57 protein-coding genes (1 of these 57 cut by a window edge) are annotated in these 55,679 nt (G+C 64.1%); 34 read left to right on the top strand and 23 right to left on the bottom strand.

Going from position 1 to position 55,679, the window contains the following annotated elements:
• The 3 genes from SKA58_RS11360 to SKA58_RS11350 form a co-directional block, all read right to left on the bottom strand.
• Positions 1–561, bottom strand: partial view of a DUF4230 domain-containing protein gene (locus tag SKA58_RS11360; protein WP_009822578.1) — the 5' portion only. Its footprint begins 150 nt before the window's first position; the window shows 561 of its 711 coding nt (coding positions 1–561); its start codon is at positions 559–561; the stop codon falls past the left edge of the window.
• A complete protein-coding gene (locus SKA58_RS11355; protein WP_037543027.1) occupies positions 546–1,424 on the bottom strand; it encodes an MBL fold metallo-hydrolase in 879 nt (292 codons plus the stop codon). Before SKA58_RS11355 ends, SKA58_RS11360 begins: the two co-directional genes overlap by 16 nt.
• 68 nt (positions 1,425–1,492) lie before the next feature.
• Positions 1,493–2,326: a TIGR00266 family protein gene (locus SKA58_RS11350; RefSeq protein WP_037543486.1), complete on the bottom strand. Its 834-nt coding sequence runs from the start codon at positions 2,324–2,326 to the stop codon at positions 1,493–1,495.
• Between the two features lie 164 nt (positions 2,327–2,490).
• On the opposite strand from SKA58_RS11350, the gene SKA58_RS11345 reads away from it, so the two are divergent.
• Complete coding sequence (locus tag SKA58_RS11345) at positions 2,491–3,429, top strand: right-handed parallel beta-helix repeat-containing protein (protein ID WP_037543484.1); 939 nt, start codon at positions 2,491–2,493, stop codon at positions 3,427–3,429.
• A 36-nt stretch (positions 3,430–3,465) separates the two neighbouring features.
• Positions 3,466–3,660: a hypothetical protein gene (locus tag SKA58_RS11340; RefSeq protein WP_009822574.1), complete on the top strand. Its 195-nt coding sequence runs from the start codon at positions 3,466–3,468 to the stop codon at positions 3,658–3,660.
• Between the two features lie 4 nt (positions 3,661–3,664).
• Here SKA58_RS11340 and SKA58_RS11335 read toward each other — a convergent pair whose 3' ends face one another.
• The 5 genes from SKA58_RS11335 to SKA58_RS11315 form a co-directional block, all read right to left on the bottom strand.
• Positions 3,665–4,018 (bottom strand): YbaN family protein, encoded by a 354-nt coding sequence (locus SKA58_RS11335; RefSeq protein WP_009822573.1) that lies wholly within the window; start codon positions 4,016–4,018, stop codon positions 3,665–3,667.
• Between the two features lie 7 nt (positions 4,019–4,025).
• A complete protein-coding gene (locus tag SKA58_RS11330) occupies positions 4,026–4,403 on the bottom strand; it encodes an endonuclease domain-containing protein (protein WP_371388945.1) in 378 nt (125 codons plus the stop codon).
• Positions 4,404–4,513: 110 nt separating this feature from the next.
• Positions 4,514–5,818 carry a sensor histidine kinase gene (locus SKA58_RS11325; RefSeq protein ID WP_009822571.1) on the bottom strand — a complete coding sequence of 435 codons (1,305 nt, stop codon included), beginning with the start codon at positions 5,816–5,818 and terminating at the stop codon, positions 4,514–4,516.
• Positions 5,819–5,993: 175 nt separating this feature from the next.
• Complete coding sequence (locus SKA58_RS11320) at positions 5,994–6,659, bottom strand: response regulator transcription factor (protein WP_009822570.1); 666 nt, start codon at positions 6,657–6,659, stop codon at positions 5,994–5,996.
• A 45-nt stretch (positions 6,660–6,704) separates the two neighbouring features.
• A complete protein-coding gene (locus tag SKA58_RS11315; RefSeq protein WP_009822569.1) occupies positions 6,705–7,043 on the bottom strand; it encodes a hypothetical protein in 339 nt (112 codons plus the stop codon).
• Between the two features lie 73 nt (positions 7,044–7,116).
• Here SKA58_RS11315 and SKA58_RS11310 point away from each other — a divergent pair, with 73 nt between their 5' ends.
• Positions 7,117–8,610 carry a DUF389 domain-containing protein gene (locus SKA58_RS11310; protein ID WP_009822568.1) on the top strand — a complete coding sequence of 498 codons (1,494 nt, stop codon included), beginning with the start codon at positions 7,117–7,119 and terminating at the stop codon, positions 8,608–8,610.
• Positions 8,611–8,626: 16 nt separating this feature from the next.
• On the opposite strand, the gene SKA58_RS11305 is transcribed toward SKA58_RS11310, so the two are convergent.
• Positions 8,627–9,358 (bottom strand): SIMPL domain-containing protein, encoded by a 732-nt coding sequence (locus SKA58_RS11305; RefSeq protein ID WP_009822567.1) that lies wholly within the window; start codon positions 9,356–9,358, stop codon positions 8,627–8,629.
• A 142-nt stretch (positions 9,359–9,500) separates the two neighbouring features.
• Between SKA58_RS11305 and SKA58_RS11300 the strand changes: the two genes are divergently transcribed.
• Complete coding sequence (locus SKA58_RS11300) at positions 9,501–11,282, top strand: ABC-F family ATP-binding cassette domain-containing protein (RefSeq protein WP_009822566.1); 1,782 nt, start codon at positions 9,501–9,503, stop codon at positions 11,280–11,282.
• 10 nt (positions 11,283–11,292) lie between these two features.
• Here the strand turns inward: SKA58_RS11300 and SKA58_RS11295 are convergent, their stop codons facing one another.
• On the bottom strand, positions 11,293–12,072 hold the full coding sequence (locus SKA58_RS11295; protein ID WP_037543022.1) for a ThuA domain-containing protein: 780 nt from the start codon (positions 12,070–12,072) through the stop codon (positions 11,293–11,295).
• Between the two features lie 179 nt (positions 12,073–12,251).
• Here SKA58_RS11295 and SKA58_RS11290 point away from each other — a divergent pair, with 179 nt between their 5' ends.
• The 4 genes from SKA58_RS11290 (at position 12,252) to SKA58_RS11275 (ending at position 15,601) form a co-directional block, all read left to right on the top strand.
• Positions 12,252–12,962 (top strand): VIT1/CCC1 transporter family protein, encoded by a 711-nt coding sequence (locus tag SKA58_RS11290; RefSeq protein ID WP_009822564.1) that lies wholly within the window; start codon positions 12,252–12,254, stop codon positions 12,960–12,962.
• A 41-nt stretch (positions 12,963–13,003) separates the two neighbouring features.
• Entirely contained in the window at positions 13,004–13,549 is a 546-nt protein-coding gene (locus tag SKA58_RS11285; RefSeq protein WP_009822563.1) for a glutathione peroxidase, read from the top strand.
• Positions 13,546–14,856, top strand: a complete 1,311-nt coding sequence (locus SKA58_RS11280) for a M20/M25/M40 family metallo-hydrolase (RefSeq protein WP_009822562.1) — start codon at positions 13,546–13,548, stop codon at positions 14,854–14,856. Before SKA58_RS11285 ends, SKA58_RS11280 begins: the two co-directional genes overlap by 4 nt.
• Before the next feature lie 100 nt (positions 14,857–14,956).
• The gene (locus SKA58_RS11275; protein WP_009822561.1) at positions 14,957–15,601 is read left to right on the top strand and encodes a trimeric intracellular cation channel family protein; all 645 of its coding nucleotides are present in this window, start codon (positions 14,957–14,959) and stop codon (positions 15,599–15,601) included.
• 12 nt (positions 15,602–15,613) lie between these two features.
• Here the strand turns inward: SKA58_RS11275 and SKA58_RS11270 are convergent, their stop codons facing one another.
• Entirely contained in the window at positions 15,614–17,011 is a 1,398-nt protein-coding gene (locus SKA58_RS11270) for a helix-turn-helix domain-containing protein (protein WP_009822560.1), read from the bottom strand.
• Positions 17,012–17,149: 138 nt separating this feature from the next.
• Between SKA58_RS11270 and SKA58_RS11265 the strand changes: the two genes are divergently transcribed.
• Both SKA58_RS11265 and SKA58_RS11255 read left to right on the top strand, forming a co-directional pair.
• Entirely contained in the window at positions 17,150–18,742 is a 1,593-nt protein-coding gene (locus tag SKA58_RS11265; RefSeq protein ID WP_009822559.1) for an isocitrate lyase, read from the top strand.
• Between the two features lie 469 nt (positions 18,743–19,211).
• Entirely contained in the window at positions 19,212–19,646 is a 435-nt protein-coding gene (locus SKA58_RS11255; protein WP_009822558.1) for a hypothetical protein, read from the top strand.
• 564 nt (positions 19,647–20,210) lie between these two features.
• Here SKA58_RS11255 and ung read toward each other — a convergent pair.
• Positions 20,211–20,921, bottom strand: a complete 711-nt coding sequence (gene ung / locus SKA58_RS11250; protein ID WP_009822557.1) for a uracil-DNA glycosylase — start codon at positions 20,919–20,921, stop codon at positions 20,211–20,213.
• A gap of 64 nt (positions 20,922–20,985) precedes the next feature.
• Here ung and bla point away from each other — a divergent pair, with 64 nt between their 5' ends.
• Genes bla through SKA58_RS11235 form a run of 3 tightly spaced genes read left to right on the top strand, consistent with a single transcriptional unit; the run spans position 20,986 to position 23,655 of the window.
• A complete protein-coding gene (gene bla / locus SKA58_RS11245; RefSeq protein WP_009822556.1) occupies positions 20,986–22,134 on the top strand; it encodes a class A beta-lactamase in 1,149 nt (382 codons plus the stop codon).
• Positions 22,135–22,187: 53 nt separating this feature from the next.
• Positions 22,188–22,544, top strand: coding sequence for a DUF962 domain-containing protein (locus SKA58_RS11240; RefSeq protein ID WP_009822555.1), 357 nt, complete (start codon positions 22,188–22,190; stop codon positions 22,542–22,544).
• A gap of 43 nt (positions 22,545–22,587) precedes the next feature.
• Complete coding sequence (locus tag SKA58_RS11235; protein WP_009822554.1) at positions 22,588–23,655, top strand: GNAT family N-acetyltransferase; 1,068 nt, start codon at positions 22,588–22,590, stop codon at positions 23,653–23,655.
• On the opposite strand, the gene SKA58_RS11230 is transcribed toward SKA58_RS11235, so the two are convergent.
• On the bottom strand, positions 23,633–24,487 hold the full coding sequence (locus tag SKA58_RS11230) for a cupin-like domain-containing protein (RefSeq protein WP_009822553.1): 855 nt from the start codon (positions 24,485–24,487) through the stop codon (positions 23,633–23,635). The two genes, SKA58_RS11235 and SKA58_RS11230, sit on opposite strands and share 23 nt — an antisense overlap.
• A complete protein-coding gene (locus tag SKA58_RS11225) occupies positions 24,484–25,614 on the bottom strand; it encodes a GNAT family N-acetyltransferase (RefSeq protein ID WP_037543476.1) in 1,131 nt (376 codons plus the stop codon). The genes SKA58_RS11230 and SKA58_RS11225 overlap by 4 nt, the downstream gene beginning before the upstream one ends.
• A 133-nt stretch (positions 25,615–25,747) precedes the next feature.
• On the opposite strand from SKA58_RS11225, the gene SKA58_RS11220 reads away from it, so the two are divergent.
• From SKA58_RS11220 to SKA58_RS11205, 4 genes are all read left to right on the top strand, one after another.
• Positions 25,748–26,749: an NAD-dependent epimerase/dehydratase family protein gene (locus SKA58_RS11220; protein WP_009822551.1), complete on the top strand. Its 1,002-nt coding sequence runs from the start codon at positions 25,748–25,750 to the stop codon at positions 26,747–26,749.
• Between the two features lie 224 nt (positions 26,750–26,973).
• Positions 26,974–28,050, top strand: coding sequence for a KpsF/GutQ family sugar-phosphate isomerase (locus SKA58_RS11215; protein ID WP_009822550.1), 1,077 nt, complete (start codon positions 26,974–26,976; stop codon positions 28,048–28,050).
• Entirely contained in the window at positions 28,047–28,856 is an 810-nt protein-coding gene (locus SKA58_RS11210) for a 3-deoxy-manno-octulosonate cytidylyltransferase (protein WP_037543016.1), read from the top strand. Before SKA58_RS11215 ends, SKA58_RS11210 begins: the two co-directional genes overlap by 4 nt.
• A gap of 5 nt (positions 28,857–28,861) precedes the next feature.
• The gene (locus SKA58_RS11205) at positions 28,862–29,452 is read left to right on the top strand and encodes a histidine phosphatase family protein (RefSeq protein ID WP_009822548.1); all 591 of its coding nucleotides are present in this window, start codon (positions 28,862–28,864) and stop codon (positions 29,450–29,452) included.
• Here the strand turns inward: SKA58_RS11205 and SKA58_RS11200 are convergent.
• Both SKA58_RS11200 and SKA58_RS11195 read right to left on the bottom strand, forming a co-directional pair.
• The gene (locus tag SKA58_RS11200; RefSeq protein WP_037543471.1) at positions 29,449–30,444 is read right to left on the bottom strand and encodes a S66 peptidase family protein; all 996 of its coding nucleotides are present in this window, start codon (positions 30,442–30,444) and stop codon (positions 29,449–29,451) included. The two genes, SKA58_RS11205 and SKA58_RS11200, sit on opposite strands and share 4 nt — an antisense overlap.
• Positions 30,445–30,491: 47 nt before the next feature.
• A complete protein-coding gene (locus tag SKA58_RS11195) occupies positions 30,492–30,935 on the bottom strand; it encodes a cupin domain-containing protein (RefSeq protein ID WP_009822546.1) in 444 nt (147 codons plus the stop codon).
• A gap of 57 nt (positions 30,936–30,992) precedes the next feature.
• Between SKA58_RS11195 and dapE the strand changes: the two genes are divergently transcribed.
• Positions 30,993–32,141 (top strand): succinyl-diaminopimelate desuccinylase, encoded by a 1,149-nt coding sequence (gene dapE, locus SKA58_RS11190; protein ID WP_009822545.1) that lies wholly within the window; start codon positions 30,993–30,995, stop codon positions 32,139–32,141.
• A gap of 3 nt (positions 32,142–32,144) precedes the next feature.
• Here dapE and SKA58_RS11185 read toward each other — a convergent pair whose 3' ends face one another.
• From SKA58_RS11185 to SKA58_RS11170, 4 genes are all read right to left on the bottom strand, one after another.
• On the bottom strand, positions 32,145–33,830 hold the full coding sequence (locus SKA58_RS11185; RefSeq protein ID WP_009822544.1) for a putative bifunctional diguanylate cyclase/phosphodiesterase: 1,686 nt from the start codon (positions 33,828–33,830) through the stop codon (positions 32,145–32,147).
• A gap of 100 nt (positions 33,831–33,930) precedes the next feature.
• Positions 33,931–34,470, bottom strand: coding sequence for a Smr/MutS family protein (locus SKA58_RS11180; protein WP_037543012.1), 540 nt, complete (start codon positions 34,468–34,470; stop codon positions 33,931–33,933).
• A gap of 11 nt (positions 34,471–34,481) precedes the next feature.
• Positions 34,482–35,738 (bottom strand): murein transglycosylase A, encoded by a 1,257-nt coding sequence (gene mltA / locus SKA58_RS11175; protein ID WP_198005980.1) that lies wholly within the window; start codon positions 35,736–35,738, stop codon positions 34,482–34,484.
• A 22-nt stretch (positions 35,739–35,760) separates the two neighbouring features.
• Positions 35,761–36,414, bottom strand: coding sequence for a Tim44/TimA family putative adaptor protein (locus tag SKA58_RS11170; protein ID WP_009822541.1), 654 nt, complete (start codon positions 36,412–36,414; stop codon positions 35,761–35,763).
• A 181-nt stretch (positions 36,415–36,595) separates the two neighbouring features.
• Here SKA58_RS11170 and secB point away from each other — a divergent pair, with 181 nt between their 5' ends.
• From secB to trpS, 3 genes are all read left to right on the top strand, one after another.
• Entirely contained in the window at positions 36,596–37,102 is a 507-nt protein-coding gene (gene secB / locus SKA58_RS11165; RefSeq protein ID WP_009822540.1) for a protein-export chaperone SecB, read from the top strand.
• A 119-nt stretch (positions 37,103–37,221) separates the two neighbouring features.
• Positions 37,222–38,796 (top strand): murein biosynthesis integral membrane protein MurJ, encoded by a 1,575-nt coding sequence (gene murJ, locus SKA58_RS11160; RefSeq protein WP_009822539.1) that lies wholly within the window; start codon positions 37,222–37,224, stop codon positions 38,794–38,796.
• 19 nt (positions 38,797–38,815) lie between these two features.
• A complete protein-coding gene (gene trpS, locus SKA58_RS11155; RefSeq protein WP_009822538.1) occupies positions 38,816–39,820 on the top strand; it encodes a tryptophan--tRNA ligase in 1,005 nt (334 codons plus the stop codon).
• Positions 39,821–39,842: 22 nt separating this feature from the next.
• Here the strand turns inward: trpS and SKA58_RS19165 are convergent, their stop codons facing one another.
• Positions 39,843–40,433, bottom strand: a complete 591-nt coding sequence (locus tag SKA58_RS19165) for an energy transducer TonB (protein ID WP_083784890.1) — start codon at positions 40,431–40,433, stop codon at positions 39,843–39,845.
• 198 nt (positions 40,434–40,631) lie between these two features.
• Here SKA58_RS19165 and SKA58_RS11145 point away from each other — a divergent pair, with 198 nt between their 5' ends.
• Positions 40,632–41,273 (top strand): DUF4136 domain-containing protein, encoded by a 642-nt coding sequence (locus tag SKA58_RS11145; RefSeq protein WP_037543007.1) that lies wholly within the window; start codon positions 40,632–40,634, stop codon positions 41,271–41,273.
• Positions 41,274–41,416: 143 nt separating this feature from the next.
• Here SKA58_RS11145 and SKA58_RS11140 read toward each other — a convergent pair whose 3' ends face one another.
• Entirely contained in the window at positions 41,417–41,545 is a 129-nt protein-coding gene (locus SKA58_RS11140) for an entericidin A/B family lipoprotein (protein WP_009822535.1), read from the bottom strand.
• Positions 41,546–41,882: 337 nt separating this feature from the next.
• Positions 41,883–42,839, bottom strand: a complete 957-nt coding sequence (locus tag SKA58_RS11135) for a cell wall hydrolase (protein ID WP_037543464.1) — start codon at positions 42,837–42,839, stop codon at positions 41,883–41,885.
• 204 nt (positions 42,840–43,043) lie between these two features.
• On the opposite strand from SKA58_RS11135, the gene SKA58_RS11130 reads away from it, so the two are divergent.
• The 12 genes from SKA58_RS11130 to SKA58_RS11075 all read left to right on the top strand — a co-directional run.
• Positions 43,044–44,039 (top strand): cysteine synthase A, encoded by a 996-nt coding sequence (locus SKA58_RS11130; RefSeq protein ID WP_037543461.1) that lies wholly within the window; start codon positions 43,044–43,046, stop codon positions 44,037–44,039.
• Between the two features lie 44 nt (positions 44,040–44,083).
• The gene (locus tag SKA58_RS11125; RefSeq protein WP_050763043.1) at positions 44,084–44,413 is read left to right on the top strand and encodes a hypothetical protein; all 330 of its coding nucleotides are present in this window, start codon (positions 44,084–44,086) and stop codon (positions 44,411–44,413) included.
• Between the two features lie 73 nt (positions 44,414–44,486).
• Positions 44,487–45,656 carry a GldG family protein gene (locus tag SKA58_RS11120; RefSeq protein ID WP_232209413.1) on the top strand — a complete coding sequence of 390 codons (1,170 nt, stop codon included), beginning with the start codon at positions 44,487–44,489 and terminating at the stop codon, positions 45,654–45,656.
• A gap of 182 nt (positions 45,657–45,838) precedes the next feature.
• Positions 45,839–46,336, top strand: a complete 498-nt coding sequence (locus SKA58_RS11115; RefSeq protein WP_009822528.1) for a division/cell wall cluster transcriptional repressor MraZ — start codon at positions 45,839–45,841, stop codon at positions 46,334–46,336.
• A complete protein-coding gene (gene rsmH, locus SKA58_RS11110; RefSeq protein WP_037543003.1) occupies positions 46,333–47,295 on the top strand; it encodes a 16S rRNA (cytosine(1402)-N(4))-methyltransferase RsmH in 963 nt (320 codons plus the stop codon). Before SKA58_RS11115 ends, rsmH begins: the two co-directional genes overlap by 4 nt.
• Entirely contained in the window at positions 47,292–47,942 is a 651-nt protein-coding gene (locus SKA58_RS11105; protein WP_009822526.1) for a hypothetical protein, read from the top strand. The genes rsmH and SKA58_RS11105 overlap by 4 nt, the downstream gene beginning before the upstream one ends.
• Entirely contained in the window at positions 47,942–49,645 is a 1,704-nt protein-coding gene (locus tag SKA58_RS11100; RefSeq protein WP_009822525.1) for a peptidoglycan D,D-transpeptidase FtsI family protein, read from the top strand. The genes SKA58_RS11105 and SKA58_RS11100 overlap by 1 nt, the downstream gene beginning before the upstream one ends.
• On the top strand, positions 49,645–51,099 hold the full coding sequence (locus SKA58_RS11095; protein WP_009822524.1) for a UDP-N-acetylmuramoyl-L-alanyl-D-glutamate--2,6-diaminopimelate ligase: 1,455 nt from the start codon (positions 49,645–49,647) through the stop codon (positions 51,097–51,099). The genes SKA58_RS11100 and SKA58_RS11095 overlap by 1 nt, the downstream gene beginning before the upstream one ends.
• Positions 51,096–52,487 (top strand): UDP-N-acetylmuramoyl-tripeptide--D-alanyl-D-alanine ligase, encoded by a 1,392-nt coding sequence (locus SKA58_RS11090; RefSeq protein ID WP_009822523.1) that lies wholly within the window; start codon positions 51,096–51,098, stop codon positions 52,485–52,487. The genes SKA58_RS11095 and SKA58_RS11090 overlap by 4 nt, the downstream gene beginning before the upstream one ends.
• Positions 52,487–53,560 carry a phospho-N-acetylmuramoyl-pentapeptide-transferase gene (mraY, locus tag SKA58_RS11085; RefSeq protein ID WP_009822522.1) on the top strand — a complete coding sequence of 358 codons (1,074 nt, stop codon included), beginning with the start codon at positions 52,487–52,489 and terminating at the stop codon, positions 53,558–53,560. The genes SKA58_RS11090 and mraY overlap by 1 nt, the downstream gene beginning before the upstream one ends.
• Positions 53,561–53,564: 4 nt before the next feature.
• A complete protein-coding gene (murD, locus tag SKA58_RS11080) occupies positions 53,565–54,896 on the top strand; it encodes a UDP-N-acetylmuramoyl-L-alanine--D-glutamate ligase (RefSeq protein WP_009822521.1) in 1,332 nt (443 codons plus the stop codon).
• Positions 54,897–54,934: 38 nt separating this feature from the next.
• On the top strand, positions 54,935–55,679 hold a 745-nt coding region (locus tag SKA58_RS11075; protein ID WP_198005960.1), incomplete at its 3' end, for an FtsW/RodA/SpoVE family cell cycle protein.

Raw genomic sequence — 55,679 nt, 5'->3', positions numbered from 1 at the left:
CGCGGTGCGCCCATATTCGCGCGCCTGCGCCATGCGTTCGGGCGACCGCGCCGACGCTTTTGCCCGCGCTTCGGCATGGGCCGACGCCCGGCGGCTGAGCGCCTCGCCCGCCTCGCGCGTAACGAACAGGCCGCTGGTGCGCACCAGCGTGCGGCGCGCCTCGTCCAGATTGGGCGTGTCGGCCTTCACATCGGGCGCGTTGACGATCAGCGTGCGGCGCTGCTCGTCCCACTCCAGGTCGCTGGCGGACAGGCCCGACAAGTCGACGAAATAATCCACCGTATAGGGCATCTTGACCACCTGGTCGGACTTGAGCCAGCCAAAGCCACGGACATCGCGCGCGGTGCTTTGGATCGTGCCATTGAGCCGCGACACGCGCAGGCTGCTGCTGCCGGCGATCCGCTCGGCGATGATCTTCGTCACCGCCGATCCGTCATCCTCGACGCTCACCACATAGTCGCGATTATAGCGTTGCCAGCCCACCAGCATCGCCGCTCCCACGATCAGGATCAGCAACGCAGCGGCGACCGGCCCGGCATAGGCTTTCAGGTCGCGCGCCACAGCCCGTCCTCCGCCGGATGGGCCAGCCCCCGGCCATTGAGGTCGATCAGATGCGCCAGCACCGACCGGCCCGCCGCGCCATAAAGCCGCGGGTCGACGCCCTTGTACATCTCCGCGACCATGTCGGGGATCGCGCTGTCGCCATGACGCGCCAGGAACCGCAAAATCTGGCCCTCGCGCTGCTTGCGGTGCCCCATCATGCCGCGCACCAACCGCTGCGGGTTTTCAACCGGATCGCCATGGGCGGGGTAGTAGATCCCGTCGTCCCGCTCGGCCAGACGCTGCATCGACCGCATATAGGCGGTCATGTCGCCATCGGGGGGCGAAATCACGCTGGTCGACCAGCCCATGACATGATCGCCGGTGAACAGCGCCTTTTCTTCACGCAGCGCGAAGCAGAGATGGTTGGACGTGTGGCCCGGCGTTGCCACCGCTTCCAGCGTCCAGCCTGGTCCCTCCACAAACTCTCCATCTGCCAGCACTCGGTCCGGCCGATAATCCGGATCGAACGCCGCATCCGCGCGCGGGCCGTCATCCTCCAGCGTCAGTGGCGCGCATCCCACGACCGGGGCGCCGGTTGCCTCGCTGAATGGCCGCGCGCCGGGACTATGGTCGCGATGGGTATGGGTGCACAGGATCGCGACGACCGGCCGGCCGCCAATGGCCCGTGCAATCGCGGACAGATGATCGGGCTGGTCCGGCCCAGGATCGATCACCGCCACCGCCTCGCCGCCCACGACATAGGTCTGCGTACCGGTATAGGTGAAGGGCGAAGGGTTGGGCGCCAGAACGCGGCGCACCAGCGGCGACAGCGTCATCATGATGCCGGTCGGCAGGTCGGCCGGATCGAAAGGGGATGCCATATGTCCCATGTGCCTCTTTCGCCCCGAATTTCAAGAGCGCCTGTCCCTCCCCACTGTCAGTGCCCGCGTCAGCGATTGCCCCCGATCAGGTCGCCAAATTCGCCCAGCACCGAACCTTCGCCCCTGTTTTGCCCGCCACGGCTGCCGGCTGCCGCCAGCATTCGTCCCGCAAGGCGCGAAAAGGGCAGGGACTGGATCCACACATGGCCCGGCCCGCGCAACCGCGCGAAGAACGCGCCTTCGCCGCCGAAGATCATGGATTTGACGCCGCCCGCCGCGACCAGATCGAAATCGACGCCGGGCGTCATTGCCGCCAGGCAGCCGGTGTCCACATGCAGTTCCTCGCCCGGCGCCAGTTCCTTTTCAACCAGCGTGCCGCCCATCTGCACGAACACCCATCCATCGCCCGACAGCCGCTGCATGATGAAGCCTTCGCCGCCGAACAGCCCGGTCATGATCCGCTTCTGGAAATGCACGCCGATCGCCACGCCCTTGGCGGCGGCCAGGAAACTGTCCTTCTGGCAAATCAGCGCGCCGCCATATTGGTCCAGCTTGAGCGGCAGGATGGATCCCGGCGTTGGCGATGCAAAGGCGACCCGCGCCTTGCCGTGGCCCTGATGGGTGAAGACCGTGGTGAACAGGCTCTCGCCCGTCACCAGCCGCTTGCCCGCACCCAGCAGCTTGCCCATGAAACCGCCATCCGCGCCGCCGCTGCCGTCGCCGAACACCGTGGTCATGCTGATCGCGCCGTCCTTCCACACCATTGCGCCCGCTTCGGCGACCGCGCTTTCGCCCGGATTCAGTTCGATCTCCAGAAACTGCAATTCCTGGCCCTTGATTTCGAAATCAATGTCATCGGACAGGCTGGCGCTGCGATGATGGCTCCAGGGGGAATTGGGCATGGACATGCACTCCTGCGGATCAAAGGATGCCCCTCCTTACCGGATCGCGTCATGCCCGAAAACCGTTCACTCTTGCCCATGCGCCTGTGCCATTTCAGGCCAGTGCGTCGCTGGGTGTTCGCGCGCGCTTGGCGGCACGCCTGCAAGCCTCTATGCAGCGCGCCATGCGCATCCTGTCCACAGCCCTGCTCCTGTCCGTCGCCGTCGCCGCGACCGCGCTCGCACAGGGCCAGTCCGCGCCTTTCACACTCAGCGACTCGGGGCGTGGCTATGCCACCCTGTCCGAGGCCCTGAACGCGATCGGCGACGGGCAGGGCACCATCATCGTTGCACCCGGCACCTATCGCCAATGCGCGGTGCAGCAGGGCGGCGTCGTCACCATTCGCGCCGCAAAGCCCGGCACCGCGATCTTCGACGGCGTGCCGTGCGAAGGCAAGGGCGCGCTCGTCGCGCGCGGCCGCGCCACCACCGTCGATGGCATCGTCTTCCAGAATATTCGCGTGCCCGACGGCAATGGCGCTGGCATCCGCCTCGAAAAGGGCGACCTCACCGTCACCAACAGCCTGTTCCGCAATAGCGAGGAAGGCATTTTGACCGGCGACTATGCCGGCGGCCGAGTCAGCATCGACAAGTCCACTTTCCGCAAGCTCGGCCGGTGCGACCGCGATCTCGATTGCGCCCATGGCATCTATATCGGCCGCCTCGCCAGCCTCTCCGTCACCAACAGCCGCTTCGATGAAGGCAATGGCGGTCATTATCTCAAAACCCGCACGCCGCGCGTTACCATCACCGGCAACAGTTTCGACGACAGCGCCGGGCACCTGACCAATTACATGATCGACCTGTCGAATGGCGCGACCGGCACGATCAGCGGCAATGAAATGGTGCAGGGCAAAGACAAGGACAACTGGTCCGCCTTCATCACCGTCGCGCCCGAAGGCCGGGAAAACAGCAGCGCGGGCCTTGTCATCGACGGCAATCGCGCCGGTTTCGTGCCGGGGCTGGAGCGCGGCTCCACCTTCGTCGCCAATTTCACCGATGATGCCGTGCGCATCGGTCGTAATCAGCTTGCGCCCTCGATGAAGGTCAGCGACCGGCGCTGACTTGCGTCGCAATCGTTCCGCCGCGATAAGCCTCTGATGCGTAGCACCTATGACGGCGCGACCGTGCGCCTCTATCATCTGGGTGATGACGGTGGTGTCACCACCCTGCTTTATGGTCCCCTGACGGAAGCGCTGCGCGTCGCCGATCAGCAGCCGGCCGACATGCAGGACGGCCTCTTCATCGCCACCGACAATGATGTCGTCGCCTATCTCGACCTGATCGCGGAATAGCGCGTCACGCTTCGGGCCGCGTCCAGATCCAGCTCCCGCCGATCAGCGCGGCGGCGACCGGGATCAGGAACCAGGGCCAGGGCGACAGGATCAGCGCGAGCGCGATGCTGAACCCGAACGCCGCCACCGCCGCGACCTTGCCCCGCCGGCTGATTGCCCCATGTTCGCGCCAGCGGCGGATATGCGGACCGAACTGCCGATGATTGAGCAGCTTGGCCTCCAGCCGCGGACTCGATCGTGCAAAGCAGAAGGCCGCCAGGATCATGAACGGCACCGTCGGCAACAACGGCAGAAACGCCCCGATCGCGCCCAAACCGATCGAAAGAAACCCCGCGATAAGATAGAGATGCCGCCGCATGGGATTTTTATAGGGCCTTCCTTCTCCCCTCCCTGGAAGGGAGGGGCTGGGGGTGGGTGCCGCCGAGGCACTCGGCGGTCGCATTGAGGATCACCGTCAAAACGCCTTCCAGATTGCTGAACACCTCGCCATTCCAGAAACGTAGCACGGTCCAGCCTCTATCCTTCAGAAAAGCGGTGCGCACCGCATCGTAAACCACTGTATCCTGATGCTGTGCGCCGTCGAACTCCAGCGCCAGTTTGGCAGATCGACACGCGATGTCGACGATGTAAGGGCCGATGACCAGTTGGCGTGTGAACCGCGGGCGATAACGGGACAAGCGCCGCCAGACCATGCGTTCGGCCTCCGTCGCCTCATTGCGTAAAACTCGGGCGTGGCGGGTCATATGATCAGGAACGCGACGCATCTTTCAGGATGGCCGCGCGTGTCTGGCGCCTCCACCCACCCCCGGCCCCTCCCTTTCAGGGAGGGGAGGACGGTTGTTGCTCATCCGCGTCACGCCGCGGGCAGCCGCAACCGCACCAGCAGCCCGCCCAGATCCTCGCTTTCCTCCAGCGCGACGGCGCCGCCGTAAATCTCTGCCACATCGCGCACGATGGCCAGGCCAAGGCCGGTCCCGGGCTTCCCCGAATCGAGCCGCACGCCCCGGTCGAAGATGCGCACCCGTTCCTCTTCGGGAATGCCCATGCCGTCATCCTCGACCGCTATCTCGATCATGCCGGCCGCGCGGCCCACCGTCGCGAACACGCTGCCGCCGCCATATTTCGCGGCATTCTCGATCAGGTTGCCCAGCATCTCGTCCAGGTCCTGCCGTTCCACCCGGACTGCGGCCGTCTTGTCGCCGTCCATGTCGATCCGCGCGTCGGGATAGAGGCGCTGGACGGCGCGCTCCACCGCGCCCAGGCTTTTCCACACATCCGCCCGGCTCTGCGCCGCGCCGCGCCGGCCGACCGCGCGGGCGCGGGCCAGATGATGATCGACCTGCCGCCGCATCGTCGTCGCCTCGCGGATCACCGCGTCGCCAAGGTCCGGCGCCTTGGCGGTCGCCGCGTTCATGATGACAGTCAGCGGCGTCTTGAGCGCGTGGGCCAGGTTGCCGGCATGGGTGCGCGCTTCTTCCGCCTGCCGCTCATTATGGGCAAGGAGGGCGTTCAATTCCTCCACCATCGGCAATACTTCGGCCGGCATCGGTTCTGTCACCCGGCTTTTCTCGCCCCCTCGCATCCGGATGATTTCCAGCCTGACCTTGCGCAGCGGCCGCAGCCCGTAGATCGTCTGCAACGTCGCCAGCACGAACAGGCCCAGCGCCAGCAGCGCGAAACTCTTGAACAGGGTGGATCGCAATGTCTTGATCTGCGCGTCCAGTCCCGACCGCGCCTGCGCCACCATGAACAACCAGTGCGTGTCCGATCCGGGCAGCACCACCGTGCGCTCCATGATGCGCAGGTCCTCGCCGGGGAACTGCTTGCTGTTATAGACGTGCAGCTGGCGATCATTATGTTCGGCCGGCGCCTTGAGCGCCCGGTCCCACAAGGACCGCGACCGCCAATCCTCACGCCCCTTGGCGCTGATCTGGTAATAGAGCCCGCTATTGGGCTCCAGGAATCGCTGGTCGGCCAGTTCCCGGTTGAACAGCACCTCGCCGTCCGGGCCGATTTCCGATGCCGCGATCATCGCGGTCAGCACATAATTCATGCCGTCGTCGAAATTGCGCGTGATCGCGTCCGACAGCACGCGGTCCAGCGCCACGCCGCCGCCGATCAGCAGCACACTGATCCACAATGCGGCAATGCCGATCATGCGCCGGCTGATGGAGCCAGTCGACCGGACGGGGGGAGGGGCTGTCGCGTCGGTCACTATCTACTGTTCTGTTCGAGCAGCTTCGAGCGAAGCCGAGAAGCGCCCGTCGAGAACAAGAGCGCCAGGACCTGTTCTCGACAAGCTCGAACCGAACGGGCTGGAGCGGCGGTGATTTTTACCGCCCCGGCTCGTCCAGGCTGTACCCCAGACCCCGGATGGTGGTGATGACGTCGGCGCCCAGCTTCTTGCGGATGCGCGTCACAAACACTTCGATCGTATTGGAATCGCGGTCGAAATCCTGATCGTAGATATGCTCGATCAGCTCGGTGCGGCTCACCACCTTGCCCTTGTGGTGGAGGAGGTAGCTCAGCAGCTTATATTCCTGCGCCGTCAGCTTTACCGGATCGCCCTTCAGCGTCACCTTGCCCGACCGCGTGTCCAGCCGCACGTCGCCCGCCGTCAGTTCGCTCGACGCATTGCCCGACGCCCGGCGGATAAGCGCGCGCAGCCGGGCGATCAGTTCCTCGCTCTGGAAGGGCTTGGCCAGATAATCGTCCGCTCCCGCGTCCAGCCCCGCGACCTTGTCGGACCAGCTGTCGCGCGCGGTCAGCACAAGCACCGGGAAGGTCTTGCCTTCCTTGCGCCACCGGTCGAGCACGGTCAGCCCGTCGATCGTGGGCAGGCCCAGGTCCAGCACGACCGCGTCATAGCTTTCGGTCGATCCCAGGAAATGCCCGTCCTCGCCGTCCGTCGCCAGATCGACGGCATAGCCCGCGCCTTCCAGCGTGGTTCTGAGCTGATGGCCCAGGCTCGGTTCATCCTCGACGATCAGCAGGCGCATGGGCGTGTATTTCCGTTTCTGTTATAACCAGGGTGCAGCGCGGGGTCAGCGCGCCATCGCGATAATATCGCCCGTCCGGCCGTCGGCATCAACCCACATGACCTTGCCGTTCTTCACATATTTGAGGCGATAGCGGTTGGATGACGGATTGAACTCGCTCCCGACATAGGTCGCGCCCCCCACCGCGGCGTCGACGCGGCGCTTGATCATGGAAAAGGGCATGACATGCCCGTCCAGCATCGCGCGGCGGGCGGCATCCTGTTCGTCCCGGCGTCCGCCCGCGTCGGCGGCGGGGATCGTCACCATGGCGGCCACCAGCATGCCGGTGCCGGCTGTCAGGCTTTTCCACTTCATCGTCATGGGCATGCCATAGGTGCGGTCCATTGAACAGGTGGTGAATGATGGCTGCGCGGAGGTGGCTGGAAAGCCGCGCCGTGCTCGATTATGGCCTTGTCTCATGATGATGCAGGACGAAAGGCCCGTTGCCGATCCGCCACTCTGGCGCGCCGTGCCCCGCTGGTGGCGCGGCCATGTGATCCGCGAAATCGACCATCAGGCGGTGGTGGACCGGGTGCGCGAAGATGACGGATGGAGCCCCCGCTACGCGTTCATGATCCTCATGTCGGCGGGCATCGCGGTGCTGGGGCTGTTGCTCTCCTCGCCGGCCGTCGTCATCGGCGCGATGCTCATTTCCCCGCTGATGGGGCCGATCGTGGGCCTTGGCTTCGCGCTCGCCACCGTCGATTCGCGCGAGATTCGCCGTACCCTCTTCACGCTGGCGGTCGGCGCGCTCATCGCCATCCTCTTCACCGCCTTCATCGTTCTTCTCTCCCCGCTTCAGACGGTGACGACCGAAATCGCCGCGCGCACCCGGCCCAACCTGTTCGACCTCATGGTCGCGCTCTTTTCCGCGCTGGCGGGTGCCTATGCGATGATCCGGGGGAAGGCGGGCACCATCGTCGGCGTCGCCATCGCCACCGCGTTGATGCCGCCGCTCGCAACCGTCGGCTTTGGTGTCGCGACGCTCAACGCCACCGTGGCGGGCGGCGCGTTTCTGCTCTTCTTCACCAACTTCGTGACGATTGCACTGGCGGCGGGCATCATGGCGCGGCTCTATGGCTTTGGCCGGGAACTCTCGCCCCGGCAAAGCTGGATGCAAAGCGTCTTCATCGGCGTCATCTTCTTTGCCCTTGCCGTGCCGCTCGGCCTGTCGTTGCGCCAGATCGCCTGGGAATCCAATGCTGCCCGCGAAGCGCGCGATGTCATCCGCCGCGAATTTGCCGATGATGCCCGCATCTCGCAGCTCGACATAGATTTCGACGCCCGGCCGCTGTCCGTCACCGCCAGCGTCCTGACCAGCCGTTATGAACGCAACGCCACGACGCGCGCCAGCCGGGTGCTCAGCGACATGCTGGGCCAGCCCGTCGCGCTCGACATCGAACAGATTCGCGTTGGCGAAGGGACCGACACCGAAAACGCCCAGCTGCTCGCTGTCCAGACCGCGCGGCGCGAAGTGCAGGGTCAGGTTGATCGCCTGACCGACCGGCTTACGCTCATCGCCGGGGTCGATCCCGACGCCGTCACCATCGACACCGGGCGCAAGCGGGCGCTGGTGCGCGCGCGGCCGCTGCCCGAAGCGGGCCTTGCGACCTATCGCGTGCTCGAACAGCGCGCCGCCGCCATGGCACCGGGCTGGACGATAGAGGTCGAACCGCCCGTGCTGCCGCTGCCTAGCATCGCGCTCAACGAAGATGGCGCGCCGGCCAATGCCGAAACGCTGGCGCTCGCTTTATGGGCCGCGCAGCGTATCGGCCTGCCGATAGACATGGCCATAGGCGGCGATGATCATGCCGCCCTGACGCAACCCTTCGCCGATCGCGGCATTGATGTGCGCCTGACCCAAGGCGCCAGCGCGGACCGGGCGGCCCTGCGCTGGCGCATCGCGGAATGACGGCGGGTTCAGCGCGTCATTTGTCCAGCGCATATTGGACGGTCAGCGTCACGGACGCGCTGACCTGTCCCGGCTCCACCGGCGTCACCGGCGCGGCATCAGCCTTGAACCGGGCGCTCTGCATCATCGGCATGGGCGGCTGCCCGCCGCTGTTGCTCTCGCTGATCGACACCAGCCGCGCGGAGCGATAGCCAGCCGCCTGCGCATAATAATCCGCCTGCGCCTTCGCGCTCTTGAGCGCTGCTCCGCGCGCCTGCACCAGCAAGGGCGAAGGGTCGTCGATCGAGAAGGTCGGCCCGCTGATATTGGTCGCGCCCGCCGCCACCATGGCGTCCAGCGACGCGCCCACGCGCTTGATGTCACGCAGCTTTACCGTCAGCTGGTTCGACGCCTCATAACCGATGAAGCGCGGTCCCTGCGGCTGGCCATCCTGATTATTATAATCATATTGCGCGCTCAGATTGATGCCGCTGGTCTGGATATCCTTCTTGGCGATCCCGGCCTTGGCCAGCGCCGCGATCAGCTTTTCCGTTTGCGCGGCATTTTGTTGCATCGCCGCCTGCGCGGTCGGCGCGCGAGTCTGGACGCCGGTGCCCACGGTCGCGATATCGGGCGCAGCTTCGACGCTTTCGGTGACGCTCAGCGTCACGACTGGCGCGGTCTCCGCGATGGTGACGCTGGTCTGCGCGAAGCCGGCTGCGGGAATCGCGGCGGCGCCAAGCGCCATCAGGGCGAGGGCGGATTTCATCTATGGGTCTCCTCTGCAAAAATCGCTGCATCCGCAATTGGCGGGGATGCGATGAACGGACGCTGTGCAGCGTTGAAAGCCGTGCGACAGCTTTCCGGTTCCCCACTTGCCCTGCCGCCCCTTACCCCCTAGCTGCACCGCCATGGCGGCTCCCATCCTCTCCTTCGAAAATCTCGGCCTCAGCCAGGGTACGCACTGGCTGTTCCGCAACATCGACATTCATGTCGGCCAGCGCGACCGGCTGGCGCTCATCGGCCGCAACGGCGCGGGCAAGACGACGCTGCTCAAGCTCATCGGCGGTCAGATCGAACCGGACGAAGGCACCCGCTCGGTCCAGCCGGGCGCGCGCGTCATCACGCTGGAACAGGACCCGGACGTCACGCCCTTTGCGACGCTGCATGATTTCGCGCTCGCGGGCGACTATGCGCCGCCCGCGCATGAGGTGGAGGCGATTGCCGATCAGCTCGGCATCGACCTGTCGCGCGAAGCGAAGACCGCGAGTGGAGGTGAGCGCCGCCGCGCCGCCATCGCCCGCGCGCTCGCCAGCGAACCCGACCTGCTGCTGCTCGACGAACCGACCAACCATCTCGACATCGCGGCGATCGACTGGATCGAAAACTGGATGGCGCGCTACAATGGCGCCTTCATCGTCATCAGCCACGACCGCGCTTTCCTGACGCGCCTTACCCGCCAGACGCTCTGGCTCGACCGGGGGTCGATGCGCCGCAATGAAATCGGCTTTGGCGGTTTTGAACAATGGATGGAGGCGGTCTACGCCGAGGAGGCGCGGGCGGCCGAAAAGCTGGACGCCAAGCTCAAGATCGAGGCGCACTGGCTGGAACGCGGCGTCACCGCCCGGCGCAAGCGTAACCAGGGCCGCCTCGCCAAGCTATGGGAGATGCGCGCCCAGCGCGCCGCGATGCAGGGGCCGCAGGGCACCGCCAAGATCGCCGTCGCCAGCGACGACAGCAAGACCAAGAGCGTCATCAAGGCCGAGCATGTCACCAAGGCGTTCGGCGATCGGACCATCATCGGGGACTTCACCCTGCGCGTGCAGCGCGGCGACCGCATCGGCATCGTCGGCGGCAATGGCGCTGGCAAATCGACATTGCTCAAGCTGCTGACCGGCCAGCTTGCGCCCGACAGCGGCGAGGTGACGCTCGCCAAGACGCTCGACATGATCTTCATCGACCAGCAGCGCAGCCTGATGCAGGGCGACAAGACCGTTCGCGACGTGCTGGCCGAAGGGGGCGACTGGATCGACGTGCGCGGGGTGCGAAAGCACGTCCATGGCTATTTGAAGGACTTCCTGTTCGACCCCGGTCTGGCCGAAGCGAAGGTCGGCACCCTGTCGGGTGGCGAACGCTCGCGGCTCCTGTTCGCGCGTGAATTTGCCCGCGAATCGAACCTGCTCGTGCTTGACGAGCCGACCAACGATCTTGACCTCGAAACGCTCGATCTGCTTCAGGAAGTCATCGCCGACTATGACGGCACCGTCCTGATCGTCAGCCACGACCGCGATTTCCTCGACCGCACCGTCACGGTGACGCTGGGCCTCGACGGCACGGGCACGGTGGACGTCATCGTCGGCGGCTATGCCGACTGGATCGCCAAGCGCGATCCGCGCAAGGCCGCCAAGGCGGAAAAGAAGGAGGCTGCGCCGCCGCCCCCGCCCAAACCCGTCTCCGCCAAGCTCAGCTACAAGGACCAGCGTGATCTTGATCTGCTGCCCAAGCGGATCGAGGAACTGGAAGCCGCGATCGCCCGCGATGAGGCCGCGCTTGCTGATCCCGCGCTCTATACCCGCGATCCCGGCAAATTCGCCGCCCTCACCAAGGCCATAGAACAGGCCCGCGCCGACAAGGATGCGGCGGAGGAACGCTGGCTCGACCTCGCGGAAAAGGCCGAGGGCCTGGCGGGCTGACGCCGCCTGTTCAGGGCTTGCTGGTCGCCGCCTGGCCGTGCCCGGTCGCCGTCCAGTAGATACCACCCATCAAATGCGTCAGGTAGGTATAATCGCGATACATCGCCCCTTCATGCCCCAGCGTGGTCACGAATACGCGGCCCTTTTCATAGCCATGATACCAGGCGATCGGATGGTTCCGGCCCATCGGCCGTGACACCTGGCCGGGCCAGATCTTGGTCGGGTCGTAACTGCTTTCATCCACGCCCAGCACGGTGTTGATCCGCACGTCAAAGGGATTGGTCGTGACGTAGAATTCGTCGCTCCAGACCCATCGATCGGGCAGGGCGAAGGCGGCCGGGAAATTGCGGTCCTCCACGGTCACGACGCCGGTCTGCACCATCGGATGCACGCCGACGCGCCGGCCCACCAGCTTTTCATACCAGGGCCATTCGCCCGGCGGCGTGATCGCCGCGCGGTGGACGATCATCGCATTGCCGCCGGCGCGCATATAGGCTTCGAACTTCGCGCGCTGCCCGGCATTCAATTCCTCACCGGGCGAATTGAGGAACATGACCGCCGCATATTGGCTCAGGTCTTCGTCGAAACTTTCCGGGTGACGCGTCCAGACCAGCTCGAAACTGTGCAGCCGCGCCATCTGCTCCAGGCTGTCGCGCGCGATCGGGATATATTCATAATGATAGGTGTTCGCCTTGGCGAAGACCAGCAGCTTGAACTGGCTTTCGGCCATCGCGGCCGGCGCGACGAACAGGGCGGCGATCGCCAGCAGGAGCCGCATCATCATTCCCATTGCCGTCCCTCCTGCCCGTCGCGTGAAGTCCGGGGCTTATCGCGCCCCATCGGCCCCGCGCAATCGGCAGGGCCCTCTTCTACGACTATGGTCGGATGCTCTTTGCGCCCGATACCATCGCGGGGATCGACTTCACACGTGCGTCGCGGCACTGTGCGCCCCGAACCAGAAGGAAGCCGATGGACAGCAGCACGCCCGCCCCGCCGCATCATGCGGTCCATTATGTCAACCGCGTCGGCTGGCTGCGCGCGGCCGTGCTGGGGGCCAATGACGGGATCGTCTCAACCGCCAGCCTGATGACCGGCATCGCCGCGTCGGGCGCCTCCGGCCAGTCCGTGCTGTTGTCGGGCATCGCCGCGCTGGTCGCGGGCGCCATGTCGATGGCGGCGGGCGAATATGTCTCGGTCAGCGCCCAGTCGGACACCGAACGCGCCGACCTGGCCAAGGAAGAAAAGGCGCTGCGCATCCAGCCGCATGCCGAATGGATCGAACTGCGCGACATCTATGTCGATCGCGGCCTGACCCCCGATCTCGCGGGGCAGGTGGCGCAGCAATTGATGGATGCCGATGCGCTCGGCGCCCACGCCCGCGATGAACTGGGCATTTCCGACCTGGCGACCGCGCGTCCGGTCCAGGCCGCGCTCGCTTCCGCCGCCAGCTTTGCCGCGGGCGCGACTCCGCCGGTGGTCGCCGCCGCCCTGACGCCCGCCGCCACCGCGATTCCCGCCATCGTCGCCATCTGCCTCGCTTGCCTGGCGCTGCTCGGCTTCGTCGGCGCGCGGCTGGGCGGGGCCAGTCCGCCGCGCTCGGTGCTGCGTACGCTTCTGTGGGGCGCGCTCGCCATGGCCGTCACCGCGGGCGCGGGGCATCTGTTCGGCGCGGCCATTTGATGCCAAGGTCGCGCCCATCGCGATTTTCAGGGAGACACGACATGGCCGATATCCAGCAAATTCCGCTCAAGACCATCAAGGGCGACGACGCCAGCCTCGCCGACTATGCGGGCAAGGTCGTGCTGGTGGTCAACGTCGCCTCCAAATGCGGCCTTACCCCGCAATATGAGGGGCTGGAGAAACTCTATCGCGATTACAAGGACAAGGGGCTGGTCGTCACCGGCTTCCCGGCCAATGATTTCGGCGCCCAGGAACCGGGCAGCAATGACGAGATCGTGACCTTCTGCACCACCAATTTCGGCGTCGATTTCCCGATGTTCGAAAAGATCGTCGTCACCGGGCCGGACAAGCATCCGCTCTATGCCGCGCTCACCAGCGCGCAGCCGGCCGCCCAGGGGGAAGGGGACGCGTTTCGCGAAAAGCTGGTCGGCTATGGCATCACGCCCGGCGACGCGCCTGAGGTCCTCTGGAATTTCGAGAAATTCCTGATCGCAAAGGATGGCAGCGTCGCCGCGCGCTTCGCGCCGACCACCAATCCTGATGATCCCGCCCTGGTCGCCGCGATCGAGGCGGAACTGGCGAAATGATTCGCACGCTCGTCTGCGCCGCCCTGCTGCTGGGCGGCGCGCCGATCGCCCATGCCGCGCTCAGCCCCGCCGAACGCAGGATGGGGGAGAGTGTCGAAGCGGGCTATGAGCCGACCGTCGCCTTGCTCGAAAAGCTGGTCAACCAGAATAGCGGATCGATGAACATGGCGGGCGTGAAGGCCGTGGCCGACATGCTCCGCCCGCAATTTGAAGCGCTGGGCTTCACCGTCGCGTGGAAGCCCATGGATGCGGCCAAGCGCGCCGGCCATTTCATCGCCACGCACAAGGGGCGGCCGGGCACGACGAAGATGCTGTTGATCGGCCATCTCGACACCGTGTTCGAACCCGATTCGCCGTTTCAGCGCTTCACGCGCGATGGCGATTTCGCCACTGGCCCCGGCGCGGCCGACAATAAGGGCGGGGTCGCCACCATGCTGCTCGCGCTCCAGGCGATGCAAGCCGCAGGGACGCTCAAAAATGCGAATATAGAGGTGGTGCTCACCGGCGACGAGGAGGATTCGGGCGAACCTCTCTCGGTCGCCCGCGCCGACCTCATCGCAGCGGGCAAGCGCGCCGATGTCGCGCTCGATTTCGAAGGCCTCTCGCAGGAGGATGGCAAGGATATGGGCGCCATCGCCCGCCGCTCCTCGAACAGCTGGACGCTGACCGCCACCGGCAAATCGGGTCACAGTTCCGGCATTTTTTCGGAAAAGGCGGGCGACGGCGCGATCTATGAAATCGCTCGCATCATCACCCGCTTTCGCCAGGATTTGCCCGAACCCAATCTGACTTTCAATGTCGGCCTGATCGGCGGCGGCCAGAGCGCGGAGGTCGACAAGGACGGGGTGCGCATCGCCGTCACCGGCAAGACCAACATCATCCCGCCCATCGCCGTCGCCAAGGGGGATTTCCGCACCTTGAGCGAAGAGCAGACGAAACGCGTGCAGGCCAGGATGCAGCAGATTGTCGGGCAGGATCATCTGCCCGGGACGTCGGCCACCATCGCCTTTGACCTTGGCTATCCCTCCATGGCTCCGACGCCGGGCAATCGCGCGCTGCTCGACCGGCTGAACGCCGTCAACCGCGATCTTGGCCTTGCCGAAATGCCTGCGCTCGATCCGCTGAAACGTGGCGCAGGCGACATCGCCTTCGTCGCGCAGGATGTGGACGGCCTTGTCGGCCTTGGCCCCGCCTCCACTGGCGATCACAGCCCGGCCGAGCGTGTCGACCTTGCCAGCATGAAACGCCAGGCCAAGCGCGCCGCCATCCTGATGAGCCGGCTGGCGAGCGAAAAGGGCGGACGATAAACGCCATTCCCGATCGGGCTGATCGAGGTCGAAGCCCTGCCTCTCTTTGAAACGGGCACCAGCCAAGCCATCAGCCCGAACGAACATAGTTGAAAGCGCCATGCTCCCGCCAACCCCCTCGCTCGCCACGTCCATCGGTCCGGTGCTCGAAACGCTCAGCATCGTCGGCACCTTCGTCTTCGGCGCGTCCGGCGCGTTGGCCGCCGCGCGGCTGCAACAGACGCTCGTCACCTTCGCCTTCTTCGCACTGGTGACGGGGGTAGGGGGCGGCACGGTGCGCGACCTGCTGATCGGCGCGCCCGTCTTCTGGGTCGTGGACGCGGTGCCGGCCATGGCCTGCATGAGCGCGGCCGTCATCGTCTGGTTCACGCCGCGACGCTGGTGGAGTGATCGCGCGCTCGACTGGCTTGACGCCATCGGCCTCGCCGCCTTTGCCGTGTTCGGCGCGGCCAAGGCGTTGAGCTTCGGCGTTCCGCCCTTCGTTGCGGGCATGATGGGCGTCGTCACTGGCTGCGTCGGCGGCATCATGCGCGACCTGCTGGCGGGCGAGCCGTCCATCCTGCTGCGTCCCGAACTCTACGTCACCGCCGCCGCCTTCGCTTCGGGCCTGTTCGTGGCCTTGCGCTGGATCGGCCTCGACGTGCCGGTCGCCGGCCTCATCGCCGCGACGCTGGGCTTCGCCCTGCGCGCCATGGCGATCGCCCGCGGCCTCGGCCTCCCCATCTACCGCCAGCCAGCCGACTGAACGCGCAGAACCTCACCCCTCACCAAACCCAAATGGCGCGCGGGTGCGGCGATAATCGTCAGGCATCATCTCGCGCCCGATCGGCGGGGCGGATCGCGCCATGCATTGGGTGCGGTGGCACAGGCGGCAGGTGACGCCGATCGGCGTGGGATCGCTGCTCCCCATGCCCCGCGCATAAACCAGCCGATGCGCATGCTCGGCCGCGCAGGCCAGCGCGATCGCACGTTCGGCCTTGGGCGCACCCCAGCCGCCCCCGCCCGCCGTGACCGTCCGTGCGATCGAAAAGAAGCGCTGCCCGTCGGGCAGTTCCAGCCATTGGGTGATCACCTCGCGCGGCCGCTCGAAGGCGCGATGCACCGACCAGAGCGGGCAGGACCCACCATGCCGCGCGAAGGGAAACCCCGCCCCGTCCAGCCTTTTGCTGACATTGCCCGCCGGATCGACCCGCAGGAAGAAGAAGGGCACGCGCTCCTGCCCCGGCTTCTGCAAGGTTGTGAGCCGATGCGCGGTCTGCTCGAAACTGGTGCCGAACTGGCGGCCGAGCGCCTCGACATCATAGGCGCGCGCCTCCGCCGCCTTGGCGAACGCGCTGTAGGGCATCACGATCGCCGCCGCGCCATAGCTTGCCAGCGCCCGCCGCGCCAGCCGCCGCCCGCTGTCCCCGCTGAACTGGCCGTCCTTCAACAATGTGTCGAAACTCTTGCGCATCTCCAGATAGGCGATCTGCAACGCCAACTGGAACTGCGCGCTTGCCCCGTCCAGCGCATCGTCCAGCAACACCGCGTCGCGATGCCGGTCCAGCCGCCGCACCGATCCCGCCATCACGTCCGACGGCAGCCGCCGCACGCGCAAACCATGCCGGGCCTTCAGCCAGGCCGCCAGACCGCCTTCCGCCTCCGCCTCGCCCGCCAGCCGCTCGCTCGCATCGTCCAGCGGCGGAAAGCTGTTGCGCCGCGCCGCCAGAAACCGGCGCGATTCCGCCACCGGGTCGGGCGCTTCGGCCGCATCCGCCCGCACCACGCTGCGGTCGGCCAGCGCCAGATGCTCCTCGCGATAGGCGGTGTAGAGCCGCAGCAGGGCCTCGGTGACGCCGGGATAATTGACCGCCACATCCTCGCTGGCGAGCGGCGGCAGGTCGATGTCCGCGAACATCGGGTCTTTGAGCACCGCGCTCAGCCGCGCCGTCTGTTCCGCGCCACCGTCGCCCGCCACTTCCGCCATGTCCAGCTTGTAGGTGCGCGCCAGCCGCAGCAGCATGTCGGCGGTCAATGGCCGCTGGTTGCGCTCCAGCAAGGCGACATAGGATGCGCTGATTTCCAGATCCGCCGCCATATCGGCCTGCGTCAGCCCCAATTCGCGCCGCAACCGCCGCAATCGCGGCCCCATATAGACGGGCCTGTCCTTCGCCATAAGGCCTCCTCATAACAGACCTTACAACTTTACATCGAAAATCTGTAAAGATCGACAACTGAACGCCATGCCCCATCCCTTACCCTCGCGCACCTGTCTAAGTCGTCGTCCATATGGTTCAGACAGAGGGATGCGGACATGACCTATCAAAGCGAGATTGCGAAAGCGGACGGCCTGATCAGCGGCCAGGCGGGGTGGGATGGCATCGCTTCCGAATCCGTCGCGCGCATGCGACTGCAAAACCGGTTCAACACCGGGCTCGACATCGCCCGTTACACGGCAGGGATCATGCGGCGCGACATGGCCGCCTATGACGCGGACCCGGCCGCCTACACCCAGTCGCTGGGCTGCTGGCACGGCTTCATCGGCCAACAGAAGATGATCTCCATCAAAAAGCATTTCGGCAGCACCAAGGGCCGCTACCTCTACCTGTCGGGCTGGATGGTCGCCGCGCTGCGGTCCGAATTCGGCCCGCTGCCCGACCAGTCCATGCACGAAAAAACCAGCGTCCCCGCGCTGATCGAGGAACTCTACACCTTCCTCAAGCAAGCCGATGCGCGCGAGCTGGGCATGATGTTCCGCGATCTCGACGCCGCGCGCGATGCCGGCGATGAAGTCCGTGCGGCCAAGATCAGCCATGACATCGATGCCTATGAAACCCACGTCGTCCCCATCATCGCCGATATCGACGCGGGTTTCGGCAATGCAGAGGCGACCTATCTGCTGGCGAAGAAATTCATCGAAGCGGGCGCCTGCTGCATCCAGATCGAAAATCAGGTTTCGGACGAAAAGCAGTGCGGGCATCAGGACGGCAAGGTCACCGTTCCGCATGAGGACTTCCTCGCGAAGATTCGCGCGGTCCGCTACGCCTTCCTGGAACTGGGCGTCGATGACGGCGTCATCGTCGCGCGCACCGACAGTCTGGGCGCGGGCCTCACCAAGCAGATCGCCTATGTCCGCGAAGCCGGCGACATTGCCGACCAGTATAACAGCTTCCTCGACTGCGAACCGGTCGATGCCTCCACGATCGGCCATGGCGACGTGCTCATCACCCGCGACGGCCTGCTGCTGCGGCCCAAGCGCCTGCCCAGCAACCTCTACCAGTTCCGCCCCGGCACAGGCGAGGACCGCTGCGTGCTCGACTGCATCACTGCCCTGCAAAATGGCGCGGATCTGCTGTGGATCGAGACCGAAAAGCCGCATATCGGCCAGATCGGCGGCATGGTCAGCCGCATAAGGGAGGTCATCCCCAACGCCAAGCTGGTCTACAACAACTCGCCCAGCTTCAACTGGACGCTCAACTTCCGCCAGCAGGTCTATGATGCCTGGGAGCAGGATGGGCGCGACGTGGGCGCCTATGATCGCGCGCGCCTGATGAGCATCGACTATGACGACACTGACCTGGGCCGTGAAGCGGACGAGCGCATCCGCACCTTCCAGCGGGATGCCGCGCGCGAAGCGGGCATCTTCCATCACCTCATCACCCTGCCAACCTATCACACCGCCGCGCTCAGCACCGATAATCTGGCCCGGCGTTATTTCGGGGAGGAAGGCATGCTGGGCTATGTCAAGCAGGTCCAGCGCGAGGAAATCCGGCAGGGCATCGCCTGCGTCAAGCACCAGAATATGGCCGGCTCCGACATTGGCGACGATCACAAGGATTATTTCGCCGGCGAAGCCGCGCTCAAGGCCGGCGGCGCGCACAATACGATGAACCAGTTCGCGGCCTGATCCGTCCCCGGCGCGGACAAGCCGCGCCGGCGTCCACCGTTTCGCCTTGTCTGTTCCCGATGGCATGGCGGGACGGTGGATGCCCCGATCGACAGGCCCCCCCATTCGCGGCCGCTGGCCCGCGACAACAGCCATCGCGCGGAGACACATATACTCCCTCCGCGCGCGTGGGTGGAAGCACTGGACGGCCCGGCCATCATGCCGGGCCGTTTTTTCAGCCATCCGATGCCGCCACCATCAAGGCTTCCTCCCCCGGAAGGGAAGATGGCCGGCCAAAGGCCAGATGGCGGCTTTCCCCCGTCGCCGGCTGAGCGTGCGCCACTCTTCCTCTTTGTGCGAATGCCGCGGTCCAATGCGTTACCTGATCTCGGAGTGAACGTGACGTTCGCCTCTCGACCAATGTCAGACGGCATGCGGCACAATCGGCTTGAATGCTTGCGGACATTCAAAACCTTTCTACGCTGACCCCATGACCAACGTCTCTCATCTGATCCCGCAACTGGCCGAGTGGAACAACGGGCAAGGCATTACGCCTGCCGATTGGATATGGATTGAGGGCCGAGCCGACCATGCTCTAGGTTTCTGCTCGTTTTTCTGGCCTGAGTTCGTGTCGTTCGAAGGCTATGTGTTACGCGGCCCCCTCGATGTGGAGCGGTTGCGGGGGTGGGAAAACGAAGGCCACACTCGCCAACAGATTGAAACTGCTATGAACGCCTTCTTGTTGGAAGGCGTATTCCCCAACGATCCTACCGAAAGCCAGCTTAAAGAGACTCAAGCAGACCAACTAGCAAAGAGGATGGCAGCGATGCTCCACGCGAAACTCGCACATGATTTCCCAGAACGTCGCTTCTCGGCTTTCACGCTGGAAGGAGAGGACTTCGGGGTTTCATTCCACCAGATTTGATGGCTGCTTTTCCTATCGCTCTCCCCGAAAGCCGACAATCCCCTTCCCACCCTTTCCGTCATTTCCACCACCTTAAGAACGGCGGCAGGACAAAGCGAAAACCTATCTGCGAACGTTAGCGCAAATGCGGCGCAGGAGAGGCGGCTGTCCGCCCTCGCGAGGACGATGATAAGGAACGGGCGCTGTTACCTGCCACATTCTCGCTTCCCGCGCACTGGTCACGTCGCCGCGCCGATAAAAAGCCTTCCAATATAGGATTTCGTCTGATCTATCCTTTGCGGTGAACCGACGCGTCTCATCCCGTCATCCCCGCGCAGGCGGGGGTCCATCTCCGGCTCGCGCCTTCGATAGGGAAGTCGCGGCCATCCCCGGCATCAGCACCAATCCGCCCGATATCGGCCAATCGCACAGGCCCTCGGCGCTTTCAGCCCTGTCGCTTGGGTGTCGCTTCGTGGTCGCTTCGCAGGCGCGTAGTGGTCGCTTCGGGCCGAAAAAGCCCCACAACACCGTGAACTTCGCTCCTGTCGCCCTGCCGGTTCGCCGTTCGCTCCCGCCGGCCCGGCGTCACAGTAATCGGGGCATGTCCGTTTCCACCGGCGGCAGCGCCCAGTCGATGCCGCCACGCCCCTGCGCCTCCAGAAAGGCGTTGGCCTGCGAAAAGGGCCGCGATCCCAGAAAGCCTCCGTGCGCCGACAAAGGGGAAGGGTGGGCGGACCGGATCACCAGATGGCGCGCTTCGTCTATCGCGCCAGCCTTGCGCTGCGCATGGGCGCCCCACAGCAGGAACACGCTCGGAACCACCCGCTCCGCCACCTGCGCCACGATCGCGTCGGTCAGCTTTTCCCAGCCCTTGCCCTGGTGCGACGCGGCCTTGCCCATCTCCACCGTCAGCACGCTGTTGAGCAGGAGTACGCCCTGCCGCGCCCAATGGTCCAGATGCCCGTGACCGGCCGGCGCGATCCCCAGGTCCGCGTGCAACTCCTTGTAGATGTTGCGCAGCGACGGCGGCGTGCGCACGCCCGGCTGCACGGAAAAGGACAATCCATGCGCTTGTCCCTCGCCATGATAGGGGTCCTGGCCCAATATCACGACCTTGACGGCCTCCGGCGGGGTAAGGGCAAGGGCGCGAAAGATATCATCCCGCGCCGGAAAGACGCGCTTTCCCGCCGCCATTTCGTCCTCCACAAATTGCGCGATTGCGGTCAGGTCGGTGTCGTCGATCCGGCCGGACAGGGCGGTGGCCCAGGCGCCGGGCAGCAGGAGAGGGGTGCTCATGTCGTGGGGTGATGATCGGCCAATTGCGGCGCGTCAACCGCTGGAGGCTGTGCAGGGGCTTGCCATGCGCGCCGGCTTGCGCAAGGACAGGGTCATGCCCTCCGCCTCCCGCTTTTCGCTCTCCGGCCTCACCGCCGTCCGTGCGCAGGTTTCGCGCGCCCATCTTGCCCGCTGCGGCGCGGCGCTCGCCGGCCTTGGCCTCTTCTTCGCGCCTTTGCCCAGCGCCGACGCTTTTGGCCCGCAGCCGCGCCCGCTGGTCGAACAGTCGGCGCAGGCCAAGCTGCTGGGTGAATTTGAACGCTTCGCCACCCTGTCGGACGGCACGGTCGGCATTGCCGTGCGCGATCTTCAGACCGGCGAAACGCAGGCGATCAATGGCGACACGCTCTTTCCCATGGCCAGCGCCTACAAGGTGGCGGTCGCCGGCCGCATCTTCGCACTGATCGACGCGGGCGATGTGCGGCTGGACGATCAACTGGCGCTGGACCCCGCGCTGGCGAGCGAGGGCGGTATCGCGTGGATGTTCTCTCGCCCCGGCGCATCGCTTTCGGTCCAGCGGCTGCTCGAACTGATGCTGCAAAAAAGCGACAACAACGCCACCGACGTGCTTGTCGCGCGCGCCGGCGGGCCGGCCGCGATCACGCATTTCGTCAAGGGGCTTGGCGTCGACGGGTTGCGTGTCGACAGCGATACCGCGCATCTTCTCTATCGCGCCATGGGCATCCATCCACTGTCGGGCCGTTTCCGCCAGAATGCCGACGCCGCCCGCCGCGCCGATCCCATGCTTGTCACCCGCGACCTGCGCGACCTTCCCAATCTCGCTTTCGCTACGGAAATTGAGGATACCTCCACCCCGCGGGCGATGCTCGACCTGCTCACCGCCTATGAATCTGGCAAGGCGCTGTCGGCAGACAGCACCCAGCGGCTCTTCACCATCATGGCGCATTGCGAAACCGGCAAGGGGCGGATCATCGGCATGTTGCCGCCCGGCACCGCCGTTGCGCACAAGACCGGCTCGCTCAATGGCACCGGCAATGATGTCGGAGTCGTGCGCCTGCCCGATGGCCGCCGCTTCGCTGTCGTCGCCTTCGTCATGAAGGACAGCAAGGGGCACAAGTCGCGCGACCGCATCATCGCCGAAGCCGCGCGCGCGGCCTATGACTATTTTCTCTATGCCCCGGAAAGGGCGCACGGACCGGCTCAAAAGACTTAATCGCGCGCGCGCCCGCACGTTACAGGGGAACGGATAAAATTCGGGGGAGAGTGATGCGTCATTTTCGCGATTTCTGGCCCTATTATCTTCAGGAGCATGCGCGTCCGGGCACGCGCGCGCTCCATTATGCGGGCACCAGCCTGGTCGTCGCCATGGTGGCCAGCGCGCCGCTTATCGGGGGCTGGTGGCTGGCGCTGGCATTACCGGTTGCGGGCTATGGCTTCGCCTGGGCAGGCCATGGCCTCTTCGAACGCAACCGCCCTGCGACCTTTCGCTATCCGCTCTGGTCGCTACGCGCCGATTTCCTGATGTGGGTGCGCTTCCTTACCGGCCATATGCGTGGCGACCTTGCCCGCGCGGGCGTGCGCAGCGACGGCACCGTCGATCCCGCCCGCCGCATCACGGCCTGATCGGCCGCTTGACCCAGGGGCGCGCTCTGCCACAAGGAGCGCCATGTCCTATCAAGCGAGTTTTTCCCGGCCCGACCGGGCTGCGCTGGCCCGGCGCTGGCAGGCGCTGGAGGCGCGCTCGGACGCATCCTTCTTCCTGCGCTGGACCTGGATCGGCGCCTGGCTCGACAGCTACAGGGTTGAACCTGAATTGCTGGCCGTGGTCGATGATGAGGGCCGAGACATTGCGCTGGCGCTGGTGGGCCATGCCATGCAGCCGCGTCTGCTGGGACCGGTCGCGACGCTCTGCCTCAACCAGTCCGGCGATCCTGCCGCTGACCGGCCCTATATCGAATATAACGGCCTGCTGACCGACCGGGATTTCGCCCCCGAAGCCACCATTGCCGCCATCGCCGCGCTCGCTTCCCGCCGGGACTGGCGGGCGCTGCGCCTCAGCGGCATGGAACCGGGCAGCCCGCTGCTCGATCTCCCCGCCCGCCGCCACATGTGCCGCGACGTCTCGCCGGTCTATCAGGTTGACCTTGACGCCGTCCGCGCCGCAAACGGCGATTATCTCTCGCTGCTCAGCGCCAACAGCCGCGGCCAGATCCGCCGCGCGCTCAAAGATCGCGGCGGCATCCTGCCCCAGGTCACGCGCGCCACGCCGGATGACATCGCTCCCTGGATTGCCGACATGGCGCAGCTTAACCAGGGCCGCCATGCCGACAATGCCTGGGACGATCCCGCTTTCCGGGCCTTTGTCGAGACGCTGACGGCGCGGGGCCTTGCCGGCGGGGAGGTGGAACTGCTGCGCCTTACCGACGGTCCGGACCTTGTCGGCCTGCTTGTGACCTTCGTCCACGCCGGCGTCGCGATGAACTACCAGTCCGCCTTCGCTCCGCCGCGTGGGGCCAAGGACAAGCCCGGCCTGCTCTGCCACGCCGCAGCGGTCGATCATTATGCCGCGCGCGCGCTGTCCCGCTATTCTTTCCTCGCCGGCAAGGATCGCTACAAGCAAAGCCTCGCCACCTGCGAGGAACGGCTGGAATGGTGGATGGTCGAGCGTTTCTCGCCCCGACTGGAACTCGAAGCGCTGCTGCGCCGTCTGCTCAGGCGCCCAGCTTCCGCATGATGCGATAGACCAGCCGGCGCATGCCCTGCCGCTCGGGCCGTTCGCTAACCGCGCCAATGGGCAATCCCCGCTTGCGCAGCAGCGCATTGAAACTGTGCAATTCGCCCTCTGCCACGGACCGGTCCGACCGCCAGGTCACCGACAGGCTGACGGATACCGCCGGGCCATTTTCCACGAAATGCGGCGCCTTTACCGGCACATGCACGGCTTCGCCCGGCGCCAGCGGAAAGGCCTTGCCCCGTGTTTGAAACCCATCTTGCCATTCCAGGTTGCGATGACCGCCGCCGTGGAAATCCTCGCTCTTCTGTGCTGGGACCAACTCTTCGTCCCGCGCCGGAAAGACCGTCATCGTCTTGGTGCCCATGATCTGAAGCAGGATATTATGCTCCGGGTCCATATGGAACGGCGTGACGCTGCCCGGTGAACTCAAAAAGATGAAGGCTTCCCGGTGCAGCATCGGCCCGGTCCGTGCCGTCACGACCGGCTCCAGCTCCGCCAGCGCCGCGTCAAGCAGCGCGCCATAGGCCGGGTCGCGCTCGACATTCTTGAGCACCGCCCAGCTGCCATTGGTTTCGATCGTTCGGATCGTTTCGCCCAGCGTCAGCCCGTTTGTCGGCGTATCTTCCGGCCGGACGCCCAGCGGAAGCTTCCCCAGATTATATTCCACCGACCCAGCCGGCATCCGCTCCGCCAGTGCTGCCAATGCGTCCAGCGTCAGCAAGCTGTGGCCGACCAGCCCATGGTCCAGCTTCGCAGGCCGATCGGGATAGGCGGCGGCAAACGCCCTGCGCGCAGATTCGGCGAATATGGCGGCGGTGTCCACGATGGTCATGCCCGTCCTTTCAACTTTCTGGCGATCGCCTCGCTTGCATTGGCGATCGCAAATGCCGCGCTTCGTTGCAGCCGTCTGGTGCCCGCCCCGCGCAGCGCGATCCGATATTGGACGATCGTCCGCCGCTCCGCCCAGAGGCTGTCGATCATGGGATGACCGGGGGCCGCGCAGCTGTCCATCCAGGCGATGTCCGGATCGCCTTGCACCGCGTGCAGATTGGCGATTTCGATCAGCACACCCGGCGAAAAGCGGCCAAATTCCTCGTCGATTGCAATCTTGAAGGAAAAGGCGCCCTCGCCATGGCGGAAATTGACCAGCATCGCGATCGGCCGACCATTGAGGTCGAGCCGCAGCATATGCAGCCGGCCGGCTTGAAACGCGCTGGCGCAAGCCGCACGGAAAAAGGCGCTGTCGGCGTGCGAACAGGCGAGCGCCGTCCCTTGCTTGCCTTTCCACCCCGCCGCTTCGAGCGCGAGGAAGGATTCGACCCATTCGGAAAGTTGCGACGCCTCCGTCAGCAAGCGTTGGGCGACCGCGCCAAGATCCCCCAGCCTCTTTTGAAGACGGCGCAATTCCTTGCGCTTCTTGGCTCGCACATGGGTATCCCAATAGCTGTCCGCCCCAAGGTCGGAATGCAGCATGGCTCGGTCATAACGATGCACCTCGCGCCAGCCCCGATGCTGTTCCGTACAAATCGCTGCGATGGCCGCGGCATTGGCCCCCGCAGCGTCGATCCCCTGAAGATGCAGAAATCCCGGCGCCCATGGGGCGTCATCCAATTGTGCCAGAAAGGCCCGCCATGCGGCTTGTTCCGCGCCCCGCCGGATGAGCGCCGCGCCCATGAAGCAATGGTCATGCATCCAGTTGCCGACGCACGCGACCGGCAGTCGTCCGTGGCGCGCATGGGTCACGACCGGCAACAGGCCGATCAGGTTTCCATTTGCTTCCGCTTCGATCAACTGCACCCGACCGTTGCCGTCTAGATGACTAAGCGCCGTCGTCAGCATATCCGGCGCATAGAAGGCATTGGGCTCGGCCGCATCCAATGCCAGCGCCGCCCACAGCGCGCGCTGCGCCGAGCATTGTCCGTTGGCATCGGGACCGCTGGGATGGAAAGCCATGGGCATGATGGTGCGATAGCGGCGAATCATTAGGGAATGGCTAAACCCGATCTTCTATGGGCAGGGGCGGCGCGGCGCTGTAAAGCAGCCTGCAGGGCAAAAACGGGGGGTCGTAGATGCCCTTGGCGGAGAAAATGGCATGACGATATTGGTCACTGGCGCAGCGGGGTTCATCGGCATGCATGTTGCGGACCGGCTGATGGGGCAGGGCCATGCCGTGGTCGGCATCGACAATCTCAACGACTATTACCCGGTCGCCTTGAAGCAGGCGCGATTGAGCCGTCTGCGCGAACGCCATGGCAAGCTTTTCACCTTTCACGAACTGGATTTCGCCGACATGGCGGCGGTTCAGGCGGCGCTGGCCGACCAGGTGATCGAGGCGATCGTTCATCTCGGCGCTCAGGCGGGAGTTCGCTACTCGCTGGTCAATCCCCATGCCTATGTTCGGTCCAATCTGTCAGGGCATGTCAACATGCTGGAGCTGGCGCGCGAACGCCATGTCCGTCATCTCGTCTACGCATCCTCTTCCTCCGTCTATGGCGGCAATGAAAGCTTGCCGTTTAGGGTGGAGGACAGGGTGGATCATCCGGTATCTCTCTACGCCGCGACCAAGCGGGCGGACGAGCTGATGAGCGAAACCTACGCTCATCTGTTTCGCATTCCGATGACCGGGCTGCGCTTTTTCACGGTCTATGGGCCTTGGGGCCGGCCGGATATGGCGATGTGGATATTCACGTCCAGGATATTGGCGGGTGAGCCGATCCCGGTGTTCAACCATGGCAGAATGCAGCGCGATTTCACCTATATCGACGATATCGTAGACGGCGTCATAGGCTGTCTCGATCATCCCCCCACAGATGATGGCGCGTTGAAGGCGGGCGGCAGCCGGGCGCCGCACCGGCTGTACAATATCGGCAACAACCGGCCTGAGGAACTGATGCACCTGATCGCTGTGCTGGAAGATGCGATCGGCATGAAAGCACAGGTCGACTTCCAACCGATGCAGCCGGGTGACGTTCATGCCACATTTGCCGACATCAGCGCCATCGTCCAGGATATCGGCTTCTTTCCCCGCACCGCGATCGAAACTGGCGTGCCCCGATTCGTGAACTGGTATCGGCGTTACAATGATCTAGATTAAGTGCACGCAAGGATCCTGAAAAGGTTGCGCTGTTCGTCGCTATTTATCTTCGTCTTGTCTCACCAATCATTTTGATACCGATATTTTTCTTTCCACTAATCTCTTCGCAGCTGCAAAATAGATTGCCATAAGTCGCTGAAACGGCGTAGACAGTCGTGTCATGCCGATAGCTGATCGGCAAAAGGGTCGCGGAACGAGGAAAGATCACTGACCGAAATCGGCGGATGATCGGCGTCTTTGTGCCGGCGGGACAGGGCTCGCGGCATCGGGCGAAACTAAAGGGCGAGCGCGTGTCGACATTAGCATCCAAGATTGTGCCATTTGGCTCGGGTAGCCGTATCGTGGATACTGCTTGCCGAACCCTGTCCATCGCCGCTGGTGGTTTGCAGGCGCTCGAAGCGCAGTTCAGCGACCGGGAATTTGCCGCCACCTTCCTGCGCATGGTTGGCATGCTTATGAAGGTGCGGGGCCGTGTCATCGTGACGGGGATTGGCAAGAGCGGTATTGTTGCGCGGAAGATGACGGCGACGCTGACATCGACCGGAACGCCTGCCATCTTCCTGCACCCGGCGGACGCTGGCCATGGCGATCTGGGTATGGTCACGCCGGACGATGTCGTGCTGATGCTCTCGCATTCCGGTGAATCGACCGAGCTCGGTCCGATCATTCAATATTGCAAGCGGTTCGCGGTGCCTCTGATGGGCATGACGGCCCAGCCGCAAAGCACCGTCGCTCAGGCTGCGGACGTTTGCATATTGATGCCGGATGTCCAGGAAGCTTGCCCGAATGCGCTTGCGCCCACAACTTCGACCACGGTCCAGATGGCCTTCGGCGACGCGCTGGCGGTGTCTTTGATGGAAATGCGCGGCTTTTCCGCCGATGATTTCCACAAGTTCCACCCCAATGGCCGGTTGGGCGCGCAGTTGCTCAAGGTCCGGGAACTCATGGCAAGCGACGATCAGGTTCCCATGGTGCGGGAGGACGCATCGCTGCTCGACGCAACGATTGAAATGACGCGCGCCCGGCTGGGCGGCACGGCGGTGGTTGATCGTAATGGTCGTCTGATCGGCGCGTTCACGGACGGCGATCTGCGGCGTACCGTGACCGGCAAGCAAAATCTGACGGAACCGGTCGGCCGTTTCATGACGGTCACGCCGCAAGCGGTCGGACCCGATGAATTGGCGTCCGAGGCGCTGCATATGATGCATGAGCGCAATATCATGCTGTTGTTCGTGTGCGAAAATGGCCGGCTGACCGGGGCGCTGCACATGCATGATCTGCTGCACGCAGGGGTCGCCTGAATCATCTTGTCGTCATTCCTGCGCGTGCCGGGTCCACCCGGTTACCGCGCAAGCCGCTGCGGCTGATCGCAGGGCGGACCCTGTTGCATCGCACGATCGCAATGGCGCGCGCGGCGATCTCGGACAGGGATGACGTGGCTCTTGTCGTCGCGACCGACGATGAGGATATTGCGGCCCATGCCCGCGAGGCGGGATGTCCGGCGGTAATGACCGACAGCGCACTTGCAACCGGTTCGGGCCGCGCATTGGCCGCGGCTCTGTCGTTCGCCGAGTGGCCGCGCTTCGTCGTCAATCTTCAGGGCGATTCGCCTTTCCAACCCGAAGGCGCTCTTGGTGCCGTACTGGCCGCGTTGGAAAGCGGGGCGGAAGTTGCGACTCCGGTGATTGCGCTGGATTGGGAGTCGCTTGATGCCTTGCGGGAGCACAAGCTGCTATCGCCATTCAGCGGCACGACCTGTGTCAGAGCACCCGACGGGCGGGCTCTTTGGTTTTCCAAGGCAATTCTGCCCGCAATCCGCGATGAAGACCGTTTGCGTGCTACCGATCGGCTTTCCCCCGTTTGGCGGCATGTGGGGCTGTACGGCTATCAACTGGAAGCGCTGCGGCGGTTTGAGGCCTGCGCGCCCACGATGCTGGAGCGCCTGGAAGGGCTGGAGCAACTGCGCCTAATCGAACTGGGTATCGAGATCATGACTGTTCCCGTCGATGCGTCGCGTTTCGACAGTTCAGGCATCGATACCGAAGCCGACATCAGCAAGGTTGAGCGCCTGATCGCTGAACATGGCGACCCGACGCCGGCGCTTTGACATCTGTGCGCCGCATCTTTGTCATCCGCCACGGCAATACATTCGCCAGTAACGAAGCGCCCCGGCGGATAGGCTCTGCCACTGATATTCCGCTGGTCGACAGCGGCCATGCCCAGGCGGCCGCACTTGGACAATGGTTCGCGGGAACCAACGTTCGCCTTTTGCTGTCGAGCCCGCTCCTGCGTGCGCGTCAGACCGTAGCGCCAATTGCGGTCGCGACCGGCCATGAACTGGACGGAACACGAGAATGGCTGGGCGAAATCGACCACGGCCCGGATGAGGGCAAGACTGAGGATGCCGTCGTCGCGCGCATCGGCGCCGCGGCCCTTGCGCGATGGGAGGACGAGGCCGTCGCACCGGACGGCTGGCGCGTGGACGCGCCCGCCCGGATCGCGGCGTGGCGCGCTTTTTTCGCCGATGCGGGGGAAGGGGCGGATCTGCTGATTACCAGCAATGGGGCCGCCCGCTTTGCGCTGATTGCGCTTGGCCTTCCCCCCGCAAAACTGCGCACCGGCGCGTTCGGTGAATTCGCCGTCGATGCCGATGGCTCGGTGCGATGCGCGCGCTGGAACGTGCGCCCGCACGCTGGCGGCTAACTGACCGCTGGCTCCAGCAGCCGGATCGTTCCCGTCGTCGCGTCCATTTCCGCCTGTATGCCTAGCGGCAGGCTATATTGATTGGCGACATGGCCGAATTGCCCGCCCTGGAAAGCAGGGATGCCCAAGGGCGCAAGATGCTGTTGCAGCACTTCCGACACGGTGAAGCCGCCATAGCTCGGACCTGCCGCCCCGCAATCTGTGCACTGGCCAAATGCGACGCCAGCCAACTTGTCCAGAATTCCGCCAAGCTTAAGCTGTGTCAGCATCCGATCGATCCGATATGGCGCTTCGCCGATATCCTCGATGAAGAGGATCGCGCCCGCAAAATCGGGCAGCCAGGGCGTGCCCATCAATGCAGCCAGGACGGTCAGATTGCCGCCCAGCAGCCGCCCGCGCGCTACGCCCGTGCCAAAGGTGCGAACGCGGCCGATCCGTTGCGCCAGCCGGTCTTCATGCCCCTGTGAATTGGTCAGCATCGGCGTGCCCGCGTCGAACGCGACCGCCCGGAACGCATCCCAGCTATACTGGCCCCAGCTGCTCGATGCATTAGGGCCGTGGATCGTTGTGAAGCCGGCCTTGGCGGCAAAGGCCAGATGCAAGGCGGTAATGTCGGAAAAGCCGATCAGCAGCTTGGGGTTGCTTCGAATCTTCCTCCAGTCGAGCAATGGCAGGATACGCGCGCACCCCCAGCCTCCGCGCACGGCAAATATCGCGCTGACCGCAGGGTCGGCGAACATCGCGTTCACGTCCGACGCTCGGTACGCATCCTTTCCGGCCAGATAGCCGAAGCGATCAATGAGATGTGGCGCGCGCTTGGGCTTCAGGCCCATGGCCCTGATCGTGTCTTCGACGAGATCGAGGTCGAATGCGTCGTCTGTAAAACCGGCGGGTTCGATCAGGCCTACCGTGTCGCCTTCCCGCAGCCGGCGTGGCTTGATCGGGCCTGGAGCGGTCGCCGCCATGGCGGAGGGGGTATGTGCGGCAAGCATCAGGCTTCCCGCGCCGGTGACCAGAGCGCGGCGGTTAATCTCGATCGTCAATATCGTCTCCCATCCTTGTGACGGTATGCCCCGTTCGACCACAGCAGGTCTATGTCGGGATAATGGCAGTCGCCCGACGGAGGTCGTCCAAACGCCATGAAAGCGCAGTCGGCATCGCTTTCATTTACCAGCTGATGGCCATTGGGCTCTCCTTTGACGAATGCAGCCAGGTCGCCAGCGTGCAACAGCGTTCGCCCGTCGTCTTCCACGAGCACGGCCTCCCCGGCCAGCATCACGATAAATTCATCCTCGTCCTCATGCCAATGCCGCTGGGACGACGCGGCCCCGGGCTTCAGCACGACGTGACTGACGCCAAAATCGGCAAGGCCCACCGCCGGCGCGATCCGCCGCACCCATCGTTGCTGGACGAGGGCGGCATGATCAGCCGGATAGCCTGTGCCATTGCTCTGGACGATATCCTCCAGATCGATGCGGGGCATGGCGTCCTCCTTTCCGTGCGGCTGGCCAAGGGCCGGGGCATTCGCTAACGCGTCGCCATGAGCATGACCAGCACCAATGATGATGTCGTGGCCCTGGCCCAGCGCTTGCTGGCCTGTCCATCGGTGACTCCCGCAACCGGCGCGGTGTTTGCCGAGCTGGAAGCGATGCTGGCCCCGCTGGGTTTTACCGTCGATCGATTTATCGTGGGGGGAGGCGCCCCGACGGACCTGTGGAAAATCTGCTGGCGTGGCGCACGACCGGGGGCGGGGCCGCATTTTGCCTTCGCTGGTCATCTTGATGTCGTTCCTCCGGGCGCGGGATGGAGCAGCGATCCCTTCGCTCCGGACATTCGCGGCGACCTGCTTTATGGGCGCGGAGCGGTGGACATGAAGGGCGCGATTGCAGCGTTTGTTGCCGCGCTCGCCGTTCTACCAGACGATTTGCCCGGAACGATCAGTCTGATCATCACGGGCGATGAGGAAGGCCCTGCCATTTTTGGGACGCTGGCCCTGATGGAGCGGATGGCGACCCGCGGCCTGCGGCCGGACCTGTGCCTGGTTGGAGAGCCCACCTCGTCACAACGCCTGGGTGACGTGATGAAGATTGGCCGGCGGGGTTCGGTCAATATGTGGATCAGCGTTGCCGGGTCGCAAGGGCATGTCGCCTATCCGCATCTGGCTGATAACCCCATCCCGCGATTGGTCCGCATCCTGACGGCGGTGGAGGCGGAGATATTGGACGAGGGCACGGACTGGTTTCAGCCCAGCAATATCGAAATCACCGACATCGAAGTCGGAAACGCCGCTCATAATGTCATTCCCGGAAAAGCCACCGCGCGTATCTCGATCCGATTCAATGATCAGCATAGCGGCGCATCGCTGATTGATCGGATCACGAGGCTGGCGGCGCAGGAGGGCGGAACGGTGGATGCGCGGATCAGTGGCGAATCCTTTCTGACCGCGCCGGGCGTGCTGTCGGACATCGTCGGCGCGGCGATCAGGGATGTGACTGGCGTCGACGCTGAACTGTCGACCACGGGCGGCACGTCCGACGCCCGTTTCCTGTCGCGACTATGCCCGGTCGTAGAATTCGGCCTTAATAATGCGACCATGCACAAGCTGGACGAAGCCGTCGCGCTGCAGGATTTGCGTGATCTTCAAAGCATCTATGCGCACATCGTGGAACGAGCGCTGCGGCTTTCCTGATCTTCAGCCGATATGGCGTTCGTGCACGATCAAGGGGACGGCAAAGCGGGTCAGATAACTTTGCTCATCCATTGGCCGGGCAAGATGATAGCCTTGGAACAGAGTGCATCCGATAACGCGCAGCACATCCATTTGGGCTTCATTTTCCACGCCTTCGATCACCACCTCCATGCCCAGTCCCTGGATCAGGCCGACCACCGCGGAGCAGATGGTGCGGGCTTCTGCGGAACTGGCGATGTCGCGCACCAGACTACGGTCGATCTTGACACGGTCGACAGGCAGTTCGCGCAGGCGGGCAAGGTTGGAATAGCCGGTCCCGAAATCGTCTATGGCGATGTGCAGGCCTTCGGTCCGCATGGCGGCCAATTGGTCGAGGATGCGGGGCTCCATATTCATCGCGACAGATTCGGTAATTTCCAGTGCCAGCATTGACGCCGGCGTCCGGTGTGTCGCCATCGCGTGACGCAATCGCAGGAAGAAATCTGCCTGAGCCAGTTCGCGGGTGCTGATGTTGACGGCGATTCGCTGTCGTTGCCCGGCCTCTGCCCAGCGCGCGGCCGTCTCGCAAACGCGGCTCATCACCCAGTCGCCCAGCGCGACGATGGTGCCGCTTTCCTCGGCGACCGGGACGAACGTGCCGGGCATGACCAGATCGCGCTCCGGGTGCGCCCATCGTACCAATGCCTCAGCCGCGACCGCCTGACCGCTGATGACGTCTATCTGAGGTTGAAACTCCAGCAAAAACTCGTCGCGTTGCAGCGCAAGCAACAGGTCTCGCTCCAGCTCGGCGCGATCGGCCGCCTCCAGCGCCAGCTCAGAGCTGTAGATTTCCGCTCGTCCCCGCCCCTGATGCTTGGCGTGATACATAGCGACGTCGGCCGCGCGCAGCAGGGCCGACAAGGTGTCGCCGTGGTCAGGATAGCAGGCGATGCCGATTGATGCGCCAAGTTCGACATGCTGGCTGCCAAGATCGAATCGTTCGCTGAGCGCAAACTGCACGGCGCGCGCGATGCGCGCTGCGGCGCTGGGGCCTGGCAGGAAGGGGAAGAACATGGTGAATTCGTCGCCGGCTAGACGACCGATCACGGCGTCGCCTGTGCCGGCGCTGACCTGTGCCATAACAACTTCGCGTAACCGCCCTGCGACGCGGGCAAGCAGCTGATCGCCCGCCGCATGGCCCAGACTGTCGTTCACGCCCTTGAACCCGTCAAGATCGATGAAGAACAGGGCGGCCATGGCGTCCGTATTTCGACCGGTCAGGTGCCGCTCGACCTGCCGACAAAAGCTGGTCCGGTTGGCGAGGCCAGTAACCTGGTCAAACAGCGCCAGGCTCTGCACATGGTCCAGATTGGTGCGCACCTGGCTGAACAGGCTTTGCATCGCGACGGACAGGTCCGGCAGTTCGGCGCTGATATTGGGTGACACGGGAGATTGCAGATCGCCATGAGCCGCTGATAACAGCCGCTCGGTCGCAGTATCCACGGCGGCTGCGGTCGCTGCCATGGATCGGCTGGTCGAGGCCCAGCTCAATGTCCCGCACAGAATAGCGATGATCAATGCGCGGCCGACCTGGTTCAGGTCGTCCTGCTGGTCCGGCGAGTAACCCAGCACCAGCGACAGCGTGAACACCAAAGCCCCTGCGGCGCAGGCGAAGGCAGTGGCGCGGCTTTTCAACGTCACCCCCCGCATATATCTCCCGCCCGCTTTACGCTCCGGTCAAGGAGCACCAATCCGTTGCATATGACGGACGGTGGTTAAGAAACGGTCAGCATTCGCAAGCGCAGTCCGATTATTTTTTGCGACGCAAAATCACATAGAGCGCGCCATCGCCGCCATGGCGCGGATGGGCGATCCGCACGCTGGCTATCTGATGCGCGTGCGGCCCGGTTTCCAGCCAATGGCCGATTTCGCCGCGGATTGCCCCGCGGCGCGACGCGCCGGCTTTTTCCGTCATCTTTGGGGGTTTTCCCGTCACGACCAACAATATGCGCGCATTGTTCGTCACGGCGGACGCCATGGCCTGATTCAACCGTGCATGCGCCGACGCTAGGCTGTGCCCGTGCAAATCGATGCTCATGTCCGGGCTGATGTTGCCTCCACGAATGCGCTTTTCCCAGGTTCCGTCCAATTTTGCAGCTGGTGAAGGTCGCGATGAAGCTGGTGGCACAGGGGATGGAAGCGGCCCTGAACGGCTTGGAGGACGATGCTCGACCGTCGTTGGTGCGGCGGGACGCGCGGGCGGGGCTGGTTGCGGTCGCAAAGGCCGGACCGACCGTATCAGTGCCACCCAGAGCGCTTCATCCTCTGCATTCAGCCGCCGCCGGATCATGGCGGGGCCAATCAGCGCCCAATGAGGCGGGCCGTCGACCCGATCGGCAGCAGGATAAGGGCGCTCCCGCGCGCGGACATGCCTCCGGCGATTGCGCGCGCTTGTGCGCCTGCACCCCAGAAACTGTCAAAGCGGTTCGCGCCCTTGATGGCTCCACCTGTATCCTGCGCGATCCAGATGCCGTTGGGCTCGGCGCGATCAAGCGACAGTAGAACCGGAGCGCCCATAGGAATATATTTAGGATCGGCGGCCACGGAAGCTTCAGGCGTCACCGGCACGCCCATCGCCCCCAGCGGTCCCGGCCCCGTGATCTCGCGGAAGAAAACGAAACTCTTATTTTCATTCATGATGGCCGCGCCCTCGGCCGGGTTGGCGCGCAAATAACGCATGATGTCCTGCATCGACCCGGCCTGAATCAGTCCGCGATCCTTCATCAGCTTGCCGATGCCGGTATAGTCGCGCCCATTCTGCCCATCATAGCCGATGCGCATCACGCCGCCATCGGGCAGCAGCAGGCGGCCGCTTCCCTGAATCTGAAGAAAGAAAAATTCCACCGGGTCCGCAGCCCATGCCAGTTCCAGTCCCCGGCCCGCTAACGATCCCGCCACGATCTGGCTGCGGGCATCATAAGGGACGAATTTGGTGCCTTGCACCTTGCCGCGAATCGAACGGCCTTTCAGGCTGTCGCTGAACTGGCCCAAATCGACGTCGATCAGGTCAGACGGGCGGCGGAAAATCGGCACGTCATAGCCAGGCTGACGGCTTCGGGATCCTGCGATTTCGGGTTCATAATAGCCAGTGACGAAGGCCGCGCCGTCACCGATCTGGACCGCTTCGAAATAGCGGGAAAAAAACTCGCTCGCCGAAGATTCCGGCCAACTGGAGGCGGCCGCGCAGGCGTTGTTCCAATCCGATCCGCGCGTCAGGCCGCTCTGGTCCGCGCGCCGCATCAAGCCGGGGCAGGACAAGCGAAAGGCAAGTAGCGCCCGACGCGACCGTTCGCCTGAAGGCAGCAGGTCGGCGATTGCTGGCCCGCGGGTGATGCCCAGGCCCGCCGCCGTGGTCGTGTCGATGCCGGGCTGCGCAGGCATGTCTGCCGAAAGAGTGGGACGCGGAGTGGCTGGCGTGGGACGGGCGGCGGTATCGCCAGCCGCTGTTGGGCTGGGGCGATCTGACGCCGGGCCACCTGGTGATGGCGGAATGACACTGCCGGCGCAGGCCGACAGCAACAACGCCGCCAGCAGAGCGCCCCCCTTGCGATGCCCCATCATGCTGCGAACAGATCCGCGATCACGCTTCGTCGGTTTCGCTGAGCTTCCAGTTGGGATCGGCGCTGCGAATATCACGCGTGAAGGTCCAGATATCCTTCGTGTCGATTGCGTCGGTCATCGATCCGGCGATGACATTGCCGTCGCGATCGCGCGTAACGGCAGCGATGTCTGCTTCGAAGCGCATGGCGATTTCCGCGGTGCCATCGCGGACGGTCGCTTCGATGATTTGCGCCTTTTCGATGCGCACCAGACGGTTGTCGAGCACATGGCCGTCCGCTTCGCGTGCGGCGATGGCGTCTTCGAAAGATGCCAAGACATCGGCATCGCAAAGCCACGCCAATTCTTCCCGGTCGCCACGCCAGAACGCCTCCAGCACCATCTTATAGGCGCTCCGGGCACCTTCGACGAACTGGGGAACATCGAAATTGCGATCGGTTGCAATCAGCGTCCGAACGCCGGTTTCCGCGCCGGGGGCAATCAGCCCTTCGGCCAGGCGAACGGTATCGCCTCCGCCATGGTTGGTAGGACCGGGCTGCAACACCGTGACCTTCGCGCGATCCTCGGCAGGACGCAGCGCGGGCTCCTGCTCGTGGCCCGTGCGCTTGCCGAGCACGGAGTAGAGCCGAAGCGCCAGAAAGCCGGCGATCATGGCGAGGATGACGATCACATACACGGAAGCAAATACCCTTTGTTCGGGACGATGTTCCCGACAACATAGGCATGTTTCCCCCCAACTTCAAATAGACTGTGCCCGACCCGCCATTGCCCTTGTTCCGCGGCCCTGCTAAGCGCGCGGGCACTGATATTCCGGGGGCCAGCGGCCGCCGGCCAACTGGGAAAGTCAAGGTAGGGATATGGCCGACGAAGCCGACTTCAACAGCACCATCAACGTCCAGCCCAACGGCGCCGACACAGGGCCGCAGATCGCGCTCATCAGTCAATATGTGAAGGACCTGTCCTTCGAAAACCCTAACGCGCCGGCCGTGTATCAATGGCCGGACCAGCCGCAGATCGACGTTCAGTTCAACATCGGCGCCGACAAGGTGGGTGAGGAAGTGCTGGAAGTCTCGCTCAAGATCGAGGTGAAGGCGACCGCCCCGCAGGGCACGGCTTTCGCCGTCGAACTGCTCTATGCCGCCATTTTCGGCATGCGCAACGTGCCCGAAGACCAGATCCAGCCCTTCATGCTGGCCGAAGCGCCGCGCCTCATCTTCCCCTTCGCCCGCCGCGTACTGGCCGACGCCATCCGCGACGGCGGTTTCCCGCCGCTGCTGCTGGACCCGATCGATTTCGGTTCGCTCTATATGCAGCAGGCCCAGCAGATGCAGGCGACCGCGGGCGAACCGGCCGGTCACGCCTGACCATCCGTCGATGAGCCTCGCTCCCGTTCGGGCTGAGCCGCTTGCAGTCCTGCCCCTGTCTGCCGCAGGCGGGGATGGGCGGGCGAAGGGGGCTTTCCGGCGGGACGGGGCGGCATGATATGAGGCTTGTCCGCGCTCTGGGATCGGTTGGCGGGCTGACGCTCGCCAGCCGGGTGCTCGCGTTGGTGCGCGATTCGCTGGCGGCGCGCTATGTCGGCGCTGGTTTCGCGTCCGATGCTTTCAATGGCGTCGCCTTTCGCCTGCCCAACATGTTTCGCGCGCTCTTTGCCGAAGGGGCTTTTTCGGCGGCCTTCATCCCGCTCTTCAACAAGAAGACCGCGGGGGAGGGGGGGCTCCCGGCGGGCTATGATTTTGCCGAGCGTGCGCTGGCCATCCTGCTGCCGGTGCTCATCCTCTTCACTCTGGTCCTGATAGCGGCGGCATGGCCGATCACATGGGCGCTGTCAGGCGGTTTTGCGCGGCAGAATCCGACTCCGGACCAGTTCGCCTATGCCGTGGCGCTGTCGCGGATCACCATTCCCTATCTGGCGCTGATATCGCTCGCTTCCCTGCTGGGCGGCATCCTCAATTCGCTCGACAAATTCTGGGTCAACGCGGCCGCGCCGATCCTCCTCAATCTCGCGATGATCGTCGGCTTATGGTTCTTCCACGGTGCCGATGAATATGAAACCGCGCGTGTGCAGGCCATCGCCGTCACGATCGGCGGTGCGCTGCAATTGCTGTGGCTAGTCCTTGCCTGCCGCCGGGCTGGCGTGAGGATCCGGCTCAGGCGTCCGCGTTTCGATGGGGATGTGCGCGAATTGTTGCGCCGGGTCATCCCTGCGGCTGCGGGCGCGGGCGCATCGCAGATCAATCTGCTCATTTCCACCGCCTTGTCGGGTTGGCTGCTCGCCTCCGGATCGATCACCTATATCTATTATGCTGATCGGCTGAACCAACTGCCTTTGGGCCTGATCGGCATCGGCCTTGGCACTATCCTGCTGCCCACCATTTCACGCATGCTCTCGAACGGGCAGGACGCGCAGGCGATGGAGACACAGAATCGCGGCATCGAGCTGGCTCTGTTCCTGACCCTCCCCGCCACTGTCGCCTTCCTGGTCGTGGCGGAACCGATCGTGCGCGGCCTGTTTCAATATGGCCGCTTCACCGCCGAAGATGCGATGCGGTGCGGATGGGCGCTGTCGGCCTTCTCGATCGGCCTGCCGAGCTATGTGCTGGTGAAGGTGCTGACGCCCGGCTATTATGCGCGCGGCGACACAAAGACGCCGGTGCGTTATGCCATGCTGTCGATCCTTATCAACATCGCGGGCAATCTGGCGATGATCCCGACGCTGGGCCATATCGGTCCGCCGCTCGCCACCGCGCTGTCCTCGACCGTCAATGTCGCCATGCTTTACACCACGCTGGTCAAGCGCGGGCATTTCGCCGCGGACGCAGGCTTGCGCCGCCGTATCCCGCGCCTTGCCCTGGCCGCGCTGATTATGGGCGCGGCGCTGTGGGCGGGGGAGGACCTGCTCGACCCATGGCTGACCGGCACGATGTTCCAACGGTACCTCGCACTGGCGCTGCTGGTTGGCGCGGGCGTGGCGCTTTACGGGCTGGCGTCCTTCGTTACAGGGGCCTATCGGCTGTCCGATATCAAGGCGCTGATGCGCCGTAAAAACGCAAACTGAAGACAAGAACGGATCAACAATGCGCGTCCTTTCCGGCATCCAGCCCACCGGCAATCTGCATCTTGGCAATTACCTTGGCGCGATCCGCAACTGGGTGCGGATGCAGGATGAGATGGACAGTGAGAGCCAGTGCTTCTTTTTCCTGGCCGACATGCATTCCATCACCGTCCATGAAGGACGCGAGGCGCGCATCCGCAATGTTCGCGACATGGCCGCCGCCCTGGTTGCGGCGGGCATCGATCCGGATCGGTCCGTCCTGTTCAACCAGGCGCGCGTGCCGGCCCATGCGGAGCTGTGCTGGTTGCTGAACGGCACTGCTCGGATCGGCTGGCTGAACCGCATGACCCAGTTCAAGGACAAGGTCGGCAAGGATCGCGAGGGTGCCTCGATCGGCCTGTTCGTCTATCCCGTGCTCCAGGCGGCCGATATCCTGCTCTACAATGCGACCCATGTCCCGGTGGGCGAGGACCAGAAACAGCATCTGGAACTGGCGCGCGACATCGCGACCAAGTTCAATACCGATTTCGGCATCGACCTTTTCACCATGCCCGCGCCGATCATCCCCAAGGAATCGGCGCGGATCATGTCGCTGCGCGATGGCAGCGCGAAAATGTCCAAGTCCGACCCGTCTGACATGAGCCGGATCAACCTGACCGACGACGACGATGCCATCATGCAGAAGGTGAAGAAGGCAAAGACCGATCCCGAACCGCTTCCTGAAACCGCCGAGGGGCTGACTGGCCGGCCAGAGGCCAATAATTTGGTCGGCATATTCGCGACGCTGACCGGCAGGACGCCCGATACTGTCTGCGCCGACTTTGCCGGCAAGGGGTTTGGCGCCTTCAAGCCCGCGCTGGGCGAAGTGCTGGTGGAAACGCTGCGCCCCATCCGCGAGCGGTTTCTGGCTCTGCGCACCGACGACGCTGCGCTTGATGCGATCCTGGACAAGGGCGCGGCGCGGGCAGCCGCGGCGGCCGAGCCAACCCTGCGCGCGGCCTATGACGCAATGGGGCTGATGCGCTGAGAAGATTAGGAAGAGGCGGCCTTCAGTCGCCTTCTTCGACCCTCTCCAATTTCGTTGTGATGCGCATTTTCTGCCGGATAGGATTGCCTGATGCGTCCTTCTGAATCGGAAAACGCTTACCCATTATTGGCAGGCAACTTGACTGGTCGGGCGCTATATTTCCGTCGATCATCGTGCGGCAGTCGGACGGGCTTCCGTCCGGATTGATTGTGAACGTCGTCTCCGTGATGCTGGGAGATGAGAATAGAGCTGAGGCGTCGGGCAAACGCCAGTTAATCCGTGCTGTGAAGGTGCCGCTGACGGCGCTTCCGCTGGCATCCTTGGCCGGACTGAAGCGAGCCCGCTCCATCGCCTTCGCACAGGCCGTTTCATCCAATATGGCCGCGCCGCTGCTGGATGTTGTCGTGCAAGTCGTGGGTATGCCGTCGCGATCGATGTCCAGTCGAAAGCTTGTGGACCCCTCGATTTCCTGCCGCATTGCCTCCATCGGATAATCGTTGCTGGTCACCCAGGTCCCAGGGTTTCCAACGGGGGTTGCCGGCTGTGCTGCCTCGGAGGCGCTGGCTGAGAACGGAATGGCAAGCGAAGCGCATATGCAGAAAAAACGAACCATCGGTCATCCTTGCCGCAAGCTCCGGATATTTGCCAGTGCGATGACGGGTTTACGCCCCCCTTGCCGTCCAAAGCTATGAGAACATGGTTTGCGCCCATTCGGTCTCTTCAAGCGTTCAAACGATGTTCAGTTGCCTTTTGCTAGTGCAGGGCGCAAGAATGAACCTAAGGCTTCATGCCTGTCACAGGACGCAGAAAAATGACCCGTATCAAGAAGTTCGGTCTGTTCGCGGCGCCCGCGCTGGCGCTGGTGGCGCTGTCGGGCTGCGCCACATCGTTCAAAGCCGATGTCGCCCGTTTCCAGCAATTGCCCGCGCCTGCTGGGCAGAGTTTCACGATTGTCGCTGATGATCCCAGACTCGCCGGTGGCCTGGAATTTGCACATTATGCCGACCTGGTCGGGCAGCGAATGGCGCAAACCGGCTATGTGCGCGCTAATGACCCCGCGAGCGCCGATCTCATCGTCCGCGTCGCTTATGATGTCGACAATGGTCGGGAAAAGGTGCGATCGACGGGCTTTGGCGATCCCTTTTACGGTGGATGGGGCTGGCGTGGCCGCTGGGGCCGTCCTTGGGGCTATGGCTTCTATGACCCATGGCTGTTCGGACCGCGCGGCTATACCGACGTGTCGAGTTACACAGTCTATACCAGCGATCTAAAGCTCAAGATTGATCGCGCGGCCGATAATCGCCGCCTGTTCGAAGGAACAGCTAGTGCACAGTCGCTTTCGAATAAGCTGACCTATCTTGTGCCCAATCTGATCGATGCGATGTTCACCAATTTTCCCGGGCAGAATGGTGAGAATGTGAAGATCACATTGCCGCCCGAGGGACGGGGCTGACCCATCGCTCACAACTAAAAAAACCCGGCATTCCCAAGGGAGCGCCGGGTTTTTTGTGTTTGCGCATGCCGTGAAAAAAAAGGGGGCCCGCCGTCTGCCCGGCGAGCCCATGCTAGGGAGGGGGCAATCAGGTTGCGAAGACTTTAATCAGCAGCATCTTCCACGGCCTTACCGGCGCTCTGCACGTCGCGGCCTGCGCCTTCGACGGTGTTGCACGCAGCGACCATTAGCGAACCGGTGAGCAGCAAGGCGGTAATGATTTTCTTCGCCATCGAAAAATCTCCTCAAAAAACGGTTGCCGCCTGATCGTTCAGGGCGGCGACGATGGGAAAAACCCGTAGTCCGAAAATCCGTTCCGGGAGCCAAACAATAAAGATTTCAGGCGGAACGACGGCTCAGAAAAGTAGAGCCCGGAACGCGTCGGGGGGAGAAACGTTCCGGGCTCATATTTTGTGGATAGCAAGAGCGGGGGGCAAAAGATTTGCTATCCGGAATACAGAACCATCAAAAATGCCATTCGGTTCCCGCGCTTTATCGCGGCAGGCAATTTTTATTTCCGCGACAATTCAAGCGGCTGAATGGTGGCTTGAGCCTTAACCTTAAAAAAGATCAGATAAGCGGGCGGCCGCTGTTGCGATATTCAGGCCTGACGGTCGATTGCGGCAACCCATCGTTGGCTGACGTGGCGCTCTGCGCCGCATGCGGCAGCCAGGACGGCGTGTCGGGAGGCGCGACGGCGCCTGTTGCCAAGGGCACAGATATCCCCTGCATCTCGGCATCCGTGACCGGCTTTGCAGGCCAACTCGTGCGCGCCGGGCCAGATATCAGTTCGCGACCGGTATAAGGGACATTGAAGGCTGCGACCGTGCCGTTGAATCCGGGATTGCGATAGAAAATATGCGCGCCCACGACCGCGACCGCCTGCAAGGATGCCGACCAATCCGGTCGCACCGCCAGCGTATGATAATGGGTGGCAAGGCCCACAGGCGCGTAAACCGCGCCGGCGAGCGCCTCCTGCGCGATGCGGCGCGCGCGGGCCCAGGCAATCGGAACCGGCGCCCGCATCATGGACCCATCGCAACTGAAGGTGAACTGGCACTTGGCGTCGACGCGCTCGGACCCTTGATAGACGACGCCGCACACGCTGTCGGGCCACAAACGGCTGCGCACGCGGTTCAATACCACCTGCGCTACGGCACGCTGGCCCTCCTCGGGTTCGTTGCCCGCCTCATAATAAATCGCGTTGGTGAGGCAATTGGCTGCCCGATATCCATCCACAGCCGTAAGACCGCGAAAGACGGCGGCCGGGGCCGCCTTGACCGCATCGAGGCCCAGCACGTGCTTGCTTTGCACGATCTCGACCCCGGGTACCGGATCGAACGCGCCCTCGGCGTAGAAAAAGGCGGAGCCGGGGAAATTGTCGCCAGGCTGTTCGGCGGGGTCGACCGGCGCGGCGCTACCTTCCAGCAAATCGAGCGGCGCGGCCGTGATCAGGTGCGGGGCGACCAGCGCGCATAGCGCCAGTAGGGCCATGCCGCCCTTCGCCTTTCTGCCCACTGCCCGCATGTTGTTCATTCCTCAACGCGCGTTTGATGCCGCGACGACGCGCCCATACGCGAAATCGCCGCGCTTGGCTTCCACCATTTTGGCGCGTGCCGTAATGAGACGGGGCGCGATGGAGACGTTAACAGCGCGGCAAAACCCGACCTTTGTCGCGCGCATCATTCGCTTGCTTGGCAAAGTCGCGCAGGCTCCGCTATGCGTGGCGCCATGCTGCTTTCCCCCAACAGTCTCGCGCTGATCGGCAACACGCCGCTCGTGCGCCTTGCCGGCCCTTCTGAAGAAACGGGCTGCGATATTTTCGCCAAATGCGAATTTGCCAATCCGGGCGCCTCGGTCAAGGACCGGGCGGCGCTGTTCATCGTCAATGATGCCGAGGAAAAAGGGCTGCTGAAACCCGGCGGCACGATCGTCGAGGGGACGGCGGGCAACACCGGCATCGGCCTTGCGCTCGTGGCGAATGCGAAAGGCTACAAAACGATCATCGTCATGCCTGAAACGCAGAGCCGGGAGAAGATGGACACGCTGCGCGCATTGGGCGCGGACCTGGTGACGGTGCCGGCCGCGCCCTATTCGAACCCTGGCCATTTCGTCCACACCTCGCGCCGGATCGCGGAAGAGACCAACAATGCGATATGGGCGAACCAGTTCGATAATATCGCCAATCGCAAGGCGCATATCGTTGGAACCGCCGAAGAAATCTGGGCGCAGATGGACGGCCGGGTCGACGGCTTCACTTGCGCGGCGGGCACGGGCGGCACGATTGCTGGCGTTGGCCTCGGGTTGAAGGCGCGGGATGAGACTATCACCATCGCGCTCAGCGACCCCCATGGTGCGGCACTATATAATTATTATGCCCATGGTGAGCTAAAGGCGGAAGGGTCGTCGGTCGCCGAAGGCATCGGACAAGGGCGCATCACCGCCAATCTGGATGGTGCGCCGATCGACACGCAATTTCGCATCTCGGATGAGGACGGGCTCTATTGGGTCCGACGCTTGCTCAGCGAGGAAGGCCTGTGTCTGGGCTTGTCATCCGGCATTAACGTGGCCGGCGCTGTGGCCCTGGCAAGGGAATTGGGGCCGGGAAAGCGCGTCGTCACCATATTGTGCGACACCGGCTTCCGCTATCTGTCGACGCTTTATAACCGCCAGTGGCTGGAATCGAAGGGCTTGACGGTCTTCCCCTGGCTCGCGCACACTGCATGATCGCCGACACGGGTCGCGGCGATGACGGGAACAAGAGTGCGAACATGGCCGATACGCCCCGCCGCCAGGAAGGGTTGCAGCGTGTCCAGATCGGACTGACCGGCCTGGCAGGCGTCGTGCTGCTTGTCGGACTGGCCAACATCGTCATCGAAAAGGCGCGGGTCGACGATGCTGCCCTGGCGCCGCCCACCGTGCCGACGCTGGAAACCAACGCTGTCGCCCCCAAGGAGCCGCTTGCCGAACTGGGGGTCCAGCCTGCTGCGGAGCAGGCTCCGATCGTTCCGGACCTCCAGCCCGATCCCAATCTGAAAAAGCCAATGGATCAGGATCCTGCGCAGCCGCTCAATTCGGACTCCGACGGTCAGCCCAACTGATCCCATGCCCGGCGGCGGCGCAGGTCGTGCCATGGCGAGGGCGAAGGCGTTTCTTGGGCTATGGCTGCCTGCTATGGCCGTCCTGTTGGCAGGATTGTGGCGCGCATGGCAGACCGGGCAAGCCGATCCGTGGGACTGGAGCATTGCTGTCGCCGGATTGATGGCGCTGATCGGCTTTCTGTTGGCGAATCGCACTATCGTCATGCTGATCTGGATCGCGCTTGGCGTCGTCGCGCCTGTGCTCGTCTTTTGTGCGATGGCCTCAGGACAGCTGCGGCTGTTGCCGAGCTTGGGTCTGGCGCTCACGGCGCTGTTGCCCCTCGTCGCTGCCGCCTGGTTGCGCCACCCGCCCATATTGCGAGGGCGCATGGCGGCCATGGGGATGATCGTTGCTGCAGCGGCAATTCTCTATTTCGGCCCCGCATCATCCCTGGCCGCTGCCGATGCCCGTCCAAAGCTTGCCGTGCTTACAGGGTTGCCTCTGTTCTGGGACGAAATGGGCCCGGCTGGGACAGGCCCCCGCGATGCGCCCATCATCACTGTCCTTCGTACGCGCTTTACGGTTCTGCCGCTGGATGATCCGCGCGACTTGCCCGGGACGGGCGCACGGCGTCTTTTGATCGCGCAGCCGCGCGCGCTTGCGCCTGAGCAGCTTGTCGCCATCGATACATGGGTGCGGGCCGGCGGCACGGCTCTGGTTCTTGCCGATCCCCTGCTTCGCTGGCCGTCCGACCTGGCGCTGGGGGATCGCCGCCGGGCACCAACTTCAAGCTTGCTTCAGCCCTTGCTGACCCATTGGGGCGTTGCGCCAGACCGGTTTGAATCGCGGGAAGTTCGCCAATTCCTGGCCGATGGCCGGCTTCTTACGCTCTCGGGCGCATGGCTGTCGCATGGCCGGACGATGACGGCGCGGACGATTGGGCGCGGGACATTGTTATTGATAGGAGATGCCGACCTGATCGACGATCGGCTCTGGCTTGCCGACCCGGCGCAACCGCTCAATCCGCGGTCATGGATCGCCGATACGCCGGCAGCTTTGCTCCTTTGGCTCGGCGCTGCCGCTCCGGCGCCGCGGCCATGGATGCGCACGCCTGCAGATGTGATGCTCGCGCTGCGATGGGCGATTCTGGTTGGGACGGGCTGGGCGATGGTGGGTGGGGCATTGCTCTGGGCTCGATTTACGGATAGAGATGAAGAACAAAAGGTGAAAACTAGCAAAGGAACGCGAGGAAAATCAATCTGACCCACTTTTGACCAGCTTTTCCCATCACCTCCCGACTTTTCCCTTTTCAGTCGGCTCTATGCTTGGTAGGAAAACCAGCATTGGGGTTCGTCAGGCTTTGTGCAGTCCTATGTGTCGGATTGTCGGTTCGCGATTCCGGCAAAGGGCGGCCTGCGTCCCGGTGAAAAGGGGCCATTTTCAGGGTGTCGGACGTCATTCTCTATTCGGGCAACGCGTTCAGCGTCGCGGACGGCAAAGGCCGTTTCGTGCTGCCCCTGGAGATGCGCAAGCTGGTGGCCCAGGCCAGCGGCGGCCAGAATCGTCTGTGCCTGTCCGTTCATTTCGACAATGGCTGTGCAACCGGCTTTGGCCTGTCCCACAAGCAGTTCCTGTTCGATGAGGTCGAGAAGCTGGAGCGTCAGGCCTATGAGGCTGGCCGCGATTTCAATGCCGATTTGGAGCGCGAAAACCGACTCGGCACGATCGAGGACGTGAATTTCGACGATGGCGGCCGATTCTTCCTGCACCCCGATATCAAGGAAGAGGCCGGCATCACGGACGCGGTGTTTTTCTACGGCGTGGGTCGCTATTTCCAGATCTGGAAGCCTGAAGCCCTTGTCGAAAGTCCCGATCGTCCGGCGCTGATCCGCAACAAGGTCCGCCGGTGGCTGGACCAGCGCGCAGCCGGAGGCGGCAAGTGAGCGCCGTGCCTCATATCCCCGTGCTGCTCGACGAGGTGTTGGACGCCTTGGCGATTGCGCCGGGTGAAATTCATGTCGACGGCACCTTCGGCGCGGGTGGCTATAGCAGCGCCATGGCCCAGGCCGGCGCGCGCGTCTTCGCCTTCGATCGCGATCCCGACGCGATCCGCGAGGGGCGGGCTGTGGCCGACGCGCATGGCATTACCCTCATTCCCGGCGAATTTTCGCGCATGGCGCAATTGCTGACGGAGCGCGATGTCGATCGAGTAGCGGGCGTCACGCTCGACATTGGCGTATCCTCCATGCAGCTTGATCGGCCCGAGCGCGGTTTTTCGTTTCAGTCCGATGGCCCGCTGGACATGACGATGAGCCAGGGCGGCATGAGCGCTGCCGATTTCCTCAACTCCGCCCCGGAGGAGGATATCGCGGACGTCATCTATCGTTATGGCGAAGAACCTCGGTCGCGGCGCGTTGCGCGCGCTATCGTGGATGCACGTCCGCTGGAGCGCACCGCGCAACTGGCGGCGGTCGTTCGCAAGGCGCTGGGATACAAGCCGCATGACAAAAAGGACCCGGCCACCCGCACGTTCCAGGCGATCCGCATCCATGTGAATCGCGAACTTGAAGAGTTGGAGCGCGGGCTCGAGGCGGCCGAAGCGCTGCTGGAAGAGGGCGGGCGCCTTGCCATCGTGACCTTCCACAGTCTTGAGGACCGCATCGTCAAGCAGTTCCTGCGCAATCGCAGCGGCGGTGAGGGCGGGGGCTCGCGGCATCTGCCTGAACGCACGGCCGGGCCGCAGCCTACCTTCGCCAGGCCCGCCAAGGCAGTGCGCGCCGGCGACGCAGAATTGGCGCGCAACCCCCGCGCCCGCTCTGCCACCCTGCGCAGCGCGGTTCGCACCGCAGCACCGTCGCGGCTTTCGCTTGCCCCCTCGTTGCCCCGGAGTAGCCGTGCATGATCGCCGTCAAGAGATTGCAAAGCTTGATCTGGGTGATCCTCGTCGCGCTGGGCGCCCTGGGCGCCTATATGGTTTCTCTCAAGGTCGCGACCGAGCGGAACGAGTTGATGCGCGTGCGATCGCAGATCGCCGCGACGAAGGCCGATATTCGCTATCTGGAAACGGAATTCAGCGCGCGCGCCTCCATGCGTCAGCTGGAAAGCTGGAACCAGCATGACTTCCTCTACGCGACGCCGACCGCGCAGCAATATCTGGAGGGCGAGCGGGCACTGGCGCAGCTTGACGGCGTGCAGCCCAACGGGCCGGACTATGTCGCCCCGCCCGTGATGGTGGCGATGGTCGAAACGCCCGCCGATCTTCCCTCCGCGCCGCAAAAGGCGCCGGAAAGTCCGGCGGCGACCCAAATTCGCAGCGACATTGCGATCATTCGCGAAGCCCACGCCGCCGATAATGTGGACAAGCTGCCCAAGCCTGCGCCCAAGCCACCAGTCGTTCAGGCCAGTGCGGACGCTGATGTGTCGAAGCCCAATCCGATCGCGCGCAAGGCGGAGCGGATGGCGATGCTCGACGCAAAGTTGCTGGACGACAGCACATTGGGCGATCTGACCGCGCGGGCTGACCGCGAAAAACGCAAGGGCGCGCGCTGATGGCCACGATCATCGTCCAGCCCGGTGGTCCGCGCGCCGGGCGGCAGAGGGTCAACCTCACCGCCATGGCGCACAACCGGTTGATGCTCCTGCTCATCCTGTTTCTTGCCATCACAGCGATTCTAATCGGCCGGCTCTTTTGGGTCGGCGTTTTTGCGCATGGGACGGGCGGCGATGGGCCGCTGGGACCCTTCGTTCCCGCGCGCGCCGATATCGTCGATCGCAATGGCGTGCCGCTGGCGCGCACTATGGACGCCTATTCCGTATCGGTGCGCCCATCGAAGCTGATCGGCGAACCCGCCGAACTCGCCCGCAAATTACACGAAATCTTTCCCGACGAAGCCGAGGCGACCTTTTACAAGAAGCTGACCGGCAAGGGCTGGGCCTATCTGCGTCGCCGTGCTCTTCCCGAGCAGGTGGCGGCGGTCAACGCGCTGGGCGAGATCGGGATCGAATTTCCGCGCGAGAAGGAACGTCTTTATCCGCAGCGCACGCTGGCTGCCCACGTCCTGGGTTTTGCCCCCAACAGCAAAGGTGTGGGCGGCATGGGTGCGGAGGCTGCCTTCAACGACCGGTTGATCGACCCTGCGCTGCGGGGCAAGCCCTTTGCCCTTTCCATCGACAGCCGGGTTCAGGGCGCGCTCGAAAGCGAGCTTTACACCCAATTGGTGCAGACCCGCGCCAAGGGAGCGGGGGGAATCATCCTGGACGTCAATACCGGCGAAGTCATCGCGATGGCGTCGATCCCGGTCTTCGATCCCAACAAGCTTCAGAATTATGCCGGCAAGCGCTGTTCGGAATCGCCGCTCTGCAACCATATGGTGCAGGCGCGCTACGAACTGGGTTCTGCATTCAAGCCGCTTTCCATCGCCGCCGCTATGGACGCAGGCGTCGTTACGTCGATGAGCAAGCGCTATGACGCGACCGCGCCGCTCGCCGTTGCCGGGTTCCGGATCAAGGATGACCATTCGCTTGGCCGCTGGATCAACGTGCCTGAAATCCTGGTGCATAGTTCGAACATCGGCACCGCGCGGATCGCGGATGAGATGGGTGCGGAGCCACTTCAGAAACTGTTCCGCAGCCTCGACTTCGATCAGCGCGCGCCGATCGAATTCAACGAACGCGCAGGTGGGCTCTGGCCTTCCAGCTGGGGCCGCATCACGAGCATGACGGTGTCCTACGGCCACGGTATCGCCGTGACGCCGCTCCATCTCGCCACCGCCTATGCAGCGCTGGTCAATGGCGGCATGTGGCGCCCCGCCACCGTGCGCAAGCTGCGCCCGCAGGATGTGCCGCAGGGCCGCCGCGTCTTTTCCGCCGCCACCAGCGCCCGGATGCGGCAACTGTTGCGGATGATCGTGTCAGCAGGTACGGGGCGAAGCGCCGACGCCAAGGGATTCCGGGTGGGCGGCAAGACGGGTTCGGCCGAAAAGCCCCAGGAAGGCCGTTATAACAAGACTTCGCTGGTGACGACTTTCGCTTCTGCTTTCCCGATGGACAATCCCCGTTATGTCGTCGTCGCCATCATGGATGAGGCGACGGGCCAGTTCGGCCTGCGCACCGCCGCCTGGACCGCCGCGCCCGTGGTAAAGCGGGTGATCGAGCGAACGGGGCCAATGCTGGGAATCATGCCGGACGAGCGGCGCGACGTCGATATTTCCGATCTGATGCCGCTGCTGCACGGCGAGAAGGAGAAAGAATAATGCGCCTCGGGTCGCTAATCGAGGAGCTGGATGCCGAGGTCGCCAAAGCGGTAAGCGCCGCTGGCGGCCTCGACACGTCCGTCACGGGTTTTGCCATCGACAATCGCAAGGTCGCGCCGGGCACCGTTTTCGGTGCCTTTCAGGGTCTACGCGTCAACGGCGAAGACTATATTACCGAAGCGGTGCGGGCCGGTGCCATTGCTATCGTTGCCCGTCCTGAAGCCCAAGTGGATGGAGCGATCCACATCGCCGCCGCCAATCCGCGCCAGCTTTTCGCGCAGCTTGCCGCGCGTTTCTTTGCGCCGTTCCCCGATGTGACGGTCGCCGTCACCGGCACCAACGGGAAGACCAGCACGGTCGAACTCGCCCGCCAGATCTGGCGCATGCTCGGCCATAATGCAGCCTCGATCGGGACGTTGGGCGTCACCACCTCGGTCGATCAGGTGTCGACCGGCCTCACCACGCCCGATATCGTCACCTTCCTCGCCAATATGGCAGGCTTGCGCCGCGAAGGCGTTACCCATGCCGCGTTCGAGGCGTCGAGCCATGGTCTCGACCAGTATCGCACCGAAGGGCTGCCGGTTGTGGCCGGCGCCTTCACCAATCTGTCGCGCGACCATCTTGATTATCATGGCGATATGGACAGCTATTTCGACGCCAAGATGCGGCTGTTCGACGAAGTCGTCGCGCCGGACGGTAGTGCTGTCATCTGGGCGGACGACAGCTGGTCGGAAAAGGCGATCGCGCGGGCTACGAAGCGGGGGCTTCGTGTGCTGAGCGTCGGGGTGCAGGGGCGGGCTTTGCAGCTTGCCAACCGCACTCCGACCCAGTTGGGCCAGACACTGGAGATCGAGGCGGAGGGAACACGCTACAAGGTGAATCTTCCGCTGATTGGCGCTTATCAGGCCGCCAATGCCCTGACCGCCGCGGGTCTCGTCATCGCGACGGGCGGCGATGCCGCCCGGGTTATGGAATTGCTTGGCCGGGTGCAGCCCGTGCGCGGCCGGCTGGAACGCGCCGTCATCAGCCAGACGGGCGCCCCTGTCTATGTCGACTATGCGCACACGCCCGATGGCCTGCGCGCTGCGATCGAAGCGCTGCGTCCGCATACAAAAGGCCGGCTCATCACCCTGTTCGGCGCGGGCGGTGATCGCGATGCGGGCAAGCGGCCGCAAATGGGCAAGGTCGCGGCGGACCTGTCCGATCATGTGATCGTGACCGACGACAATCCCCGGTCCGAAGAACCCAGCGCCATTCGCGCCGCCGTGCTAGCGGGCGCACCCGACGCGCAGGAAATTGGCGGCCGACGTGACGCCATCGCCGCCGCCATCGCGCAGGCGGGCGCAGACGACATCGTCCTGCTAGCCGGCAAGGGCCATGAGCAGGGCCAGATTATCGGCGACCGCGTCCTGCCGTTCGATGACGTCACCGTCGCGCGGGAGTGTGCGGGGTGAGCGACCTTTGGACCTCTGCTGAAATTGCTGAAGCCACAGGCGGCGCCGCGTCGGCGCCGTTCGCCGTTTCTGGTGTCGCATTCGACAGCCGCGAGGTAACGCAGGGCGACCTGTTCGTCGCGATGAAGGGGGAGGCGACCGACGGCCATCGCTTCGTCGATCAGGCGTTCGCACAGGGAGCGGCCGGCGCGATCGTCAGCGACGCCGTCGATCATCCCCATATTCGCGTGGCCGACAGCGCGGCCGCGCTCCAGGCGCTGGGCATCGCGTCGCGCCGGCGCATGGGCGGCAAGGTCATCGGCGTCACCGGATCGGTCGGCAAGACCGGCACGAAGGAGGCGCTGTATCTGGCGCTGGATCGCGCCGCGCCGGGGCAGGCCCATCGGTCGGTAAAAAGCTACAACAACCATGTCGGCGTGCCGCTCAGCCTGGCGCGTATGCCACGCGACAGCGCCTATGGCATTTTCGAAATGGGCATGAACCACGCAGGCGAATTGTCCGCCCTGACGCACCAGGTGCGCCCCCATGCCGCGATCGTCACGGCGATCGCGCCTGCCCATATCGAATTTTTCGGGACCGAGGCGAAGATTGCTGAGGCCAAGGCGGAGATTTTCGAGGGGCTGGAGCCGGGCGCCGCCGCGATCATTCCCTATGACAGCCCGCATGTCGCGACGCTCTATAACAAGGCGGAGCGCCACGCGGCGCGGATCCTGACCTTTGGCATGAGCCCGCAGGCCGATGTGCATGCCCTTGAGACCGTGCCTGCGCCCAATGGCGGCACGCTGGTGACGGCGCGCCTGCCCGACGCGGAATTATGCTTCACCGTCGCAGCGCCGGGCGATCATTGGGTGTCCAATGCGCTTGCCGTGCTGGCGGCGGTCGAGGCGGTGGGCGGCGATCTGGCGGCGGCCGGCCTCGCGCTTGCCGAGATGCCGGGGCTGCCGGGCCGGGGGGAACGTCGCATCCTGCCGGTCGCGGGTGGCGAAGCCTTGCTGATCGACGAAAGCTATAACGCCAATCCGCTTTCCATGGCCGCGACATTGAAGCAGCTTGGCCGTGAACATGCCGACCGCCGGATCGCGGTGCTGGGTGGCATGCGCGAACTGGGCAGCGCGAGCGCTGATCTTCATGCCGGGCTGGCCAAGCCTCTGGCCGATGGCGCAATCGATTTCGCGGTGCTGGTTGGCGCGGAAATGGCGCCGCTGGCCGACGCACTCGAAGGCACCATGGCCTATGCGCATGTGCCCGACGCCGCGAGCGCAATCCCCCTCATCAAGAAAGAAATGCGCGCGGGCGACGCGATATTGGTCAAAGGGTCCAATGGCATCGGGCTGTCGCGCCTGGTCGCCGCCCTGGGTCAGGCCGCCCGCGACGGAGAAACGAACTGATGCTGTATTGGCTGGCCCAGACCCTAGATTTTGCGGGCGTGTTCAACCTCATCCGCTATCTCTCCTTCCGTGCGGGCGCGGCGATTGCGACCGCGCTTGTCATCGGACTGGTGATCGGCCCCAAATTCATCGGCTGGCTGCGCGTCCGCCAGGGCAAGGGGCAGCCGATCCGCGACGACGGGCCGCAGACGCACCTCGCCAAGCGGGGGACGCCGACCATGGGCGGCCTCATGATCCTGACCTCCATGGTGGCGTCTGTGCTGCTGTGGATGGATCTGTCGTCCATCTATGTCTGGGCCTGCCTGTTCGTGACGCTGGGTTTTGGCGCGATCGGTTTTCTGGACGATTATGACAAGGTGACGAAGGCCAGCCACAAGGGGCTGTCGGGCAAGATGCGCCTGATCTTCGAATTTCTGATCGCGGGTGTCGCGGCCTGGATGATCGTCAACCAGCACGGCAATACCGCGCTCTATGTGCCTTTCTACAATGGCCCCGCGATCGAGCTTGGTCCTTTCTATTTCTGCTTTGCCGCCTTCGTCATTGTGGCGTTCGGCAATGCGGTGAACCTGACCGATGGCCTGGATGGCCTGGCGACGATGCCGGTCATCATCGCGTGCCTGGCCTTCCTGTTGATCGTCTATCTGGTCGGCCGCGCGGACTTCGCCGAATATCTGGGCATCCCCCATGTTCCGGGTGCGGGCAACCTTACCATCCTGTGCGGCGCGATCATCGGCGCGGGCCTCGCTTTCCTCTGGTTCAACGCGCCACCGGCCGCCGTTTTCATGGGCGACACCGGCAGCCTGGCGCTGGGCGGCACGATCGGCGTGATCGCTGTCACCGCACACCATGAAATCGTGCTCGGCATCATCGGCGGATTGTTCGTCGTGGAAGCGCTTAGCGTCATCATCCAGGTCTTCTTCTACAAGCGCACCGGCAAGCGCATTTTTCGCATGGCGCCGATCCACCATCATTTCGAGCAACTGGGCTGGGCAGAGCCGACCGTCGTGATCCGCTTCTGGATCATCGCCTTCGTGCTGGCGCTCGCCGGCCTCGCCACGCTGAAGCTGCGGTAAGCGCATGATCGTATCCAGCGCCTTTGCAGGGAAAACCTACGCGGTCCTTGGCCTCGCCCGTTCAGGTCTCGCCACGGTCGAAACGCTGGTGGCAAGCGGCGCGCGGGTCGTCGCATGGGACAGCCGGGAGGAAGCGCGTAGCCAAGTCGCTGGCAAGGCGGAGCTTGGCGATCCCATGGAGATCGACCTTGCCGGCTTCGACGGTATCGTCGTGTCGCCGGGCGTGCCGCTCAATCGCCATCCCATCAACATGCGCGCGAAGCTGGCTGGCGTACCGATCATCGGTGACATCGAACTGTTCGCGCTCGCCCGTCCGACCCTGCCACCGCATAAGGTCGTCGGCATCACCGGCACCAATGGCAAGTCCACCACCACGGCGCTGATCCATCATATCATCGAACAGGCGGGCTATCCCACGGTGATGGGCGGCAATATCGGCCTCCCGATTCTCTCCCAGCCGCCTCTGGAGCCGAACCTCAAAGGCGCTGGCGTCTATGTGCTGGAACTGTCCAGCTACCAGATCGACCTGACCCACAGCCTCGATTGCGACGTCGCGGTGCTGCTCAACATCACGCCCGATCATCTGGACCGTTATGACGGGTTCGAGGGCTATGTGGCGTCGAAAGCGCGGCTGTTTGCGATGCAATCGGCCGGGCACAAGGCGGTGATCGCGACCGAGGATGAGCCGAGCCGGTCTGTATCGACCCAAATCTGCGACACCAAGGGAAGTGGAGAGGATGTGGTGGAGGTAGCATCGACCCAGGTCGATACCACCGAGCAGCTTGCATGGCCCGCACTCCAAGGGCCGCACAATGCGCAAAATGTCGCCGTCGCAATGGTAACGGCCGCCGTATTGGACATCGATCCCGTCACGACCAAAGCCGCCCTCGCCAGCTATGCCTCACTCCCCCACCGGATGCAGACCGTCCGCACCCTTAACGGCGTCCTCTACGTCAATGACAGCAAGGCGACCAACGCCGCGTCCACCGCGCCCGCGCTCGCCGCCTGGCCCGCCAAGGACGGCAAGCCGCGCATCCACTGGATATTAGGCGGTGTCGCCAAGTCCGAAAATCTGGACGAATGCGCGCCCCATTTCGGCAATGTCGCCCACGCCTACACCATCGGCGAAGCGGGGCATATGTTCGCCGATCTGCTGCGCCCGCATATGGCGGTGGACGACAGCGAAATGCTAAGCGCCGCCGTCCGCCGCGCGGCGCGCATCGCGCAGCCGGGCGACGTCGTACTGTTGTCGCCGGCCTGCGCCAGTTTCGACCAGTTTCGCGATTTCGAGGCACGTGGCGATGCCTTTGCCGCAGCGGTCGCGGCGCTGGAATAGGGAAAGACCCAGGGGCGATGAGCAAGAGGGGAACAGGGATGTCGAAGGCCGGTGAACTGGTGAAGGGTTTCCGCACCCGCACGGTTCCGCGCGAGCGCACCGCGCTCGCCATCTGGTTCTGGGAAATCGACCGCGTTCTCCTGTCGCTGATCGTCGCGCTGATGGCGATCGGGCTGGTGGCGGTCGCCGCCGCGTCCCCTGTGGCGGCGATCGACCGATCGACCGCAGACATCGCCGTCAATCCACTCATCTATTTCTATCGCCAGCTGATGTGGGTGATGATCGGCCTGCCGATCATGCTGATCATCTCCATGCTGCCCCGGCTGCAGGCGCGGCGGCTGGCCATCTTCCTGTGCGCTTTCTTCTTCTTGATGCTGCTGTTCGTGCCCCTATTGGGTTCTACCGTGAACGGAGCGCGGCGCTGGATAGACCTGCCCGGTTTCCGGTTCCAGCCTTCGGAATTCCTGAAGCCCGCTTATGTCGTCACGCTCGCCTGGCTGCTGTCGCTGCGCACGAAGGAGCAGAACCTCCCCGTCATCCAGCTGACCGGCGCCCTGACCCTGCTGATTTCGGCAGTGCTGATGCGCCAGCCCGACTTCGGGCAGACTGTGATCTTCATGGCCTGCTGGGGCGCGCTGCTGTTGCTATCTGGCCTGGAGATGCGCTGGATCGCGATGCTGGGCGGCGCGGGCCTCGCGGGCTTGGTCGCCGTCTACATGTTCTATGAAAATGGCCGCCAACGTATCAACGATTTCCTGGGCATCGGCGTTCAGATGGACGCGG

Origin of the sequence: Sphingomonas sp. SKA58 (assembly GCF_000153545.1) — a bacterium.
Taxonomy (GTDB): Bacteria; Pseudomonadota; Alphaproteobacteria; order Sphingomonadales; family Sphingomonadaceae; genus Sphingobium; species Sphingobium soli.
Note: the sequence above shows the minus strand (reverse complement) of the source record. Positions and strands in the feature narration are given on the sequence as shown.

What these genes read in the sequence shown, in the direction of transcription:
- SKA58_RS11355 (WP_037543027.1), bottom strand. Translation starts at nt 1,424, where the DNA reads ATGGCATCCCCTTTCGATCCGGCCGACCTGCCGACCGGCATCATGATG.
- SKA58_RS11350 (WP_037543486.1), bottom strand. Translation starts at nt 2,326, where the DNA reads ATGCCCAATTCCCCCTGGAGCCATCATCGCAGCGCCAGCCTGTCCGAT.
- SKA58_RS11345 (WP_037543484.1), top strand. Translation starts at nt 2,491, where the DNA reads ATGCGCATCCTGTCCACAGCCCTGCTCCTGTCCGTCGCCGTCGCCGCG.
- SKA58_RS11340 (WP_009822574.1), top strand. Translation starts at nt 3,466, where the DNA reads ATGCGTAGCACCTATGACGGCGCGACCGTGCGCCTCTATCATCTGGGT.
- SKA58_RS11335 (WP_009822573.1), bottom strand. Translation starts at nt 4,018, where the DNA reads ATGCGGCGGCATCTCTATCTTATCGCGGGGTTTCTTTCGATCGGTTTG.
- SKA58_RS11330 (WP_371388945.1), bottom strand. Translation starts at nt 4,403, where the DNA reads ATGACCCGCCACGCCCGAGTTTTACGCAATGAGGCGACGGAGGCCGAA.
- SKA58_RS11325 (WP_009822571.1), bottom strand. Translation starts at nt 5,818, where the DNA reads ATGATCGGCATTGCCGCATTGTGGATCAGTGTGCTGCTGATCGGCGGC.
- SKA58_RS11320 (WP_009822570.1), bottom strand. Translation starts at nt 6,659, where the DNA reads ATGCGCCTGCTGATCGTCGAGGATGAACCGAGCCTGGGCCATCAGCTC.
- SKA58_RS11315 (WP_009822569.1), bottom strand. Translation starts at nt 7,043, where the DNA reads ATGGACCGCACCTATGGCATGCCCATGACGATGAAGTGGAAAAGCCTG.
- SKA58_RS11310 (WP_009822568.1), top strand. Translation starts at nt 7,117, where the DNA reads ATGATGATGCAGGACGAAAGGCCCGTTGCCGATCCGCCACTCTGGCGC.
- SKA58_RS11305 (WP_009822567.1), bottom strand. Translation starts at nt 9,358, where the DNA reads ATGAAATCCGCCCTCGCCCTGATGGCGCTTGGCGCCGCCGCGATTCCC.
- SKA58_RS11300 (WP_009822566.1), top strand. Translation starts at nt 9,501, where the DNA reads ATGGCGGCTCCCATCCTCTCCTTCGAAAATCTCGGCCTCAGCCAGGGT.
- SKA58_RS11295 (WP_037543022.1), bottom strand. Translation starts at nt 12,072, where the DNA reads ATGGGAATGATGATGCGGCTCCTGCTGGCGATCGCCGCCCTGTTCGTC.
- SKA58_RS11290 (WP_009822564.1), top strand. Translation starts at nt 12,252, where the DNA reads ATGGACAGCAGCACGCCCGCCCCGCCGCATCATGCGGTCCATTATGTC.
- SKA58_RS11285 (WP_009822563.1), top strand. Translation starts at nt 13,004, where the DNA reads ATGGCCGATATCCAGCAAATTCCGCTCAAGACCATCAAGGGCGACGAC.
- SKA58_RS11280 (WP_009822562.1), top strand. Translation starts at nt 13,546, where the DNA reads ATGATTCGCACGCTCGTCTGCGCCGCCCTGCTGCTGGGCGGCGCGCCG.
- SKA58_RS11275 (WP_009822561.1), top strand. Translation starts at nt 14,957, where the DNA reads ATGCTCCCGCCAACCCCCTCGCTCGCCACGTCCATCGGTCCGGTGCTC.
- SKA58_RS11270 (WP_009822560.1), bottom strand. Translation starts at nt 17,011, where the DNA reads ATGGCGAAGGACAGGCCCGTCTATATGGGGCCGCGATTGCGGCGGTTG.
- SKA58_RS11265 (WP_009822559.1), top strand. Translation starts at nt 17,150, where the DNA reads ATGACCTATCAAAGCGAGATTGCGAAAGCGGACGGCCTGATCAGCGGC.
- SKA58_RS11255 (WP_009822558.1), top strand. Translation starts at nt 19,212, where the DNA reads ATGACCAACGTCTCTCATCTGATCCCGCAACTGGCCGAGTGGAACAAC.
- ung (WP_009822557.1), bottom strand. Translation starts at nt 20,921, where the DNA reads ATGAGCACCCCTCTCCTGCTGCCCGGCGCCTGGGCCACCGCCCTGTCC.
- bla (WP_009822556.1), top strand. Translation starts at nt 20,986, where the DNA reads ATGCGCGCCGGCTTGCGCAAGGACAGGGTCATGCCCTCCGCCTCCCGC.
- SKA58_RS11240 (WP_009822555.1), top strand. Translation starts at nt 22,188, where the DNA reads ATGCGTCATTTTCGCGATTTCTGGCCCTATTATCTTCAGGAGCATGCG.
- SKA58_RS11235 (WP_009822554.1), top strand. Translation starts at nt 22,588, where the DNA reads ATGTCCTATCAAGCGAGTTTTTCCCGGCCCGACCGGGCTGCGCTGGCC.
- SKA58_RS11230 (WP_009822553.1), bottom strand. Translation starts at nt 24,487, where the DNA reads ATGACCATCGTGGACACCGCCGCCATATTCGCCGAATCTGCGCGCAGG.
- SKA58_RS11225 (WP_037543476.1), bottom strand. Translation starts at nt 25,614, where the DNA reads ATGCCCATGGCTTTCCATCCCAGCGGTCCCGATGCCAACGGACAATGC.
- SKA58_RS11220 (WP_009822551.1), top strand. Translation starts at nt 25,748, where the DNA reads ATGACGATATTGGTCACTGGCGCAGCGGGGTTCATCGGCATGCATGTT.
- SKA58_RS11215 (WP_009822550.1), top strand. Translation starts at nt 26,974, where the DNA reads ATGATCGGCGTCTTTGTGCCGGCGGGACAGGGCTCGCGGCATCGGGCG.
- SKA58_RS11200 (WP_037543471.1), bottom strand. Translation starts at nt 30,444, where the DNA reads ATGCTTGCCGCACATACCCCCTCCGCCATGGCGGCGACCGCTCCAGGC.
- SKA58_RS11195 (WP_009822546.1), bottom strand. Translation starts at nt 30,935, where the DNA reads ATGCCCCGCATCGATCTGGAGGATATCGTCCAGAGCAATGGCACAGGC.
- dapE (WP_009822545.1), top strand. Translation starts at nt 30,993, where the DNA reads ATGAGCATGACCAGCACCAATGATGATGTCGTGGCCCTGGCCCAGCGC.
- SKA58_RS11185 (WP_009822544.1), bottom strand. Translation starts at nt 33,830, where the DNA reads ATGCGGGGGGTGACGTTGAAAAGCCGCGCCACTGCCTTCGCCTGCGCC.
- SKA58_RS11180 (WP_037543012.1), bottom strand. Translation starts at nt 34,470, where the DNA reads ATGATCCGGCGGCGGCTGAATGCAGAGGATGAAGCGCTCTGGGTGGCA.
- mltA (WP_198005980.1), bottom strand. Translation starts at nt 35,738, where the DNA reads ATGGGGCATCGCAAGGGGGGCGCTCTGCTGGCGGCGTTGTTGCTGTCG.
- secB (WP_009822540.1), top strand. Translation starts at nt 36,596, where the DNA reads ATGGCCGACGAAGCCGACTTCAACAGCACCATCAACGTCCAGCCCAAC.
- murJ (WP_009822539.1), top strand. Translation starts at nt 37,222, where the DNA reads ATGAGGCTTGTCCGCGCTCTGGGATCGGTTGGCGGGCTGACGCTCGCC.
- trpS (WP_009822538.1), top strand. Translation starts at nt 38,816, where the DNA reads ATGCGCGTCCTTTCCGGCATCCAGCCCACCGGCAATCTGCATCTTGGC.
- SKA58_RS19165 (WP_083784890.1), bottom strand. Translation starts at nt 40,433, where the DNA reads ATGGTTCGTTTTTTCTGCATATGCGCTTCGCTTGCCATTCCGTTCTCA.
- SKA58_RS11145 (WP_037543007.1), top strand. Translation starts at nt 40,632, where the DNA reads ATGACCCGTATCAAGAAGTTCGGTCTGTTCGCGGCGCCCGCGCTGGCG.
- SKA58_RS11140 (WP_009822535.1), bottom strand. Translation starts at nt 41,545, where the DNA reads ATGGCGAAGAAAATCATTACCGCCTTGCTGCTCACCGGTTCGCTAATG.
- SKA58_RS11135 (WP_037543464.1), bottom strand. Translation starts at nt 42,839, where the DNA reads ATGCGGGCAGTGGGCAGAAAGGCGAAGGGCGGCATGGCCCTACTGGCG.
- SKA58_RS11130 (WP_037543461.1), top strand. Translation starts at nt 43,044, where the DNA reads ATGCTGCTTTCCCCCAACAGTCTCGCGCTGATCGGCAACACGCCGCTC.
- SKA58_RS11125 (WP_050763043.1), top strand. Translation starts at nt 44,084, where the DNA reads ATGGCCGATACGCCCCGCCGCCAGGAAGGGTTGCAGCGTGTCCAGATC.
- SKA58_RS11120 (WP_232209413.1), top strand. Translation starts at nt 44,487, where the DNA reads ATGGCCGTCCTGTTGGCAGGATTGTGGCGCGCATGGCAGACCGGGCAA.
- SKA58_RS11105 (WP_009822526.1), top strand. Translation starts at nt 47,292, where the DNA reads ATGATCGCCGTCAAGAGATTGCAAAGCTTGATCTGGGTGATCCTCGTC.
- SKA58_RS11100 (WP_009822525.1), top strand. Translation starts at nt 47,942, where the DNA reads ATGGCCACGATCATCGTCCAGCCCGGTGGTCCGCGCGCCGGGCGGCAG.
- SKA58_RS11095 (WP_009822524.1), top strand. Translation starts at nt 49,645, where the DNA reads ATGCGCCTCGGGTCGCTAATCGAGGAGCTGGATGCCGAGGTCGCCAAA.
- mraY (WP_009822522.1), top strand. Translation starts at nt 52,487, where the DNA reads ATGCTGTATTGGCTGGCCCAGACCCTAGATTTTGCGGGCGTGTTCAAC.
- murD (WP_009822521.1), top strand. Translation starts at nt 53,565, where the DNA reads ATGATCGTATCCAGCGCCTTTGCAGGGAAAACCTACGCGGTCCTTGGC.